The 57,671-nt window shown below is 73.5% G+C and carries 32 protein-coding genes, 1 pseudogene and 1 riboswitch (1 of these 34 running past the window's edge); of the genes and pseudogenes, 13 read left to right on the top strand and 20 right to left on the bottom strand.

The genetic code is table 11. The features are described 5' to 3' along the window. The 3 genes from HCK04_RS19955 to HCK04_RS43680 all read right to left on the bottom strand — a co-directional run. Positions 1–8,583, bottom strand: partial view of an SDR family NAD(P)-dependent oxidoreductase gene (locus HCK04_RS19955; RefSeq protein ID WP_168066089.1) — the 5' portion only. 12,708 nt of this gene lie to the left of the window's left edge; the window shows 8,583 of its 21,291 coding nt (coding positions 1–8,583); the start codon lies at positions 8,581–8,583; the stop codon falls past the left edge of the window. An 81-nt stretch (positions 8,584–8,664) separates the two neighbouring features. After that, on the bottom strand, positions 8,665–10,224 hold the full coding sequence (locus tag HCK04_RS19950) for an amino acid adenylation domain-containing protein (protein WP_142648892.1): 1,560 nt from the start codon (positions 10,222–10,224) through the stop codon (positions 8,665–8,667). A gap of 52 nt (positions 10,225–10,276) precedes the next feature. Further along, positions 10,277–10,540, bottom strand: a complete 264-nt coding sequence (locus HCK04_RS43680) for an acyl carrier protein (RefSeq protein WP_168066087.1) — start codon at positions 10,538–10,540, stop codon at positions 10,277–10,279. Between the two features lie 208 nt (positions 10,541–10,748). On the opposite strand from HCK04_RS43680, the gene HCK04_RS19940 reads away from it, so the two are divergent. Both HCK04_RS19940 and HCK04_RS19935 read left to right on the top strand, forming a co-directional pair. Next, positions 10,749–12,788 carry an alpha/beta hydrolase gene (locus tag HCK04_RS19940; RefSeq protein WP_142648890.1) on the top strand — a complete coding sequence of 680 codons (2,040 nt, stop codon included), beginning with the start codon at positions 10,749–10,751 and terminating at the stop codon, positions 12,786–12,788. A gap of 88 nt (positions 12,789–12,876) precedes the next feature. Then, positions 12,877–13,626 carry a class I SAM-dependent methyltransferase gene (locus HCK04_RS19935; RefSeq protein ID WP_142648889.1) on the top strand — a complete coding sequence of 250 codons (750 nt, stop codon included), beginning with the start codon at positions 12,877–12,879 and terminating at the stop codon, positions 13,624–13,626. Between the two features lie 254 nt (positions 13,627–13,880). Here HCK04_RS19935 and HCK04_RS19930 read toward each other — a convergent pair whose 3' ends face one another. Then, positions 13,881–14,597 (bottom strand): PIG-L deacetylase family protein, encoded by a 717-nt coding sequence (locus tag HCK04_RS19930; protein ID WP_142648888.1) that lies wholly within the window; start codon positions 14,595–14,597, stop codon positions 13,881–13,883. Between the two features lie 203 nt (positions 14,598–14,800). On the opposite strand from HCK04_RS19930, the gene HCK04_RS19925 reads away from it, so the two are divergent. Both HCK04_RS19925 and HCK04_RS19920 read left to right on the top strand, forming a co-directional pair. Continuing rightward, on the top strand, positions 14,801–15,208 hold the full coding sequence (locus tag HCK04_RS19925; RefSeq protein ID WP_168066085.1) for a DUF3224 domain-containing protein: 408 nt from the start codon (positions 14,801–14,803) through the stop codon (positions 15,206–15,208). A 157-nt stretch (positions 15,209–15,365) separates the two neighbouring features. Then, positions 15,366–15,734 carry a VOC family protein gene (locus HCK04_RS19920; RefSeq protein WP_142648886.1) on the top strand — a complete coding sequence of 123 codons (369 nt, stop codon included), beginning with the start codon at positions 15,366–15,368 and terminating at the stop codon, positions 15,732–15,734. A 64-nt stretch (positions 15,735–15,798) separates the two neighbouring features. On the opposite strand, the gene HCK04_RS19915 is transcribed toward HCK04_RS19920, so the two are convergent. The 7 genes from HCK04_RS19915 to HCK04_RS19885 form a co-directional block, all read right to left on the bottom strand. After that, positions 15,799–16,722: a DUF6039 family protein gene (locus tag HCK04_RS19915; protein WP_142648885.1), complete on the bottom strand. Its 924-nt coding sequence runs from the start codon at positions 16,720–16,722 to the stop codon at positions 15,799–15,801. 3 nt (positions 16,723–16,725) lie between these two features. Continuing rightward, entirely contained in the window at positions 16,726–19,053 is a 2,328-nt protein-coding gene (gene fabD / locus HCK04_RS19910; RefSeq protein WP_142648884.1) for an ACP S-malonyltransferase, read from the bottom strand. An 87-nt stretch (positions 19,054–19,140) separates the two neighbouring features. Continuing rightward, positions 19,141–20,040 carry a DUF6039 family protein gene (locus HCK04_RS19905; RefSeq protein ID WP_142648883.1) on the bottom strand — a complete coding sequence of 300 codons (900 nt, stop codon included), beginning with the start codon at positions 20,038–20,040 and terminating at the stop codon, positions 19,141–19,143. A gap of 240 nt (positions 20,041–20,280) precedes the next feature. Further along, entirely contained in the window at positions 20,281–21,954 is a 1,674-nt protein-coding gene (locus HCK04_RS19900; RefSeq protein WP_142648882.1) for an MDR family MFS transporter, read from the bottom strand. Positions 21,955–22,069: 115 nt separating this feature from the next. Further along, a complete protein-coding gene (locus tag HCK04_RS41280) occupies positions 22,070–28,957 on the bottom strand; it encodes a beta-ketoacyl synthase N-terminal-like domain-containing protein (protein ID WP_205830474.1) in 6,888 nt (2,295 codons plus the stop codon). A gap of 41 nt (positions 28,958–28,998) precedes the next feature. Further along, positions 28,999–30,876 (bottom strand): ACP S-malonyltransferase, encoded by a 1,878-nt coding sequence (gene fabD, locus HCK04_RS19890; RefSeq protein ID WP_142648881.1) that lies wholly within the window; start codon positions 30,874–30,876, stop codon positions 28,999–29,001. Next, positions 30,873–31,685 carry an enoyl-CoA hydratase-related protein gene (locus tag HCK04_RS19885; protein WP_142648880.1) on the bottom strand — a complete coding sequence of 271 codons (813 nt, stop codon included), beginning with the start codon at positions 31,683–31,685 and terminating at the stop codon, positions 30,873–30,875. Before HCK04_RS19885 ends, fabD (HCK04_RS19890) begins: the two co-directional genes overlap by 4 nt. 211 nt (positions 31,686–31,896) lie before the next feature. On the opposite strand from HCK04_RS19885, the gene HCK04_RS19880 reads away from it, so the two are divergent. Further along, a complete protein-coding gene (locus HCK04_RS19880; RefSeq protein ID WP_168066083.1) occupies positions 31,897–32,724 on the top strand; it encodes a 4'-phosphopantetheinyl transferase superfamily protein in 828 nt (275 codons plus the stop codon). A gap of 58 nt (positions 32,725–32,782) precedes the next feature. Here the strand turns inward: HCK04_RS19880 and HCK04_RS19875 are convergent, their stop codons facing one another. From HCK04_RS19875 to HCK04_RS19855, 5 genes are all read right to left on the bottom strand, one after another. Then, complete coding sequence (locus tag HCK04_RS19875; protein ID WP_205830473.1) at positions 32,783–33,577, bottom strand: alpha/beta fold hydrolase; 795 nt, start codon at positions 33,575–33,577, stop codon at positions 32,783–32,785. 24 nt (positions 33,578–33,601) lie between these two features. Then, positions 33,602–40,834 (bottom strand): non-ribosomal peptide synthetase, encoded by a 7,233-nt coding sequence (locus HCK04_RS19870; protein ID WP_168066081.1) that lies wholly within the window; start codon positions 40,832–40,834, stop codon positions 33,602–33,604. A gap of 265 nt (positions 40,835–41,099) precedes the next feature. Further along, positions 41,100–41,804: a 3-oxoacyl-ACP reductase FabG gene (fabG, locus tag HCK04_RS19865; protein ID WP_142648877.1), complete on the bottom strand. Its 705-nt coding sequence runs from the start codon at positions 41,802–41,804 to the stop codon at positions 41,100–41,102. A 108-nt stretch (positions 41,805–41,912) separates the two neighbouring features. Further along, complete coding sequence (locus tag HCK04_RS19860) at positions 41,913–42,347, bottom strand: group II truncated hemoglobin (protein WP_142648876.1); 435 nt, start codon at positions 42,345–42,347, stop codon at positions 41,913–41,915. Positions 42,348–42,428: 81 nt separating this feature from the next. Continuing rightward, positions 42,429–43,877 (bottom strand): amidohydrolase family protein, encoded by a 1,449-nt coding sequence (locus tag HCK04_RS19855; protein ID WP_142648875.1) that lies wholly within the window; start codon positions 43,875–43,877, stop codon positions 42,429–42,431. Positions 43,878–44,129: 252 nt separating this feature from the next. Here HCK04_RS19855 and HCK04_RS19850 point away from each other — a divergent pair, with 252 nt between their 5' ends. From HCK04_RS19850 to HCK04_RS19830, 5 genes are all read left to right on the top strand, one after another. Beyond that, positions 44,130–45,308, top strand: a complete 1,179-nt coding sequence (locus HCK04_RS19850) for a CoA transferase (RefSeq protein ID WP_142648874.1) — start codon at positions 44,130–44,132, stop codon at positions 45,306–45,308. Then, positions 45,301–46,137 (top strand): citryl-CoA lyase, encoded by an 837-nt coding sequence (locus HCK04_RS19845; protein WP_142648873.1) that lies wholly within the window; start codon positions 45,301–45,303, stop codon positions 46,135–46,137. Before HCK04_RS19850 ends, HCK04_RS19845 begins: the two co-directional genes overlap by 8 nt. A gap of 17 nt (positions 46,138–46,154) precedes the next feature. Then, complete coding sequence (locus HCK04_RS19840) at positions 46,155–47,018, top strand: extradiol ring-cleavage dioxygenase (RefSeq protein WP_142648872.1); 864 nt, start codon at positions 46,155–46,157, stop codon at positions 47,016–47,018. Then, positions 47,015–47,374: a hypothetical protein gene (locus HCK04_RS19835; RefSeq protein WP_142648871.1), complete on the top strand. Its 360-nt coding sequence runs from the start codon at positions 47,015–47,017 to the stop codon at positions 47,372–47,374. Before HCK04_RS19840 ends, HCK04_RS19835 begins: the two co-directional genes overlap by 4 nt. Before the next feature lie 117 nt (positions 47,375–47,491). After that, positions 47,492–48,457, top strand: coding sequence for a zinc-binding dehydrogenase (locus tag HCK04_RS19830; protein WP_142648870.1), 966 nt, complete (start codon positions 47,492–47,494; stop codon positions 48,455–48,457). A 248-nt stretch (positions 48,458–48,705) separates the two neighbouring features. On the opposite strand, the gene HCK04_RS19825 is transcribed toward HCK04_RS19830, so the two are convergent. Further along, positions 48,706–49,506 (bottom strand): IclR family transcriptional regulator C-terminal domain-containing protein, encoded by an 801-nt coding sequence (locus tag HCK04_RS19825; RefSeq protein ID WP_142648869.1) that lies wholly within the window; start codon positions 49,504–49,506, stop codon positions 48,706–48,708. Between the two features lie 295 nt (positions 49,507–49,801). On the opposite strand from HCK04_RS19825, the gene HCK04_RS19820 reads away from it, so the two are divergent. Further along, on the top strand, positions 49,802–51,085 hold the full coding sequence (locus HCK04_RS19820; RefSeq protein WP_142648868.1) for a PHB depolymerase family esterase: 1,284 nt from the start codon (positions 49,802–49,804) through the stop codon (positions 51,083–51,085). 60 nt (positions 51,086–51,145) lie between these two features. Here HCK04_RS19820 and HCK04_RS19815 read toward each other — a convergent pair whose 3' ends face one another. Beyond that, complete coding sequence (locus HCK04_RS19815; RefSeq protein ID WP_142648867.1) at positions 51,146–51,940, bottom strand: SRPBCC domain-containing protein; 795 nt, start codon at positions 51,938–51,940, stop codon at positions 51,146–51,148. Between the two features lie 343 nt (positions 51,941–52,283). Between HCK04_RS19815 and HCK04_RS19810 the strand changes: the two genes are divergently transcribed. Both HCK04_RS19810 and HCK04_RS19805 read left to right on the top strand, forming a co-directional pair. Next, entirely contained in the window at positions 52,284–52,943 is a 660-nt protein-coding gene (locus HCK04_RS19810) for a hypothetical protein (protein ID WP_142648866.1), read from the top strand. A 150-nt stretch (positions 52,944–53,093) separates the two neighbouring features. After that, positions 53,094–53,753: a DUF305 domain-containing protein gene (locus HCK04_RS19805; RefSeq protein ID WP_142648865.1), complete on the top strand. Its 660-nt coding sequence runs from the start codon at positions 53,094–53,096 to the stop codon at positions 53,751–53,753. A 274-nt stretch (positions 53,754–54,027) separates the two neighbouring features. Here HCK04_RS19805 and HCK04_RS19800 read toward each other — a convergent pair whose 3' ends face one another. Both HCK04_RS19800 and HCK04_RS19795 read right to left on the bottom strand, forming a co-directional pair. Further along, positions 54,028–54,690 (bottom strand): CHAP domain-containing protein, encoded by a 663-nt coding sequence (locus HCK04_RS19800; protein ID WP_260617346.1) that lies wholly within the window; start codon positions 54,688–54,690, stop codon positions 54,028–54,030. Between the two features lie 282 nt (positions 54,691–54,972). After that, positions 54,973–55,115: riboswitch (cyclic di-AMP (ydaO/yuaA leader) on the bottom strand. Positions 55,116–55,604: 489 nt separating this feature from the next. After that, positions 55,605–57,671 (bottom strand): annotated as a pseudogene (locus HCK04_RS19795) (DUF222 domain-containing protein); the annotation flags it as partial.

Here is a 57,671-nt window from a genome sequence, read left to right as displayed (position 1 = left end):
CGGTACGAGCGTGCGCGTCAAGCGGCGGTCTCCCCGGCGCACCACGATCGGCGTGCCCTCCGTTTCCGCCCGCACGGCACGCGCGGCCGCGCCGGGATCGGGCACATCGCCCAGGTCGACGCAGGTGACGGTCCACCGCGGATACTCCGCGCCGAACGCGCGGGCCAGGCCGAGCAGCCCCGCCGCCTCCGCGCGTGCCGCCGCGTCGGCCGGTCCCCCCTCCATGCCGTCGAACGGCACCGCGCCCGAGGTGACCACCGTCAGCGTCCCCCGCCCGGGACGCTCCCCCGCGATGAGGGCCTTCATCAGCCGGAACAGGCCGAGCATGACGGGATGCCCGGAGGCGTCGCCGGGACGCGTACCAGCCAGGTAGTAGACCCGGTCGTATGGCGGGTCGAGCCGCGCCGGATCGAGTTCGGCCAGCGGGAGTGCCCGGGTGTGGCCACCGTTGTGGAGCGCGAGCAGCGCGCGGGCGAGCGCGGCCGACTCCTCCGTGTGGACGACCAGCACCCGCCGCCCGCCGTCGGCGTCCGCACCGGCAGGGACGCGCTCCCGCGGCCCGGCCTCCCGCCATTGCGGCACGTACAGCATGCCGTCCAGGGCATCCGGCACCGGTCGTACGACGAGACCGGACAGCCGCACCAGGACGCGTCCGTCGCGATCGGCCACCTCGATCGTGAAGTGGTGCTCGCCGTCCCGGGTGACGTGCGCGTACGCGGGGCCGGTGAGCGGCGCGAGGACGTCGACCAGGTCGGCGGAGAACGGCACGGCGGGGCCGGTCGCGCCGTCGGCGACGAGGGCGGCCGCCGTCTGCAGCGCGCCGTCGAGCAGCGCCGGGTGCACGGTGAAGCGGTCCTCGCCCGGCCGGGACCCGACCGGCGTGCCGTCCGGGGCGTTGGTGAGCGTGCCCAGCGCCTCCTCCGGGCCCAGGAGGACCTCGGTGAGGGTGCGGAAGGCCGGGCCGTACTCGATTCCCGCCGCGGTGAAGGTCCTGTACAGCTCGTCCGCGGTCCGCCGCTCACGGCAGCGGGCCCGGATGGCGGCCAGGTCCAGGGTGTCGACCTGGCCGTGCGCCGGGGACACCCGGCCGGTGACGTACGGGGTGGCCGGGTCGCCGGCCGTCAGCGCGAACGTGCCGTCGGCGGCCAGCTCGACATGGACGGGCCCGTGGTCCGCTCCGAGCGGACGCAGCCAGCGCACCGACGACAGCGTGAACGGTGGCGTGGAGCCCCTCCGCGTGGCGGCGCCGGCCACGGCCTCCACTGCCGCGGCGGCGGGCAGGATCGGCTCGCCGTTCACCTGGTGGTCGCGCAGGAGCCAGGGTACGGCGAGCCCGAACGCGTCCTCCCGTGCCCGCCCTTCCGGCATGGCCTGCGCGGTCCGCGGGGTGGGCCGGTCGGAGCGGGGGCCGCCGATCCAGTGCCGGTCGCGGGCGAACGGGTAGGCCGGCAGCGGCACACGGCGGGGCCGCCTGCCGCGGTGACGGTGCGCCCAGTCGACGGCCTCCCCCCTTACGTAGGCCGCGGCCAGCCGCTCCGCCTCGCCCGCTGCCTTGTCCGCCGTTTCGTCTGCCGGTGCCCCTGCCGCTTCCCCGGCGGGCTCGGCGCCGACCGGCGTGGCGATCAGGAAGGAGCCCGGCGCCCGGCCCGTACGCAGCAGGGCGCGCAGCCGCTCCTCCAGCTCGGGCAGGTCGCGAGCGACGACGGCGGCCCGTACGGGAAGGTGACGGCGGCCCACGGCGAGCGTGTACGCGACGTCCTCCAGCGTGCACGACGCGGGCAGCGCGGCGACCGCGCCGGCCAGGTCGGCCAGCCGGCGGCGCAGCGCCTCGTCGGTCCGTGCGGAGACGGGCACGACGTGAGCCTCGTCCGAGGAGTGACCGTCACGTGGCACCGGCCGTGGCGGCTCGGCGACCACGATGTGACAGTTCGTGCCGCTGAAACCGAAACTGCTCACCGTCGCGACCCGGCCGCCGGACGGGCCCGGCCGCCAGTCGGTCAGCTCCCGTACGACGTAGAACGGGCTGCCGTCGAAGTCGATGTGGGGATTGGGCCCGTCGAAGTGGACGGCGGGCGGCAGCTTGCCGTGCCGCATCGCCAGGAGCACCTTGATGAGCCCGGCCACCCCGGCCGCCATCGTCGTGTGGCCGACGTTGGCCTTGACCGAGCCGATCCCGCAGAAGCCCACCCGGTCGGTGCATGTCCTGAACGCCTGGCTGAGCGCCTTCACCTCGATCGGGTCGCCGAGCGGGGTGCCGGTGCCGTGCGCCTCGACGTACCCGATGTCGTCGGGGCGGACCCCGGCTCTGCGGTGCACGGCGGTGAGCAGGTCGGTCTGCGACGTGGCGCTGGGCGCGGTGATGCCGTTGGTCCTGCCGTCGCCGTTCACGCCGGTCGCCCGGATGACGCCGTGGATGTGGTCGCCGTCGGACAGCGCGCGGTCGAGCCGCTTGAGGACGACCACGCCGATGCCCTCGCCGAGCACCGTGCCGTCCGCCGAGGCGGCGAACGGGGCGCACCGGCCGGTCGGCGACAACATGCCCACCTGGCTGCAGCGCACCTGGAGCTGCGGGGTCAGCATCAGCGCGACGCCGCCGGCGATCGCCGTCTCGCACTGCCCGGTGCGGATGCTCTCACAGGCCAGATGGATCGCGACCAGGGAGGAGGAGCACGCGGTGTCCACCGCCATCGTGGGCCCGGTCAGGTCGAGCAGGTACGAGACGCGGGCCGCGAGGATGGAGGGCGAGGTGCCGAGGAAGCCGTACCCGCTGTCGAGCACGCCCTCCTCCTGGAGCAGCCGCGCGTAGTCGCCCGCGCCCGAGCCCACGAAAACCCCGCAGCGCGGCGGCCGGCCCGAGCCGGGAGCGGCGTAGCCGGCGTCTTCCAAGGCCTTCCACGCCTCCTCCAGGAACAGCCGCTGCTGCGGGTCCATCACCTCCGCCTCCAGCGGCGATACGCCGAAGAAACCCGCGTCGAACGCGTCGACGTCGTCGAGCATGGCCGCCCAGCGGCTGCACGACTTGCCGGGGACCGTGCGGTCGGGGTCGTAGCACGCGTCGGCGTCCCACCGGTCGCGGGGGATCTCCGTCACGGCGCAGCGTCCGGCCGCCAGGCCGGCCCAGAAGGCGTCCAGGTCGGGCGCGCCGGGGAAGCGTCCCGACATGCCGATGACCGCGATGTCGTCCCCGCGCAGCCCGCCGTCCGGGACCGCCCCGCCGGACTCGGCGCGCTCCGTTGCCGCACCGGCGGTAGGCGGCGCACCGCCGTCGCACGCATCCACGGTCGTCTGGTCGCCCGGAGGCACGTCGTCGTCCGGTTCCCTGACGGCCGCGCCGTCCCTTGGCCGCGAAGGCTCCTCCGCACCGTCGGCCTCCGCCCACGCGCCGTTCTCCGGGGCCTGCGGGGAGGGCTCGGGTGTGGGACAGGTGGCGACCGGACCCGCGGCGCACAGTTCGTGGACGAAGTCCGCGAGCCGCTCGACGGTCGGGTGGTCGTAGACGGCGACCGAGTCGAGTTCGACGCCGAAGCGCTCGCCGAGCTCCTGGCGCACCAGCTCCGCCGTGATCGAGTCCACGCCCATGTCGCTGAACGGAGTCCGCGGGTCGATCTCCTGCCTGGAGACGTAGAGCTGCTCGCACAGCGCGTCCTCGATGGCCCGGACGATTTCCTCACGCGGCACGTGCGCCGTCTGCTCGGACGGCGCCTCAAACACTGTCTGCTCGGGCGCTGCCTCCTCATGCGGCGTCTCTTCGGGCGGCGTCTCTTCGGGAGGCGTCGCCTCGGGGAGCGTCGCGTGGACGGCGAGCGGGCGCGACCCGCCGGCCGCCACCGCTCGCCGGGCCGGGCCGTCCTCGGAGGCATCGGCGGCGTCCGCGGCATGGGCATCGGCCGCGACAGCGAGGGACACGAGCGCCTTCGGCGCTTCGGTTCCGCCGCGCCGCCAGTCACCGAGCCAGCAGCGCTCCTCGGCGAAGGGGTATCCCGGCAGCATGGGCACCCGCCGGGCGGGGCGGGGGTGGCACGCGGCCCAGGGCACGTCCGCGCCGCCTGCCCAGGCAGCGGCCACCTCCGCCAGCCTTCCGGCCCGGAAGAGCCGTACGGGGTCGGAGCCCGCGTGGACGCCGTCATCGCCGACCGCACCGGTCGCCGGCTCGATGGCCGATCCCGCCGCGGCTCCGGTCTCCGCCGACGTCCACGACCGGACGCCGTCTCCGGGCTCGCCGTCAGCGAAACGGGACAGCGCCGTACGGATGTCCTCAAGGTCGTCCGCCAGCACGGCCAGCCGTACGGGCATGGGAGTCCGGCCGACCTGGCTCGTGTACGCGAGGTCGGCGAGCTCGGGCAGCGGTTCCCCGTCGTCGCCGGGACGCAGGAAGGAGAGGTAGGCGCGGGCGTACTCCCCCAGCGCGTCCCGTGTGCGGGCGGACAGGACGAACAGGTGCGGCCCCCTGCGGCGGGTGCGGCGCGGCGGCCGGGGCGCCTCCTCCAGGATGACGTGGGCGTTCGAACCTCCCGCGCCGAAGGCGCTCACGCCCGCCCGGCGGGGCCCGCCGCCCTCCGGCTCGGGCCACCGCTCCAGCCGCTGCTGCACGCGGAAGGGCGAGTTCGCGACGTCGATGTGCGGGTTCGGCTCGGCGGCGTGCAGCGAGGGCGCCAGAGCCGAGTGGCGCAGCTGGAGCAGCGCCTTGGTGACGCCCGCGATGCCGGCCGCGCTCTCCAGGTGACCGATGTTCGACTTGACCGATCCGACGGAGCGGACGCCCGGCGCGAGCCCCACGCCGGCGAACGCCTGCCGCAGGCCCTCGATCTCGATGGGGTCGCCGAGCGAGGTGCCGGTGCCGTGCGCCTCGACGTACCCCACGGTGCGGGGGTCGATCCCGGCCCGCCTGACGGCCTCGCCGATCACCCTCGCCTGCGCGGCCGGGCTGGGGACCGTAAAGCCGCTGGTCCGGCCGCTGTGGTTGACCGCGCAGGCGCGGATGACCCCGTAGACGTGATCGCCGTCGGCGAGGGCCCGGTCGAGCGGCTTGAGCAGCACGGCCCCCGCGCCCTCGCCCGGCACGTAGCCGGTGCCGTCCCGGCCGAACGCGCGGCAGCGCCCGTCGTCGGACAGGAACTGGCCCTGCGCGAGCTGGAGGTATTTCTGCGGGTGGACGCTCAGGTTGACCCCGCCCGCGAGCGCCAGGTCGCACTCGCCCCGGCGGATGCTCTCGACCGCCAGGTGCAGCGCGGTGAGCGAGGACGAACAGGCCGTGTCGAGGGCGATGCTCGGGCCGTGCAGGTCGAAGGTGTAGGACACGCGGTTGGCGATGGCCGAGTGCACCGCCATAGGGCGTACGCCGTCGTCCGCGGAGTCGAGGAGCTGGTAGTGATTCCACATCACGCCGACGAACACCCCGACCGGCAGGCCGGAGAGCGCGACGGGCGGATAGCCCGCGTCCTCCAGGGCGTGCCAGCCGACCATCAGGAACAGCCGCTCCTGGGGGTCCATCCGCTCGGCGTCGCGCCGTGAGATGCCGAAGAACGCGTGGTCGAAGCGGTCGACACCGTCGACGAAACCACCCCAGCGCCCGTACGTCCGGCCCGCCGTGCCCCGCCGCGCGTCGAAGATCTCCTCGTGGTCCCAGCGCTCGACCGGCACCTCCGTGACGCAGTCGCGCCCGCCCGCGAGGTTGCGCCAGAAGGCGCGCAGGTCCCGCGCCTGCGGATAGCGGCCGGCCATGCCGATGACGGCGATCGGGGCCGGTTCGTCCCGCCCGGCGGCGCCCGCCCGGCCACCCACCGTGCCAGTGGCGGGGGCTCCCCGCCCTCGTGCGGCGCCGGTCCGCGCGCCACCCGGCATGGCCGTGCCGTGCTCTGCGGGCTCTCCGGACTCCCCACGCTCGCCGGACTCTCCGCACTCCCGGGGTGCGACGGCCGGGACGGTCCTGCCGACGACCGCGGGGTCGCCGTAGGCGGCGACGATCGTCACCTCGTCGTACGCCCCCGCCTCCTCCAGCGTGCGCAGCCCCACCTCGGTGGGCATCGGGGCCAACCCCGACGACGCGCGGGCCCGCTCCAGCGCCTCGGGCGCGACGCGCATGCCTCCTTCGGCCCAATAGGGCCAGCCGATCGCGAGCGTGCGCCCGGACCGGTCGGGCCGCTCGGCCCGCACCCGGGCGAAGTGCTCGACGAAGGCGTTGCCGTACGCGTAGTCGCACTGGCCGGGGTTCGGCAGGGTCGCCGACAGCGAGGAGAACAGCACGAACATGTCCAGGTCGTCGTCCGCCGTCGCCCGGTCGAGGTTGACCGCGCCGTCGATCTTGGTCCGCAGGACCTCCGCCGACGCCGCCGGGTCCTTGGCGAAGAAGACGGCGTCGCGGACCAGCCCGGCGCAGTGGAAGACACCGTCGACACGGCCGTACAGCGCGCGCACCTTGTCCAGGGCTGCCATGGTCTGCGAGGCGTCGGTGATGTCGGCCCGGAGATGGACGACCTCCGCGCCCGCCTCCTCCCAGGCCGCCATCCGGGTGGCCGTGCCGGCCCGCAACGGCCCCCGGCCGAGCAGCGCCAGCCGGGCGCGCCAGCGCCGGGCGAGGTGACCGGCCAGCAGGGCGCCGATTCCGCCCGTGCCGCCCGCCAGCACGTAGACCCCGCCCTCGCGGAACCGCAGGGGCTCGCCTCCCGGCCGGGCCCGCGTGTATCCGCGGACGAACCGCTCGCCGTCGCGATACAGCACCTCCCCGTGGGCGTCCGCCACCACTGCGCCGGCGTCCGCCCCGGCCGCGGCCTCGGTGACGATCGCGGCGGCGAGGGCCTCGACGTCGCCCTCGTCGGCGTCCACCTCCACCCGGCGGCAGCGCAGCGCCGGGACCTCGGCCGACAGGGTGCGGGCCAGCGCCCCGACCGCCGCGTCCCCGGGGCGCGCCGCCCCGTCTGGGGCTGCGTGGACGTACAGCACGTCGACCGGCTCGGCGATGCGGTGGTCGGCGAGCGCCGCGGCCAGTGCCCAGACTGCGTGGTAGGGCCCGTCCCGATCCGCCGTCTCCGCACCGGCGAGATGCGCGGTGCCGCCGGGATCGCCGACGACGACATAGGTCCTCGGCGCGGCGGCGGTCCTGGACAGCTCGCCGAGCAGCAGGCGTGCCTGGTCCCGATCGCCGGGACGCATCTCGCAGGTGTCGCGGTCGATCACGGCGAACGCCTCGCCCGCCGTCACGTGCACGACCCGTCGGCCCGTGCCGGCGATCCCGTCGCGCAGCGCGTCGGCCAGGACCGCGGTCCCGCCGACAAGGACGAGGTCGCCGGGCTCGGCAGGCTCGCCGGGGCCACCAGCATCACCGGGGGCACGGAAGTCATCGCGCTCGCCGGTCGGCGCGGCCGGGCGTGCCGCCCACACCGGAGCCAGGCACGTCATCGCGGTTTCGCCGGACGCGGCGGCCGGGCGTCCGGCCGTTTCCGCGACGCCGTCCTCTCCGCCGGAGCGCGCCACGGGTCCGTACGTGTCCACCAGGTGGCGGGCCAGGCTGTCGATGTCGCTGAACTCGAACAGCAGGGTGGGGTAGAGCCTGCTGCCGACGACCTCCTCCAGATCGCGGCTGATGCGCAGCATCGCGACCGAGTCGAGCCCGAGCTCGTAGAACCCGGCATCGGTCCGGACCTCCGCGGACTCCACGCCGAGCAGGCCGGCGATCAGCTCCCGCAGGCGCCCCGCCATCTCACCGGCCGGGTCGCCCGTCTCGCCGGACTGAACGGCCTGAACGGGCTCGCCGTCCACCAGCTTCGTGATCAGCTCGGGATGACGGATCCGCTTGCAGGTGAGCTTGCGGAACTCGGCGACGAGCAGGCCCTCCTCGTCGTACAGGAAGCAGTCGTTGTGGACCACGTCGCCCGAGGTCGCGAACTCCTCGGGCGACGGCACGTGGACGTGACACCGGCCGCGCAGCGGCCGGTGAGCGCGGAAGCGCTCGATGAAGACGGGAATGAACGGGTCGCCCGGCGACGGCCGCTGGCCGTAGGCCACGATGGAGGCCGCGTCGAGTACCGCCGGGTGCAGGTGGAAGCCCTTCCCGTGGCCGGGTCCCGCGCTCTCCAGGTCCAGCTCGGCCAGCAGTTCGCCGTCCCCCTGGAACAGCGGGCCCCGGCAGCGCATGGGGGCGCCGTGCTCGATCCGCTCGCCGCGGGCCTGTGCGTACAGCTCGGCGATGTCGCGGCGGGTCGTGGCCCTCGCCCTGACGGCGGCGAGATCGAGCCGCCCGGGCTCGGGCCCGCCGGCGAAGCGGAGCTCGGCCGAGAAGTTCCGCCGCCAGGACGAGTCGTCGCCGCCCGCCTGGCGGCTCTCCCCGGTCACCTGGCGCACGCCGTCCTCCTCGGGGCCGACGAGCACGCGGATCTCCCGGCCGAGGCCGTCGGCCGTGGCGACCGCCTCGGTGAACAGCACGTTGTGCAGCTCCGCGCGCCGGTGGTCGAACCCCTTGGCGATGAGGATGCGGTAGACGATGTCGAGGAAGGTCACTCCCGGCATCACCGACACACCGTGCACCCGGTGGTTCTGCATGATGAAGTCGGCGTGCCGCAGCGACAGGCGACACTCGATCTCGGGCATCGAAGCGTTCCTCTCCTCGGTGTGCTCAGAGCGCGCGTGACGTCGCGGGGATGGTAAGAACGGGTCCGGCGGCGGCTCAGCTCAAGATTGAGCGCCCAGGCGGCGCAGAGCCCGCTCGCGCAGCGCCACCCGGTCGGCCTTGCCGTTGCGGCTCAGCGGCATCTCGTCCAGCGGCCACAGGTGCCGCGGCAGCATGTACGGCGGCAGCCGGTCGGCCAGCCGCGCGGCGAGCGCGGCCGTGTCGGCGCCTCCACCGGCCACGAACGCGACCAGGACCTTCCCGGTCTCGTCGTCCAGCGCGAACACCAGCGGCTCGCAGCCGGGCGCGGCCTCGCGCAGCGCGTGCTCGACCTCCGCCAGCTCGACCCGGTAGCCGTGGATCTTCACCTGGGAGTCGTCCCGGCCCAGGTGCACCAGCCCCGCCTTGTCGTCGAGCCGGACCCGGTCGCCGGTGCGATACCACGTCCTGCCGTCGGCCTGGTGGAACCGGCCCGCGTCGTTGGCCGGGTCGAGGTAGCCGCGGAACATCTGCGGGCCGGTCATGCACAGCTCGCCGGTCCGCTGGCCGGGCTCGGCGTCCTGGCCGAGCATCAGGAAGTCCATGCCGTCGTTGGGGTAGCCGATCGGCACGGTCTCGCCCTCCCAGTCGAGCGGCTCGCCCGCGGGCCAGCGGTAGGCCGTGCAGGCGATCGTCAGCTCGGTCGGGCCGTAGATGTTGTCGAGGGCGGCGTCCGGGGCGGCCGCCCGCATCGCCCGTGCGGTCTCGACCGGCAGCGGCTCTCCGCAGAAGACCGCGTAGCGCAGCCCGGCGAGCGACCCGGGCGCGAGCGCGTCCCTGGCCCGCACCGCGTTGACCAGGCTGGGGGTGGCATGCCAGACGGTCAGGCCGTACGACCGGACGTACCGGGCCGGGTCGAGGGCCTGCAGCCGGGTCAGGGCGCACAAGCAGGCCCCGCTGCCCCAGGCCATGAAGATGTCGAACATCGCCAGGTCGAAGGTGAGGTCGTACACCTGACTGAAGCGGTCGCCGGGGCCGACGTCGTAGCGCGGCAGCGACGCCCGCAGGAACGCGCTCACGTTGCGGTGCGCGATCGGCACCCCCTTGGGCCGCCCTGTGGACCCCGAGGTGAACAGCACGTACGCGACGTCCTGCGGCGTGCGGCCCGACGGCGGCCGGAAGGAGTCCGCGTCGTCGTCGCCGGGCACCCGCACGGGCACTCCGGCCGGCGCTCCGGTGTCGGCGTCAACGGCGTCGGAGGCCAGGACGACGCGGACGCCGGCCGCCTCGGCCACGCGCGCCGCCTGCGCGGCCCCACCGGCGTCCACGACCAGGGAGTCCACGCCGGCGGCGCGGGCGATCTCCGCGTTGCGCTCGGCCGGCGCCTCCAAGCCGAGCGGCACGGCCGCGGCTCCGGCGTACAGGGCGGCCAGCAGGCCGATGTACGCCTCGACGCTCTTGTTCGCGAGCAGCCCCACGCGGCGCGGCGCCCGCCCGCCCTCGGTCAGCGCGGCGGCCCAGGCGCGGGCCCGCCGGTCCACCTCCGCGTACGAGAGGGTCACGGCGTGCACCCGCAGAGCCGGGCCGCCGGGATCGCGGGCCAGCCCGTCGAGGAACCATTCGTCCAGCAGCCGCTCCGTCATCAGTCCTCCTGAAGCTCGAACCGCACCGCAACCGGCGGCCCCGCGACCGGAGTCAGGGCCGGCCCGACGTCGCGCGCAGCCGGGTCAGCAGCGCCCACGCGCTCCCCGGCGTCCGGAAGTTGGCGGGCACCAGCTCCTCGTCGGGGAACGTCACCCCGTACGCGTCCTCCAGCGCCGCGATGAGCCCCACGGTCGCCACCGAGTTCAGGCCGAAGGCCGCCATCACAAGGTCGGGTGCGAGCGGGGCGCCCTCCGGCAGCGTGGGAAGGTACGGCCGCAGGACGCTCTCGAACGTCTCGTCCCAGTGGTCGGTCACCGTTCGGTCCGCCTTTCGCACTCGATCGACGTCGCGCCTATGACGGCGGCGCGCCATGCGAGCGTGCGGTGTGGCGGCCCGCACGCGGTCCGGGCGCCTGGGGGGCGCAGGCCCGCCGCGTACCGCCGGATGCTAGGCAGGCGCGCCGGGCCGATGCCGCTCAAAGTTGAGCAGACGGCCGCGGGCCGGTCTGGCGACGATCGAAAGCATGGCTCGTGACGTGCTGCTCGGCGGTTCGTCCGCCCTCCTCGCCGCCCGGCTCGCCGACCGTCTCCTGGCCCGCGGCGCCGGCCGGGTGACGATCGTCACTCCTCCCGGACGGCCGCCCGCCGCCACGGGCGGCGCGGCTTCCGCGGACGACCGGCCGCGCGATCCGCGGCTGCTGGTCGTGGACGCCGGGCCGACCGGCGACCTGCCCGAGGATGTGCGGGCCGACGTCGTCTGGCTCCTCACGGGGGACGCCGGGCCGGTTCCCGGCCGCGACGCCCGTGCGGACGCGGCGCTGGCCCGGAGCGTCGTCGCTCGCCTGCCCGTGCTCGGCGCGGCCGGGATCGTCCACGTGACCGCCGACGAGCTGTGCCGTCCCCTCGGCACGTCCGCCAGGCCGGTGGACGCCATCGTCGCCTGTGTGCACACCACGGTGGAGGAGGAGGTCGCCACCGCCTGCGCGGAGCACGGGATCGGCCACCGGCTGGTGCGCACGGTCTCCCCCGTCGGCGCGCTGTCGCCCGCAGGCACGGAGTCCGGCCCCGACGCGGTCGCGACGGCCGGGGTCGTGCCGCCGGGCGTCCGGCCGGGCGAGCCCGTGCCCGCCGGGCTGCACCGGTTCCTGGCCGCCCTGCGCTCTGTCGTCGACGAGGTCACCGCCCGTGCGCCGGACTACTTCGGCACCCGGCCCCTGCGGTGCCTGGTCCCCCCGGAGTCCGTCGTACGGCTGACGCCGATGGACGAGGTCACGCGCGTGCTGGTCGAGCTGGTGGACGATCCGGCGACGGCGGGCGGCCGGTTCCGCCTGGCCGCCTCCGGCGTCGTGCCCGTGGACGGCCTGCTCCAGCGGATCGGCGACGTCTACGGGGTGCGGCTGCTGCCGGTCCAGGACCCCGCCGAGCTGGATCCGATCGACCGGCTGCTACACGACCGGCTCACCGGGTTCCTGGCCGAGCCGTCGCCCTGGACCGGCTACCGGGAGACGACGACGGGACCGCGCGAGTGGGCGCCGCCCGCTCAGCGGGCGCTGCTGCGCCGGGTGCGCCGAGCCCAGGAGGCGGCCGAAGAGGCGGCCCGCGACCGTCAGGAGAGGGTGCCCGAACGGCTCGTGCGCACCACCATCGACGTCGCCGGACGGCCGCTGACCTACCACCTGGCGGTGCCCCCCGCCGTGCCGGGACCCGGAGGAACTCCGGCCGGAGGGGGACTCGGAGCCGAGCCGGTCGTCCTGCTCAACGCCCTGGGCCAGAGCCCGGCCTTCTGGCACCCCCTGATCGACCGGCTGTCGGCCCGGCGGCGCGTCCTGGTCGTGGACCCTCGCGGGCCCGAGGACGACGGCCCTGCGTCCGTGCCCGGTCTCAACGAGCACGCCGACGACCTGGAGGCCGTGCTCAAGAACGAGAGCGTCGAGCGCTGCCACCTCGTGGGCTGGTGCACCGGGCCCAAGCAGGCCGTCCGGTTCGCGGTGCGCCGCCCCGACGTGGTCGCCTCGATGGTGTTCCTCAACGGCTCGTTCCGGGCCGAGGGGGGCCACGACGGTCTCGACACCCCGTACGAGCGGAACCTCGACTACCTGTGCCGGACACTCGTGCGACGGCCGGAACAGGCGGGGCGGTTGCTGCGCCTGTTCGGGGGCGAGGACCCACCCGCCTCCCGCCCCGATGAGGTGCTCGCCCTGACCAGCGACGCGTTGCGGGAGGAGGTCCGTGCGCCGTTCCTTTCGGCCCAGGCCCTGGTGCCCTACGCCTTTCAGATGCTCGCCTTCTGGGGCGACGACGTGTCGGCCGAGGCCGGGCAGGTCCGCGTCCCGGTCCTGGCCGTCGGCGCCGAGCACGACCGGATCGTCTCCACGCCGCGGCTGCGCGCCGCGGCGGCGCGTTTCCCCTCGGGACGCTTCGTCGAGCTCCGCGGCGCGACGCACCAGTGCCTGTACGACCGCGCCGACGTGCTGGCCGGGTTGATCGAGGAGTTCGTGGCCGATCCCGCGGCGATGACCTGCGCTGACGCGACAGCCGGCCTGGCGGGTGAGGTGGACCGGTGACCGTACGCAGGGCGCCGGCGAGCCCGGCGACCGGTTCGAGACGGTTCGACGCGGTTGGAAGTGGTTCGAGACCGAGGAGGAACGCCCCATGACGCAGGCGATGTCGTTCGACCGCGTCGCCGACAGCTACGACGAGATGCGCGGCGGCCTCGAGCGGGGCCGCCAGTCGGCGGCGTGCCTGGCCCCGCACCTGGTGGCCGGCACGACCCTGGAGGTCGGCGTCGGCACCGGCGTGGTCGCGGCAGGACTGCGCGAGCTGGGACATCCCGTGATCGGGGTGGACATCTCCGCGCCGATGCTGCGCCGCGCACACGAGCGGCTCGCCGGCCGGGTGGCGCGGGCGGACGCCAGGGCGCTCCCCCTGCCCCGGGGTGCGGTGGCGAACGTCGTGTTCGTCCACGTCCTGCACCTGGTCGGGGACATGGCCGCCGCCGTGGCCGAGGCGGCCCGCGTGCTGCGACCCGGAGGGCGGCTCGCCGCCGTGCACGGCAGCCCCGTCGCCGACCCGGACGAACTGGTGGAGGCCCTCGACCGGCTGGCGCCACTGCAGCCGCCGCGGCCGGACACCCCGGAGGGGCTCGTGTCCGCCGGTGAGGCGGTGGGCCTGCGGCCGGTGGAGCAGCACTTCGCCGCCGAGTACGAGAAGGCCACCTCGCCCGCGGAAATGGCCGAGAGCATCGAGCGGCGGGTGCCGCCGTACCTGTGGCACGTGCCCGGCGACGTCTGGCGGGACGTGGTCGTCCCGGTCGTCACCGGCCTGCGTGCGCTCCCCGACCCCGAGCGGCCGCGGGTGCAGACCTGGCGCTCGATGTGCACGGTCTTGGAGAAGCACGGCTGAGGCCGCCGAGACAAGCCGCATAAGCCGGAGCTGCGCGGGAGCGGGACTCCACACGCCGTTCCGGGCGGCCCTTTCGACTTCCAGTGCCCTTTCGGCTTTCGCGGCCGCCTCCCGGGCCGCGGCCCAAGCAACAGCCGCGGTCCCTGCCCGGCCGGTGACGAACCGGCCGCGGCTCCAGCCCGGCCGTGAGGAAGCGGCCCCGGCCCGGGCGGACTCAGCCGCGGGCCGGGGCGGGAGGGCGGACGCCGCCGGGCTCAGCGAGGGATGAGCTCGAAGGCGATCGCGAGCCGGCCGCCGAACCGCTCGCCCGTCTGGCGGGCCATCGCGGTCAGCGGGCCGCGCACGTCCCTGACCGGCGGCCGCAGGCCCGCCAGGTAGGCGCGGTGCGCCTCCAGGGAGGCCACGGCCTTGTCGATGGAGTCGGTGACGTCCACGGCGTGGGTCGGATGCGGCGAGTTGGCGATGGCCACGTGCCGCACGCCCTCCCAGGGCTCCAGGCCGAGGTCGCGGAAGATCCAGCGGTTGCCCGCGTCGCCCACGGCGTCGAGCAGGGCCCGCCCGGTGTTGCGGTGGTCCGGCGGGTTCCACCGGCCGCTGAGGAACCGCTCGTGGTGGTTGAAGCCGATGACCAGCTCGGGCCGGTGCCGCCTGATCTCCTCGGCGATCCGCCGGCGCAGCGGCAGGCCGTACTCGATGACGCCGTCGGCGTGGTCGAGGAAGGTCACCTGTTCCACGCCCACGATCGACGCGCTCTCGCGCTGCTCGGCCTCCCGTACGGCGGCCGCCTCCTCGGGCGGCATCCCGTCGATCCCGGCCTCGCCGCGGGTGAGCAGCAGGTAGCTCACGGACTTCCCGGCGGCGGTCCAGCTCGCGACGGCTCCGGCGGCGCCGAACTCGATGTCGTCCGGATGGGCCACTACCGCTAGTGCCGTGCTCCAATCGTCGGGCATAGGCTGCAGTTCGTCGCTCATATCATTTAAATTAGCACGTGAAGCCATTCTCAATAAAGGCCGGAAGCCGCTTTTATAACGCGCCGAAAATGCTCAATCCTGAGCAGACGAACCCTCTTCCATCAGGCATGATCCTACGGAACAGCATTGTTTCGTTCCGCAGAACAGTGCCGTCGTTCCGCACCCGAGAAATTCAGCGAAATTCGAGACGCGGGAGGTTTCCGATGGGAAAGACCGCCACCGGGACGATGAAATGGGAGCCGTGGCAGCCGCAGCCGTACGCCGTGCAGGACAGCGGCCCAGTCCTGTCGCGGGGCACCGTCGTCAACCACTACACCGGCGACCTGGTGGCCACCGGCGCACTGGAGTGCCTGGTCCTCACCGAGGCGGACGGCACCAGCCCGTTCCAGGGCCTTGAACGGGTGACCGGCAGCCTCGACGGCCGCCAGGGCAGCTTCGTCTTCCGGCTCGACGGCGTCGTCCGGCCGGGCACAGCCGAGGCCACCCTGACCGTGGTGCCGGGTTCCGGCACCGGCGACCTCAAGGGGCTGCGCGGCGAGGCCCGCTACACGAGCGGCAACGTGGGTCCGGACGGTCACGCGGAATTCACCTTCGAGTACGAGCTCGACTGATCGGCTGCGTACCATCGGAAATCGCGGCGCCGTCTGACGGCCGGTGAAATCGCCGTCATGCGACGCCACCGCGCAGCATATGTCCGTCTGCGCCTCCGGAACGGGCCCGTCCGGCTCGTCCGGAGGCGTAGCAGGCCAGAACGAAGGGAGCTTCACCATGTCAGCCATCGGCACTCTCGCCGCGGTTTCGCTCGACTGCCAGGATCCCGCCGCGCTGGCGGACTTCTATCGCCAGGTCACGGGCTGGGAGGTGGTGTTCAGCAGCGAGAACTTCACCTACCTCGCCGGGAGCGACGGAGGCGTGCGCCTGAGCTTCCAGCGGGTGCCGGACCACCCACGGCCCAGCTGGCCCGACTCGGCCAAGCAGTTCCACCTCGACTTCAGCGTGCCCGACCTGGACAAGGCGGAGCAGCAGCTGCTCGAGCTGGGCGCGACCAAGCCCGACTTCCAGCCGGGCGGCGACAAGTGGCGGGTGCTCCTCGACCCCGCGGGACACCCGTTCTGCATCACCACGTACACGGGCTGAACCTCGTTCTCCCGGAACCGGAAGGGGCCACGGCGGCGACGCCGTGGCCCCTTCCGGTTCCGCCTCAGCCCCAGTGCTGCGGGGTGAGCAGGACGTCCCGCGTGGTGCCCTGGACAATGATCTTGTCCCAGGCGCCGCCGCCCTTGTCCATCGAGATCCAGTCCTGGATGAACGAGGCGCGCGGGGCGTCGGGGTCGGTGCGCGCGTCGAGGCCCATCAGCAGGTACATCACGTCCAGCGAGCGCATGTGGATGAGGAAGTGCGCGCGGTCCATCCGGCCGAACGCCTCCTCGTACAGGAAGACCGTGGCCAGGCCGTCCATGTTGAGGTTCATGTTCTCGGCCACGGTCCGCGCGAACACGCGCGCCTCGGCGCGGTAGCGGTAGTCGAAGTCGACCGTACGGCGCATGACGACGCCCGCTGTGGCCGAGTTGAGCGTCTTGTCCGCCGGCATCGCGGTCTGCTCCTGCGCCGGCCGTACGTCGAACCGGGGCAGGCCGCCCTCCCCGGGGACGATGGGGCTCATCGCGGAGTCTGCGGCCATCGCCTCGGTGGCGGTGCCGAAGATGCCCCACCGGTGCGGGAGCATGACGGTCTCGCGCACGCTGCCCGCCTCGAACAGCTCGTCCCAGACGTCGGCCTCGTGCGCGCCGAAGACGCCACCGCGGATGTCGCCGCCCGGGCCGCCCATCGCCAGCAGTGTGCCGTAGTCGGCGTACGACGTGAAGTGCAGCAGCCAGTGAAGCCGGTTCCTGACGCCGAAGGTCTCCTCGTAGACGAAGGCCGTGGCCGTCCCCGCGTGCTTGGCGTTGATGTGCTCGGCGATCTCGCGGGCTGCTTTCCTGGCGGCGCCACCCCGCCCACCGCGGATCTGCGCCACCCTCTCGACGATCACGCCCGCGTTCCCCGAGTGCAGGACGCGGTCCGGGGACTGCGAGGTCTGGTGCAGCGCCGGCGGCACGGTCGTCTGTGTGGTGCTGTTCGACACCGTCTACTCCTTCATGGACGTGGGATCTGCGGGGATGCGGCCGTCGAGGCATCGGGCGGCGCCGGTCATGAGCCGCTCGGCGATGACGTCGACGTGCCGGTCGCGCCAGTCCTCCAGCTCGCTGCCGCGGACGAACCGGTTGAACGCGCCCATCGCCGGGCCGCAGTGGATCTGGTAGTTGGCGCGCTCGGCCGGGTCTCCGGCGAGGGCGAGCCGGTTGGAGTGGGCGAAATACCACTTGAAGACCAGCACCATCCGGTGGCGCGGGTCACGCTCGGCCTTCTCGACCACGTGGGGCCGCCCGCCGGACAGGTAGTGGTCGCGGGTCTCCCGCCACACCTCCTCGACGGAACGGCGGAAGAAGGTGCGCTCGATGCTCGCCAGCGTGGCCGGGTCGATCTCCTCCAGCGACCGGTGGCGCTGGTAGAGCTGGTGCAGCTTGGTCGCGCGGGCGGCGAACAGCGTCCCCTTCCGCACGACCTGCACCCGCGCCCCCAGCTCGAACATGTCGCCCGAGGGCGCATACGCCGTGTCCTGCACGTCGAGCCCGGCCAGCAGGTCCTTGACGGCCTCGGAGGTGCCGGCCTCGGGCGAGCACTGGTTCACCGACCCCGTCAGCACGAAGTCGGCCCCGAGGACGAAGGCGGCGGCCACCGCCTCCGGCGCGCCGAGGCCGCCCGAGGCGCCGAGCAGGATCGGGGTGCGATAGCCGTACCGGTCCGTGAGCTCGTCACGCAGCCGGCGCATGGCGGGGACCAGCGTGAGCGCCACACCCGCGTCGGTGTGCCCGCCGGAGTCCGCCTCGACGCAGACCTCGCCGCCGACCGGCAGCTCCCGCGCCACCTCGGCCTCCGCGGGGGTGAGCCCGCCCTCCCGCACCAGCCGGTCGAGCAGCGCCTGCGGCGGCGGGCTCATGAACGCGGTGGCCACCTCCGGGCGTGACACCTTCGCCAGCACCCGCCGTACGGCGACCGGCCTGCCCTGGGCGTCCCGGTGGGCGCCGCTGAAGCGGAAGCGCACCAACGGGGCCGTGACTCCGAGGTACGCCGCGGCCTCGACGAAGCGCACGTCGTGCTTGAGATACAGGGTGACCGTGCGCTCCTCCCTTGCGGGGTCGTCGAGGTCGTTGAGGAGGTTCATGCCGAACGGAACTTCGGAGCCGAGCCGGCGCCGGATGTCGAGCAGCGCCTGCTCGGTGCGCTCCAGGGACAGCCCCCCAGCACCGAAGAAGCCCATCAGACCCGAGCGGCCCATGCGTACGACCAGGTCGGCGGAGGAGATCCCCTTGTACATCGAGCCGGCGAGGTAGGCGTAGCGCAGCCCGTACTCGCGACGGAACCGGGCGGAGCCCAGCTTCTCGGCCGCCGACGCGAGCCGCGCGTCCGCCTCGGCGGCCGAGGCCGTAGGAGCCGGGTTCGCATGAGCCGGCGTCATGGGGGCGGCCGGCGTCACGGGAGCCGGGGCCTGAGGGACCGGAGTCACGGTGGCCGGGGTGCGGCAGGCCGACCGCCACAGGCCCGTGAGCACCGTGCCCGGGCCGACCTCGGCGATCTCGCGGACGCCCCGGTGGAACAGGTAGCTCATGCTGTCCCACCAGCGGACCGGACTGGCGATCTGCCGGGCAAGCAGGTCCGCCACCCCGTCCCGCGGGTACGGCCGGGCGGTGACGTTGGCCACGACCGGCACCCGAGGAGGCGCGAACTCCACCTCGCGTAGGAACGCCGCAAACTCCTCGGCCGCCGGTCGCATGTGCCGCGAGTGGAAGGCGGCGCTGACGTTGAGCGGCACGCAGCGGGCGCCGCCCGCCCGTTCGACGGCCTCGACGGCCCGGGCCATGCCCTCCGGGGCTCCGGACAGGACCACCTGGTCGGCGGAGTTGTGGTTGGCGACGTCGACGTCCGCGACGCCTGCCTCCTCCAGCAGCGCCGCCACGGTCGCGGCGGGCAGGCCGAGCACGGCCGTCATGACCCCGCCGTCGGCCCGGCCCATCAGCTCGCCCCTGCGCCGGACCAGCCGTACGCCGGTGGCCAGGTCGAAGCAGCCGGCGGCGAACAGCGCGTCGAACTCCCCCAGGCTGTGCCCGGCGTAGAAGTCGGGTTCCGGCTCCTCCCGCAGCCGGGCCAGGTGGGTCAGCGCGTTGACGACGAACAGCGCCGGCTGGGCGTACTGCGTCTGCCGGAGCCGTCCGTCGGGGTCCTTCAGGCACAGGTCGCGGATCGAGTAGCCCAGGATCGCGTCGACCTCGGCGCACAGGCCGGGGAAGAGGTCGAAGAGCCCCTCCCCCATGCCCTTGCGCTGCGACCCCTGGCCCGGGAAGAGCCACGCGCGCATGATCAGCCTTTTCCTCCTCCGCCGGGTGCCGGCGGGCGCGGCGCGCCCGTCCGGAGCCCGGACTGGTCCGCTGTCACCGGGGAGCCGTCATCGGGGAAGCTGGTAGGGCACCAGAAGCGTGTCGTGCAGCGTGCCGTCCACGAAGGCCCTGGCCCAGGTGCCGCCGCCGCGGTGGGGCGCGATGAAGTCCTTCTCCAGGATCCGGCGGAAGTCGGGGTCGTGGTCGTCGAGGTGCATCAGCGTCAGGTAGTCCTCGAACGACCGCAGGTGGATCAGCCAGTGCAGCTGGTCCATCACGCCGAAGGTCTCCTCGTACAGGTACGACGTGACCCGGCCGGGCAGGACCTTGTTGACGTGGTTCTGCCAGGCGAAGGCGAAGTAGCGAGCCTCCTTGCGGAACTCGTGCTTGGCCTGGCCGACCCGGTGCAGGACGAGCTCGGCGTTGGCCGAGTTGAGCTGCTCCGACAGCGGCTGGGAGCTCTGCTTCCAGGCCGGGTCGACCCACAGGTCGCTCGGGACGTCCTCCTCGTTCTCGTGGTGGGCGCCGTGCTGGGGCACCAGGATCTTCTCCTGCATCGTGCCCTCGACGATCAGGCGGCCCCACGCGCCGACGCCGTCGTCGTCCTTGACCCGGTCGGACTCGAGAAGGTCGATCATGGTCTCGTCGTGGTCGACCATCTCCAGGCTGATGCCGTAGTCGTTGGGCGACTTCCAGTGGATGAGCCAGTGGAGGCGGTCCTGCGTGCCGAACGCCTCCTCGTAGCAGAAGAAGGAGGCCCCGTTGAGGTCGGAGTCGTTCATGTGACGGACGACCTCGGAGAAGAACTGGCGGCCCTCGGCCCGGTGGCTGTACTTGAGCTGGGCGTTGCGGGCGATGATGAAGCCCGAGTTGCCCGAGTGCAGCACCTTGTCGGCGGGGACGGAGGTCTGGTGCTGGGCCGGCCTGATCCGGCCCGCGTCGAGGGTGGACACCGCCGTGTCTGACATTGCGCGATCCCTTCTCGAAGATCGGCGCGCGCCTGACGGATCTGCCCGCCGAGCGCGTGCGCCGCGTTCGGAGGAGACGATGGGGAACTGCGGCAGACGCTACTTGGCCGGTCAGAGCGTGTCTGCGCAATGTTGCGCAAGGAAAGGGGGCCCGATCGTCGATCGGGCCCCCTGAGATGCGACGGGTCATCCGAAGGCGATGGCTCGGCCGGAAGGCGGCCTCGCCGGGAAGGCAGCGGCTCAGCGCGGGCTGTTCGCACGGCCGCCCTGCTCGGCGCCTGCCTGTTCCCGGCCGTCGCCGTTCGGCGTCGTCCCCCCGCGGGGCTGCTCGTGCCCCTGGGGCCGCTCCGGCCGCTCGGGCTGCTTGTCGCCCGCCGCCTGCTGGGTGCCGTCGGCCGGCTGGGGCATCTGCCGGGGCGGCACCTCGCGGAGGAAGAGCGACACGACCAGCGCGAGCGCGACCACGGGCACGGCGACGAGGAAGACGTCGTCCAGAGCCTGCGCGAACGCGGCGAGCACGTGTCCCTTCAGGGGCTCGGCCAGCCGCTGGATGGCCTGCACGTCGTCGGCCGCGACGCGCACGCCACCCGCCTCGTCGGCGAGATGGCGGGCCAGGCCGGAGCTGAAGACCGCGCCGAGCACCGCCGTGCCGACGGCCGCGCCCATCCGCTGGAAGAAGTTGGCCGCGCCGGTGGCCGCCCCCAGGTCGCGCATCTCGACGGCGTTCTGCACGGCGGTCAGGACGGGCTGCATGGTCAGGCCGGTGCCCGCGCCGAACACGAACGAGAGCACGGCCACCCACCAGTACGCCGTGTCCACGGCGAGGCGCGACAGCGGCAACATCGCCAGCACCAGCAGCACGGAACCGAGCATGGGGAAGATCTTGTAGCGGCCGGTACGGGTGATGAGGTTGCCGGAGACGGCGGTGGCGATGATGATTCCGAACATCGCCGGCAGCATCGCCAGGCCGGCCGTCGTGGGCGACATGCCGGACACGACCTGCAGATATACCGGCAGGAACACGATGCCGCTGAACATCGCGGCGCCGGCGAGGAACCCGAACACGTTCGCCACTCGGAAGACCGGGTTGCCGAACAGCCGCAGCGGGATCACGGGCTCGGCCGCACGCCGCTCGACCACGACGAACAGCACCGCGGCGACGGCGAAGACGGCCGGCAGGGCGAGCGACCCAGGGGCGGCCCAGCCGTACTCCTCACCGGCCCAGTCGAGGTAGAGCAGCAGCGCCGTGACACCGGCGACGATCAGCGCGGCGCCGAGGTAGTCGACGTGGTGTTCCCTGCGGGTCACCGGCAGCCGGAGGACGGCCGCGACGACCGCCAGCGAGACGAGGCCGACCGGTACGTTCACCCAGAAGATCCAGCGCCACCCCGGCCCGTCGGCCAGCCAGCCGCCGAGCAGCGGCCCGCCGAGGCTGGCCAGGGCGAAGACCCCGGCGAAGTACCCCTGGTAGCGGCCCCGCTCGCGGGGCGGCACGACGTCGCCGATGACGGTCAGCGCCAGCGCGAACAGCCCGCCTCCGCCCAGGCCCTGCAAGGCCCGGAACGCGATGAGCTGCCCGACGTCCTGCGCCAGGCCGCACAGCGCCGAGGCGAGCAGGAACAACCCGATCGCGGCCATGAACGTCGACCGCCTGCCGTACAGGTCGGAGATCTTGCCCCACAGCGGGGTCACCACCATCGATGTGACGAGGTAGGCGGTGACCACCCACGAGAGCATGTCCATGCCGCCCAGGTCGCTCACGATCCGGGGCAGCGCGGTGCTCACCACGGTCTGGTCGAGCGCGGACAGCAGCATGCCGGCCATCACGCCGGCCACCGCCAGCCGGACATGCGCGGCGGACAGGGCGGGGGGCGCCTGCCCGGCGGGGGGTGCGCCGCTGGCTGTGGTGCTCATCGATTCCTCCCGTCTGATAGGGAACGTGGTCCGCGGACTGCGCCCGCCGCCCCGGGCCGGCCCTCCGCTCACTCGCGAGGACCTCTCGGGACAGGCCGCCGTGCGGACCTCGGTCCTACTCGGTGAAGGAGAGCTCGAGCAGCGACGCGACGAGCCCGTCCTCATTCTGACTGGTGTCCTCACTGCCCGCAGTCCCGGTGGTTCGACCTGTCGCCGTCACCGTGGGATCGGCCTCCCGGCCGAGCCACAGCCGCTTGCGCCGGAACACCGGCGCGGGCAGCGGCTCGCGGGGCGCCGGAGCCCCCTCGCGCAACCGCGGGTCGAGCTGGGCGGCGACCAGATGGGCGTTGGTGCCGCCGAGCCCGAACGAGCTGAGTCCTGCCACCCGCATCCGCTCCCCCGGCGCCCAGGTGCGCAGCCGGGTGTTCGGGAAGAACGGCGAGGCGTCGAAGTCGAAGCGCGGGTTGGGGGTCTCGCAGAACAGCGTGGGCGGGATCTGGCCGTGCTCGACGGCGAGCACCACCTTGATGAGCCCGGCCGCACCCGCCGCGCTCAGCAGGTGGCCGACGTTCGACTTGACGCTGCCGATCGCGCACCAGCCGGTCCGGTCGCTGGTCTCGCGGTACACGTCGGTCAGCGCGCGCAGCTCGATCGGGTCGCCGATGAGGGTCCCGGTGCCGTGCGCCTCGACCATGCCGATCTCGTCGGCCCGCCGGTTCGCCGCCGCCAGCGCCTTCCTGATGACGTCGGCCTGGGCCGCCGGGTTCGGCGTGGTGATACCCATCGTGTGGCCGTCGTTGTTCACGGCCACGGCCTCGATGACCGCGTGGACGCGGTCACCGTCCGCGAGCGCGGCGGCCAGCGGCTTGAGCAGCACCGCCCCGCACCCCTCGCCCGGCACGAAGCCGTCGGCCCGCTCGTCGAAGGTGGCGCAGCGGCCCGACGGAGAGATGGCGCGGGCGGCGCTGAACTCCAGGTAGGGTTGCTCGTCGAGCAGCACCTCGACACCGCCGGCCACGGCGACCTCGGCGTCGCCGGCGAGCAGGGCTCGGCACGCGAGCTGCACGCTGACCAGCGAGGACGAGCAGGCGCTGTCGACGACCAGATTGGGCCCGCGGAAGTCGAAGTGGTGGGCGACGTGGGCCGCGATGAAGTTCTGGTCCGACTGCAGCACCGCGGGGCGCAGCCCGGCCCGCCTGCCGTAGGAGGAGATCCGTCCGCCGACGAACACGCCGACGTCCCGCCCCCACAGCTCGGCCCCGGTGTAGCCGGCGTCGGCCAGGCAGGTCGCGGTGGCCTCCAGGAACAGCCGGATGCCGGGGTCGAGGCAGGTCGCCTCCTCGTCGCCCATGCCGAAGTAGGCCGCGTCGAAGTCCTCGATCCCGTCGAGGAAGCCGCCCCATCTGCTCAGCGACCTGCCCAGCGCGGGAACCGGGCTGTACAGCCGCCGATGGTCCCACCGGGACACCGGCACCTCGGCCACCGAGCAGCGTCCCGACAGCAGGTTGGCCCAGTAGGTCTCCACGTCGGGCGCGCCGGGGAAGCGGCAGGCCATGCCGATCACCGCGATCTTGCCGGCCGTCGCGTCGTCCCTCCCCGCGTCGGCGGACGGCACGGCCCGTTCCATCACGGTCACGGGACCGGCGGCCGGCATCGAGCCGGAGCCGGGTTCCGCAAGCGCGCCCGGAACGGGTTCCTGAGGCGAGGCGAGGCCGGGTTCCCCAAGCGCGCCGGGTTCCGGGACCGCACCAGAGCCGGATTCCGAGTCCGCATCGGGACCGGGTTCCGGGGCGAACCGGGCGAGGTAGGCGGCGAGGCGTTCCAGCGTGGAGTGGTCCAGCAGGACGGACGGCTCCAGCCTGCGGCCCAGGTGCTCCTCGATCTGCTGGAGCAGCTCGCCCAGCATCACCGACTCGACGCCCAGCTCGGCGAAGTCGACGGTGGGATCGAGGTCCCCGGCCGGGAGCCCCACGTTGCGCGCGAAGAGCTCCACCAGCCACGCGGGTGGGCGGCCGCCGGTCGCGTCCGCGCTCACCGGCTGCCGCGCCACGCTCGGCACGGACGGCACGGGCGGGGCGGCGGCCGCGCCGATGAGGCCGGCGCCCGCGCCGCTGGGGACGTCGCCGGTGAGGGCGGAGCCCCCCTCCCGGACGTCCCAGGGAGCGGCGGAAGCCGTACCGGTCAGCAGCAGGGCGCCGGGATCGGGCGCGACGTCGCGCAACGGCGGACACGGCAGCACCGAGGCGCCGCCCGGCAGGGCGTCGGCGGGCAGGGCCAGCACGCGCTCCAGCACGCGCAGCCCCTCCGCGTCGCCGAGACTGCCGAGCCCCACCGGCTCGCAGACGTTGGGACCGCCGCGTCCCGACCCGCTCTCGTGCCACATGGGCCAGTTGACCGAGCGGAACGCACCCTGGCCCTGACGGGCCTTGCTGCTCACGAAGAAGTCCATGAAGGCGTTGGCGGCGGCGTAGTCCGCCACTCCGGCGGCGAGCCGGGGCACCGCCGCGCACACCGAGGAGAACGTGAGGAAGAACGCGGGCCGGTCGGCCTCGCAGACCTCGGCCAGCGCCTCCAGGCCGTCGGCCTTCGGTTCCAGCACGGCCCGCATCTCGACCGCGCCCTTGTGCGCGAAGACCGGGGTGCCCCGGCCGACCCGCCCCGCGCAGTGGACGACGCCCGCCACCGGGCCCCACGCACCGCGGACCGATCGCAGGAACGCGGCGAGCCCGTCCCGGTCGGACAGCTTCCCGGTGTGCGCCCGGACCTCGGCGCCGAGGCGCTCCAGCTCGCGCACCGTCGCGACTGCGGCGGCCGCGGGCTCGGTCAGCGACGGGTCGTCCCACCGCTCCCTCGGCGGCAGGGAGCGCGCGCCCACCAGCGCGATCCGGCGGGCGCCGCGTTCGACCAGGTGGCGAGCCATCCGGGCGCCGATGCCCCGGGTCGCCCCGCTCAGCACGTACGGCGCGTCCGCCGCGAGCCGCAACGGCACGTGCGGCGCCTCGACCGGCACGAGCCGGGGCTCGTGACGCCGTCCCGCGCGGTGGCAGACCTCGCCGTACCGGCCGGGATCGCCCCACTCCTCCAGCACCTGCCGGGCGACCTCGGCCGCCTGTGCGGCGGGCACGTCAGTGTCGAGCACCGTCGCCCGGACCTTGCCGTACTCCACGCCGAGCACGCGGACGAATCCGGCCATGCGGGCCCCGGCGAGCGTGGCGGGAGCGCCTGGCGCGCCGAGCAGCCCCCGGGTGACGTGGACGACCCGTAGACCGGCGGCGTGCCGGTAGGACACGAGTTGCTGCAACATGGCCAGTCTGGCCTGCCACCGTCCCGGCCCCGCCGGGGCGTCGAGGTCGCACAGGTCCACCCATCCGGACAGGTCGGGATGCCGGGCCAGCAGCACGCCGACGGCCTCGACCGCGCCCGCCTCGTCGTCGTAGGAGAGCACGCCGACGTCGCCGGGAACAGTGCCCGTTCCGTTGTGGCCGGAGTCGCGGTGAGCGCGGGCGGCGCCTTCGCGGACCAGCAGCACCCGTCCCAGGCCCGCGGCGCGGGCCAGCTCGCGCGCCACGTTCTCGGTCCTGTCATCGAAGACGCACAGCAGCGGCCCCTCGCCGGACGCGGGGAGGGGTGCGGCGCCGGCGGGCACCCACTCCTTCCGGTAGAGCGGGATCTCCCGGCCCGTGCGAGGCCCCTCGCCCGTCTCCCGCCCGTACGGCGTGCCCGGCGTCTGACGGACGTCGGTGGAGGCGGCGACCGGCGTCACGGCGTCGGGCTCGAACGGCCGCTCGGGCAGCCAGCAGCGCATCCGGGCGAAGGGATACGACGGCAGGGCGATGACGCGCGGTGAGAAGCGCCCGGCGTCCCGTCCGGCCTGCTCGGGCTGGGAGGTGCCGGAGTGCCGGACGCGGAGCTCGTGCAGGCGCGGCCAGTCCACCCGGCCGCCGCCCACCCAGTGGGCGGCGATCTCCCGCAGCTCGTCCTCGCCGGGGGCGTACGCCGGACCGTACGCGGCATCGGAGGCGGCATAGGAGGCGGAGTGCGGCCCCGCGAGCGGAGCGTGCCCGGCGTCGGGGGCCGGGACGCGCGGGAGCACGGGTCCCGGCTCCTGCCCCGGGCCGGGGGTGCGGCCCCGCAGCACGCCCGGCGGTTCCTCCCCGGCGGCGACGCGCGCCAGGAGACCGGCCGCCTCCCGGAGGTCCGCCGTGACCAGGGCGAGCCGTTCGCGCAGCGGCTCTCGGCCGGCCTGCAGCGTGTAGGCGACGTCGGCCAGATCGTGGCGGTCGCCCGCGCCGCGGAGCCAGGCCGCCATGCGACCCGCCAGCCGCCGCAGGGCGTCCGGGTCCTGCCCCGACAGCACCAGCGCCTGCGGGCGTCCGGCCGGCCGCCCGTTCGCGAAGCGGGGCCGCTGGGGCATGTCCGCGTACTCCTCCAGGACGACATGGGCGATCGTCCCTCCGGCGCCGAAGGAGCTGACGCCGGCCCGGCGCGGCAACGGACGGCCGTACCCGTCCTCACACTTCGGCCAGGGCGCTGTCTCACGCTGCACCCGGAACGGCACGCGGTCCCAGGCGATCTTCGGATTGAGCTCCTCGGCGTGCAGGGACGGCGCGAATGTGCGATGCCGCATCTGGAGCACGACCTTCGTCAGGCCGGCGATGCCCGCGGCGGCCTCCACATGACCGATCGACGACTTGACCGAGCCGATCGCGACGGCGCCGGGGGGAAGGCCGGCGTCGCCGAAGGCCCGCATGAGCCCGTCGATCTCGATGGGATCGCCCAGCGCCGTTCCGGCTCCGTGCGCCTCCAGATAACCGATGGTCGCCGGGTCGACTCCCGCGTCCCGCAGCGCGTCGCGCACCATCTCGCCCTGCGCCGCGGGGTTGGGCACGATCCAGCCGTTGGTCCTGCCCATGTGGACGACGGAGCTGCCGCGGATCACCGCGTGCACGCGGTCGCCGTCCTCCAGCGCGTGGCGCAGCGGCTTCAACACGACGACGCCGACGCCCTCCGACGGAACGAACCCGTCACCGCCCCGCCCGAAGCTGCGGCAGCGCAGGTCGGAGGCGGTCAGCTTCATGCGGCGCTGCTGGATGAACTTGTTCGGGTGCAGGGACAGGTTGACCGCGCCCGCGATCGCCATCTCGGCCTCGCCCCGGCGCAGCGCCTGCACGGCCAGGTGGACGGCGACCAGCGAGGACGAGCACATCGTGTCGACGGTCATGCTGGGCCCGCGCAGGTCGAAGTGGAACGAGACCCGGTTGGCGATCCCGCCGATGGCCGACCCCGAGTCCTGGGGGTTGCCGCGCAGGGTCTGCTCGACGCCGAAGAAGGGGTACTCGTTGTACATCGAGCCCGCGTACACCGCCACCCGGGAGCCGTGCCGCTCGCGCAGCCGCCGCCGGGGGTAACCGGCGTCCTCCAGTGCCTCCCAGGTCACTTCGAGGAACAGCCGCTCCTGCGGGTCCATGAGGGCGGCGTCCCTGGGTGTGATGTTGAACAGCAGCGGGTCGAACATGTCGACCTCGTCCAGGAAACCGCCCCACATGATGTCGGCGGGCCAGCCGGGGCGACGCCGCGCGGCCGGCAGCGGTCCGACGCAGTCACGCCCGGAGACCAGGTTCTCCCAGAACCGGTCGAGGTCGGGGGCGTGCGGATACCGTCCGGCGATGCCGACGATGGCGATCGCCCGGTCGTCCTCGTCGCGCTCGCCCTCCTCGCGCCGGTCGTCGCGCGCCACGAGCGCTCCCTGTCGGTCCCGCGCATCCCCGGCATCCCGCTTCCGCGCATCCCCGCCCTGCGCCTCCCGGAGCCGCCACACCCGGTCCTCTGCCGCTCGGTCCTCTGCCGCCCAGTCCGCCGTGTCCGGCTCGGCCGGCCCGGTGTCGCCTTGGGCGTTCTCGTGTCCCCTCCCAGGGGCGGACGCCGTACGGGCCGCCTCGTCCGCGAGCCAGGGGCCTTCGAGGCCGAGGAGCGCTCCCGCCACCCCGGCGAGGTCGCGGTGCTCGAAGAAGAGCGTCGGGGAGACCTCGCCCAGGTCACGCGCCAGCGCGTCGTTCAGCCGGGCCACGATGTACGACGTGAGCCCGTAGTGCTCCAGCGGCACATAGGCGTGCAGCTGGTCCACGGCGATGCCGGAGACCTCGGCATACCGCGCCTTGAGGTAGTCCTCCACCTGGGCGCGCAGGAGGGGGTCGTCCGCCGGGGCGCTGCCGGGGTCGGCCCCGCCCCGGTAATCCGCCCGGCCCCAGGAATCGGCCCCGCTGACGGGAGGGGCCACACCGCCGGAGGTAGCACCGGAGGGAGCGGAGGCGGGCCCGTCCCCGGCGACGGCCTGGGCGGTCTCCGCCCGCGACCGGTCGGAGAAGGGTCCGTCGAAGGGATATGTGGGCAGCGGGACGCGAGCGCCCGGCACCGGCCAGCAGTCCTCCCACGCAACGTCGTGCCCGGCCAGCCACGCCGACGCGGCCTCCGTCTCGGAGAGCACTCCCTCGTCGGCCCCCGGCGTGGCCTGGCCCGCCTTCGCGGTCGCCGTCCCGGCGCCTGACGCCCCCGCAGGATCGCGGCCCGCCGGAGCCGTGCACGTCCCGGGAGCACCCGCCGCCAGAGCCGCGGACCTGCCGGGGGCGCCCGGCGGCGGGGCCACCGCCGTTCTCAGGGCGGGGTGGTCGCGACCGGCCGCCATGGCGTCCAGGGCCTCGGTCAGGGTCTCCAGGTCGGCGCAGCGCACCGCCAGCCGATGGGACATCGCCACCCGGCCCGTCTGCAGGGTGAACGCCACGTCCGCCGGCGAGGGGGCCATGCCGGCGGCGCGCGCCGCGACCAGATGGTCCCGCAGCCGCCGGGCGTAGCGGCTGAGGTGTTCCTCGCTCGCGGCCGACAGCACCACGACGTGCGTGCGGGGTTCGGGCCGCGCCGCCCGGCCATGCTCCGGGTCCGCGGCCCAGGAGGCTCCCCGGCCGGTGGCCCAGGGGTCCACGAGCCGTTCGGGCTCTGTCCGGTTCATCTCGCCTCACAGATGCGTCGACGGTCGGTCTACGGATGTGGTCACGTGCCGGCCGGAACCGGCCGGGCGCCGGGAAGCACCAATGTCGTCAGGCGCCGGCCGAGCAGGTCGGCCGCGGCCTCCATGAGCCGCGCCGCCTGCACGTGCGCTGTCCCCACGTGCGCTGTGCCCACGTGCGCCGCCTCCGCCTGGCCGCCCACGGCGAGGAACGGCGAACGAGCCGATGCGCGGCCGTCCGCGCCACCGGGGGCCGCGACCACGAAGTCGGCGCCGAGCACGAACGCGGCGGCGACCGCCTCGGGCGTCGCGCACACCACCCCGACCCGGATGTGGTGTCCGCAGGCGGCCACCGCCTCGTCGCGGCGGCGCAGCGCCTCGGGCAGCCGGACCTCCAGCCCCGGGCCATCGGACGAGCAGTCGAGGCAGACGTCCTCACTCACGGGCAGACCCCGGGCCACCTCCACCTCGGCGGGCGTGAGCGCCCCCCGGGCCGACAGCTCGGCCAGGAGCGGCTCCGCCGGGGGCCGCATCAACCGTTCCACCAGGTCGGGCGCCGCCACCCGCACGACGAGCCGGTTGGGCGCGACGGGCAGACCGGCGGCGTCACGGTAGGCCCCGGCGAAGCGGAAGCGCACCAGCTCGGGTGGCGCCTGGGTCAGGTGTCCGAGGGTCACGTGCAGGAAGCGCACGCCATAACGCAGGAACAGGCCCACGCGCCCCTGGTCCACCTCGTCGCCGCCCGCCACACGGCGGCCGTCCAGGGCGACACCGTACGGCGCGGCGGGACCCAGGTCGCGACGCAGGCGCTGAACGGCCCGCTCGACGTCGCCGGCGGGCAGCCCGTCCACGCCGAGGAAGGCGAGCACGCCGCGCCGGGCCGTCCTGGTCACCTCGTCGGCCGAGCCCGCCGCGCTCGCGTTCTCCAGCGCCGCGCATGCCAGGCGCGTCCCGTAGTCCCTCCTGAACGTCGCCGCGCCGAGGCGCTCCGTCCGGACGCGGTACGGCTCCCCGCCGGGGGCACGGCCGATGGACACGCCACCGGCCGGCCCGGCGGAATCGGACGCGGACGGGATGAGGTGTTTTTCGGCCTTGCGCCACAGTTTGGTGAGCACCTGACCGGGGCCGATCTCGCGGACGTCGCGCACGCCCCGCTCGGCCAGGTAAACCATGGTGTCCCACCACCGCACCGGGCTGCGCACCTGCCGCGCGAGCAGGTCGGGCAGGGTCTCCGGCCGGTGCGGGCGGGCGGTCACGTTCGAGATGACCGGCACGCGCGGCGGGGCGAAGTCCACCGTGCCCAGATAGTCGGCGAACGCCGCGGCGGGGAACGCCATGTACCGCGAGTGCGCGGCGATGCTCACGTTGAGCAACACGCACTTGCCGGCCCCCGCCCCGCGCAGGACGGCGGCGAGCGCGCGCACCGAGTCCTCCGGGCCCGACAGCACGACCTGGTCGGGCGAGTTGTGGTTGGCGAGGTCGACGTCGGTCGCGCCCTCCTCGGCCAGCACCTCGCGCAACCGCTCGATCGGCATCCCGACGACGGCGAGCATGCCGCCGCCCCGGGCGCGGGCCATCAGCTCGCCGCGCCGCCGCACGATCCGCAGGCCGGTCTCGAAGTCGAAGCATCCGGCGGCGTGTAGCGCGGCTAGCTCGCCGAGGCTGTGCCCCGCGAGGTACGCGGGGGCGGGCCCCTCCTCCAGCGCCGCCCGATGGGCGAGCGCGGCCACGGCGAACAGCGCCGGCTGGACATAGCGCGTGTCGTGCTGGAGCCTCTCCTCGTCTCCCGCGCACAGACGGCGCAGGGAGACCCCGATGATCTCGTCGGCCCGGGCGACCATGTCCGGATAGCGGTCGAGCAGCCCGGCGCCCATGCCCTGGCGCTGCGCCCCCTGTCCCGGGAAGATCCAGGCGACGCTCATGTGCCCCTCCTTCCGTCCGCGTCCGCGAGCGGGCGTGTCCCACCCCCCGCGCCGGTCTCCCACGGCATCCGCTGATGCAGGGTGAAGGCGGCGATCCGGTCCCGTACGGCCGGAGCCGCCATCAGGCGGGCGAACTCGGCGGCCGCGACGCGGCCGGCCTCCTCGGTCACGGGCCAGAGCAGGCCGAAGTATCGTTTGGCCTCCCCGATCGCCTCGGTAGCCACCTTGGTCACCCGGAACTCCAGGCGGCCGAGCGCGGCGGCCGGGTCGTCGCACACCTCGTCGACCAGCCGGTCGCGGTGCGCCTCCGCCGCGGGCACGGGCCTCGTGGTCAGCGTCATCGCGTACGCCGGCTGGAAGCCGGTGCGCCGCACCAGGAACGGCAGGACCGCGCACGGCAGCAGCCCCCACAGCGCCTCCGGCAGGCTGAACGTGCTGCGGGGCGTGGCCAGCACGAGATCGCAGGCCGCCGCCAGCCCGACCCCGCCCCCGGCGGCCTGGCCGTCGACCTCCGCCACCACGACCCGGGGTGTCGTGCTGATCCTCCGCAGGAGGGCGTGGAAGTCCGCCACGCCGCCGTCGCCCTCGGGCGCGTCCACCGCCTCGGCGAGGTCCATGCCCGTGCAGAACACGCCCGGGCGGCCCGCGAGCACGACGATCCGGCAGTCCGGCCGGCGTTCGGCCTCGTCCAGGGCGTGCCGGATCTCGGCGATCGTGCGGGCGTCGAGACCGTTGCGCCGGTCCGGCCGGTCGAGGGTCACCCGCATCGTGTCGGGGGACGCCTCGACGCGAATGCCCCGATAATCCATGGTCATCTCCAACGGCGGTGAGGGCGACGATCCGGTTCTACCGGCGGCCGGAGGCGGCGTCTGCTCACCATTGAGCAGGCCGCGTCCCCGCTTCCGGGGGACGATTGCGGCGACGCGTCCCCCAGGGCGGGGAACGGGGAGACACGGAGACAGGACAGCGGGCTCGGAGGCGGAACCGGAGGCGGGCCGAGCGGTGACGGTGACGGGACGGGTGAGGGGACGAGCGGCGGAACGGGCGGCGGCGTCCACGGGCGGAACGAACTCGCCGGAGCCGCGGATCGCGGCGGGCGATGCGCACGTGTGGATGGCGGACCCGGACGGGCTCGATCGGAACGGGCTTCTCGGCGGCTACCGCGCGGTGCTGTCGCCGCGGGAGCGGGACCGGGCCGCGGGCTTCCGGTCGGAGGCCGACCGGCTGGCGTTCGAGGCCGCGCACGGCCTGGCCCGAGCCGCGCTGACCTGGTGCGTGCCCGCCGTCGCCGCGGGCGCGTGGCGGTTCACGACCACGCCCCACGGCAGGCCGGAGATCGCCGATCAGCCTCCCCACCGGCCGCTCCGGTTCAACATCTCCCACACCGCGGGACTGGTGGCCTGTGTGGTCACGCTGGGCGCCGCCTGCGGGGTGGACGTCGAGCGCGTGCACCGCCGGGCCGACCCGCTGCGGCTGGGCCGCCGGGTCTGCTCACCCGCCGAGTATGCCCGGCTCGTCCCGCTCGACGACCTCGACGCCCGGGCCGACCTGTTCTTCCGCTACTGGACGCTGAAGGAGGCGTACGTCAAGGCACGCGGATACGGGATGACGCTGCCGATGAACCAGTGCGACGTCGAGAGGGCGGCATCCGTTCCAGCGGGGGCGCCTTTGGCGGTGGAGGGGCGGAACGTGGCCCGGTTCGGGCCGCAACTGCGGGACGACCCGGCCCGATGGCGCTTCGCCCAGTGGCGGCCCGGCCCGCGCCACCTTCTCGCCCTCGCCGTACGGCGGGAGCCCGGTCTGCCCTGCGCGGTCGTCGTCCACCCCGCCCCACCGCCCGTTCCATGAGACGCCCGTGCTGTGAGACGCCGCCCGTGCGGTGAGACGCGGCGCTCGGCAGGCTCGTTCATGAGATCACGGACAGCAGGCGCCGCAGGTCGGTCCTGAGGGCGTCGATGAAGTCGGGCCGCACGCCCTTGAGATAGAAATGGTCGCCCGCGAAGACGCGGAGGGTGAAGGGGCCGGTGGTCACCTCCCGCCAGGCCAGCATCTCCTCGGGCGTGACCTCCGGGTCGGCGTCCCCCGTGAGCCCGGACACCGGGCAGGACAGCGGCGGCCCGGGGAGGGGCCGGTAGGTCTCGTTCAGCGTGAAGTCGGCCCGCATGCCGGGCACGAACAGCCGCAGCAGGTCGGGCTGCCGCAGCACCTGGTCGGGGATGCCGTTCAACCGGGCGACCGCCGCGACGAACTCCTCGTCCGGCAGGCCGTGCAGGTCGGCGCGGCGTTTGGGCAGGTGCGGGGCCCGGCGGCCGGACACGACCAGCCCCGCGGGCGGGGCGGCCGGGCCCACGGACAGGCGCCGGGCCACCTCGTAGGCCACCGCCGAGCCCATGCTGTGGCCCATCAGCGCGTACGGCCGGTCGAGATAGGGCAGCAGGCCGTCCACGACGGCGGGGACGAGTTCCTCCATCCGCGTGTACGGCCGCTCCCGCAGCCGCCATTCGCGGCCTGGCAGGACGACCGGGCAGACCTCGACCTGCGGCAGCAGCAGCGGCCGCCACGGCCGGAAGAAACCCGCCCCTCCGCCCGCGTGGGCGAAGCAGAACAGCCGGGCCGGCGCGTCCTCCCGCCCGGCGTCGCTGCTCAGCCATGCCGGCGGCGCCGGCTCCGGCCCCTTCGGGTACGCCTGCGCGATCGTCACGCGACCACCTCCTCCCGTCGTCCGTCATCCGGCGGAGCGCAGCACGACGTGAGCGTAGGACCCGCTGGCGCCGAGCGCGTTGACCAGGGCGCGCAGCGGCTCGCCCGGGCGGCGCGGGGGCCACGGCTCACGCCGGTCCGCCAGGCGCAGCGGCAGCGCGTCCCAGGACACCAGCCCGCCGGTCCGCCCGGCCAGGGTGGGCGCGATCTCCCGGTGCGCGAACTGCAGCAGCACCTTCGCGAGCTGCGACATCCCGGCGGCCGACTCCAGGTGGCCGATGTTGGGCTTGACCGTGCCCACCGGCACGCCGCGCCCGTCACCCGCGGCCGTCCCCACGAAGACCTCCGCGAGTGCCTCGATCTCGGCGGCGTCCGCGACGCTCGCCCCGGCGGCGGCGCACTCGACGTACCCGATCTCCTCCGGCGTACGGCCGGCGCGGCGCAGCACCTGCCGGATCGAGTCGGCGAGCGCCGGGCTGTTGGGCGCGCCGAAGCGCACGCTCCGGCCGGAGTGGCCGATCCAGGTGGCCTCGACGACACCGTGAGCCGTGTCGCGGTCCCGCGCCGCCACCGCTGCCGGGCGCAGCAGGACGGCTCCCGCCCCCTCTCCGAGCACCCACCCCGAGGAGGCGGCGTCGAACGCTCCCGCGGAGCCGCCGGGCGACACGAGCCCCAGGGCCGACAGCACCTCCGCGTGATAGGGGTGGCAGACCAGGTTGACCCCGCCCACCAGAGCGGCGTCGCACTCGTCCCTGCGCAGGCTCTCCACGGCCAGGTGCAGGGCGGTCAGCGACGACGAGCATGAGGTGTCGACGGCGACGCTCGGCCCGCGGAAGTCGAAGAAGTGCGACACCCGGTTGGGGATGTCGGAGGCCATGGCGGTGACGGCGGCCGGCTCGCCCCGCCGCCACGCGTCCGCGCCCGCCTGCCGATGGTCGTGCCACATCACGCCGGTGAACACGCCGATGCGCGGCGCCGCCCGGCGCAGCGAGGCGGGAGTGTGCCCGGCGTTCTCCAGGCACTCCCACATGACCCGCAGCATCATCCGCAACTGCGGGTCGAGTGTGCGGGCCTCGGCCGGCGAGATGTGGAAGAACAGGCTGTCGAAGTCGCCGGCGTCGGGCAGGAAGCCGCCGGTCAGGCCCGTGGCGCCGGCGGCCCGGCCGGCCGGCATGGGGCCGAACGCCTGCCGCCCCTCGACGAGGCCGTGCCAGAACTCCGCCAGACCGGCCGCGCCCGGAAAACGCCCGGCGACCCCCACCACGGCGATCTCCGCCGCGCGCCGCCCGTCCGAGGCGGGGACGAGGGGTGCGGCGAGCCGGTCGCGGCGGGCGGCGCCGAACACCGGCCGCTCCCCGGAGGCGGTGACCGCGGGCACGGGCCGGGCGGGCACGCCGCCGAGGAACGACTGCAGGAACCGGTGCCCGTCGCCCAGGCCCAGCCGTTCGCAGACCGGCTCGAAGGCCACCGCCCCGACGGGGCAGAGCCCGACACCGCACGCGGCCTGGCCCATCATCAGGAGCTGGCCCATGTATCCGGCCTCCAGGGCCAGATAGCGCGGGGCGTCGTCGCCGTACAGGGGCGCGATGCCGTCGAGCTGCCCGACCAGGTACAGCTCGAAGCAGGCCCGATCGTAGACGGGCCGGTTGTAATAGAAGTGCGCGGAGCGGCCGATCCCGTCCGCCGGCCCGACCAGTTGCAGCGCGTGCTCTCCCGGCCGGTAGTAGTACAGCCCGCCGGCCACGCCCTCCACGCGCCGCACGTGCAGATACACCTGGACGGAGTAGGTGTCCCCCGCCGAAGGGTAGAGCCGCCGGCCCCGCTCGCCCGGCGCCGACGTGCGCAGCAGGCTGAGGAAACGGCAGAAGTCGTCGTACGGCAGCGCCGCCTCGGCGAACTCACGGTGGCTGCCGCGCCAGTCGTAGTGCTCGGGCGCGAACTCGGCCGCGTCGAGCGGGACGATGCGCTCCCCCGCCAGCCGGGGCCGCTCACCCCATCGGCCGGCCTTGAACGCGGCCCGCTCCTCCGGGGAGAAGAAGTCGACGCTTCCCGCGGCAGGCGCACCGCCCGCGCCGCCGTCGTCCAGCCCGGTCGCGGGCCGCGCGGCGCCGTTCGTGGCGGGCTCGGAATGCGGGACGCCGGACCTCGCGGCACCGTCCGCGGCCGGAAGGCCCGGCGGCGGGCCCGCGGTCGTGGACCCGTTCGGCGCGGCAGGGGCCGGCTCGGCGGCGCGGGCTCGCGAGGGCGCATCCGTCTCCCGCCCACCGTCCGCGGGGGACTCCCCTCCGCCCGCGAGCCGGGCCGCGACGTGCCGGGCGATGGCGGCGACCGTGGGCTCCGACAGGAGTGTCGCCACCGGCACCCGCTGCCGATACCGCTTCTGCAGTTCGCCGGAGACCTGCACGATGGTGAACGACGTGGCGCCCTGGTCCCACAGGTCGTCGTCGGGTCGTACGGCGGGCACGCCCAGCCGTTCGGCGAACAGCGCGGCGATCTCGTCGCGCAGTTCTTCGACGCCCGGCCCGCGGGGTGCCTCCCGCGGCGGCTCCTGCAGTGCCTCGCTCGGCGTCTTCCCCGGTTCCTCCGGCTCGGTGTCGGACTCCCGCGCCGGGCCGGGCGCGTCGGTCAGCGGCCACGGCAGGGCGTCCCGGTCGAGCTTGCCGTTCGCGGTGGCCGGGAAAGTGCTCACGAACCCGACGAAGTTGGGCACCATGTATTCGGGCAGCGTCTCGGCCGCGAACGCGCGCAGGTCCCTGACCTCCGGCGGGGTCGGACCCGACGGCTGCACGTACGCCACGAGCTTGCGATCGCCCGTGTGATCGGGCCGGGCCAGCACCACGACCTCCTTGACCCCCGCGTGCTGCCGCAGCCGGTGCTCGATCTCGCCCAGCTCGACCCGGAACCCCCGGACCTTGACCTGGTTGTCGGCACGGCCGAGGAAGCAGATGTTCCCGTCGGGGAAGAAGGAGGCCCGGTCACCGGTCCGGTACATCGGCTCGCCCGGCCGGGACGCGAACGGGTCGGGCACGAACCGCTGGGCCGTCAGCTCCGGCTGGTTGTAGTAGCCCAGGCTCAGGCACTCGCCCGCGATATAGAGGTCGCCCTCCACGCCGACCGGGCACGGTTCGAGGTGCTCGTCGAGGATGTAGTAGCGGCTGTTGTCGATGGGCCTGCCGTACGGGATGCTGCGCCAGGCGGGGTCGATGTCCTCGACAGGGAAGTAGTTGGACCACACGGTCGCCTCGGTGGCTCCGCCCAGGCTGACGATGCGCGCCCGGGGGAACACCGCCCGGACCTCCCCGGGCAGGGACAAGGGGGTGTAGTCGCCGCTCAGGAACACCAGCCGCAGGTCACCGGTGCCCGGCCGGCCCGCGTACGCGGGGAGCAGCGGGGCGAGCTGGGTGAGCGTGGTCGGCGCCGAGTTCCAGAAGGTGATCGGCTCCCGCAGCAGCACGTCGGCCAGCTCGGCAGGGTCGCGCTGCTCGGTCTCGTCCGCGACGTACAGCCCGGCGCCCCGCCCGAGCAGCCCCAGGATGTCGAACACCGACAGGTCGAAGCCGAGCGAGGTCACGCACAGCCCGACGTCCGAATGGCCGAAGCCGAACTCACGGTAGGCCCAGTTGAGCAGGTTGAGCACCGGCCGGTGGGCCACGGCGACGCCCTTCGGCCGACCCGTGCTGCCGGAGGTGAAGATGACGTACGCCGTGCTGTCCGGGGTGGTGACCGGCGGCGGGTTCTCCTCGCCGCGCGGGTCGTCGCGCACCGGGTCGAGGTCGACGGGGAGCACCTCGACGCCCGCGTCGTGACACCGGGTCTGCGAGGTGGACAGCACCAGCGCCGCGCCTGCGTCGCCGAGCATCACGGCCGCCCGATCCCTCGGCAGGTATGGCTCGACCGGCAGATAGACGCCGCCCGCCTTCAGCACCCCGAAGACGGCGGCCACCATGTCGGGCCCGCGCCGCATCGAGATGCCGACCACGGTCTCCGGGCCCACACCGCGGTCGCGCAGGTGCCAGGCAATGCGGTTGGCGCGCCGGTTGAGCTCGGCGTACGTCATCGTGCCGCCACGCCAGCGCAGCGCCACGGCGTCGGGCCGCTTCCTTGCCTGCCGTTCGAACAGCAGGTGGACCGGCCCGTCGGCGGGGAACTCGCGGGCCGTGTCGTTCCACTCGTAGAGGATCTTGTGCCGTTCGGCGGCGGACATGCCGCCGGGCCGCTCCCGCTCGTCGACGAGGCCCGCCAGCCGCTCCCGGAAGTCGGCGAACGCCGCCTCGGCCGTCCGCTCGGGCAGGCCGCCGGGGTCGATGTCCCAGCAGATCTGCAGCCGGTCGCCCTCGCCGACGGCCACGCAGTCGAGCGAGACGTCCGGCGTGCACGTCCGCCATTCCCCGGCGGCGACGCCCGGCGGCAGCGGGTGTCCGTCGAGGTCGAACACACCCGTGTAGACGACCGGGTGGGCCAGACCGCCGCGCCGGGCGGCGACCCGGCGCAGCTCGGCCAGTCCGCTCGCGCCGTCGGCCGCCGCGTCGGCCGCGAGGAGACGCTGGTGGTCGCGGGCCCGCTCCAGCAGCGGTGCCTCCCCCGGGGCGTACGGGATCCAGCTCAGCGCCGTGTGCTCTCCCGGCCGGCACGGCTCGGCCCACCCGGGCCACCGTACGACCGTGAGCGCGAACGTGCCGGGCAGCCGGGCGGCCAGCGCCTCGCCGAAAGCAGCCAGGATCACGGCGTCGGCCGACACCCCGGCGCCCTCGGCGATCTCCTGCAGCCGCCGGCGTCCCGGCAGCGTCGCCTCCAGCCGCGTACGCCGCCGGCCGCGTTCCTCCCCCGCCGCGGGCGAGGGCAGCGCGGGGCCCGGCGGCAGCTCGGCCAGCCGTTCACGCCAGTACGCGACCTGCTCGGGCGAGGAGGCCGGGCGGTGGTCGCGGGGGTCGGCGGCGGGCGCGGGAACGGCCGCCGGGTCGGCGTACAGCCGCCACAGCTCGCGCAGCAGAAGATGGATGCTGCGGGCGTCGGCCACGGCCAGGTCGACCGCGACGTGGACGGTGGCCGCCCCCTCGGATCCGGTGGTCCCACGTGGGGCCGGGGACCCGCCCGCCGGGAACGTGCCCGCGTCCCCCGGGCCGGAGGCGCCGCGCGTCACCTGGATCTCGGCGTGCGGCCCCCGCCCGAGCGGGAACGGCCGCACGGACAGCGCCGCACGGACCGACTCGGCGTCGAGGCCGGACACGGGGACGTGCCACCGGCGGGGCGCCCTCGACCGCACGAGCAGCCGCCCGTCAACGGTCACGGACGCGCGCAGGGGCTCGTACGCCTCGGTCAGGCGCAGCCACGCCCGTTCCAGGCGGTCCACGTCGAGATCGGCCACCTCAAAGGCGTGGTAGACCTGGCAGCCCTCCCCTCCGGACCGCCGTGCCACATAGTAGGCCTGCTGCAGGTCGTTGAGCGGCAGGACGCGGTCGCCGCAGGGGTCCTCGGCCGCCAGCGCGTGCAGCGTGTTCGCGAACCTGGCGAACACCGCCTCGACGCCGGGATTGAGGCCGTCCGCCACGTCCCAGCGAAAGCGCAGCTCGCCGTCCTGTTCCCACATCTGGTGGTCGAGCCCGACACCGGACGTACGGGTGACGGCGTAGCGGACGTCGCGGCCGAACCCCGGCGGCTCGGGCCGCGCGCCGAGCATGCTGGTGAACACGACGGGCAGGGGTGGCGGGGCTCCGCGCCACAGGCGGCGCAGCACCTCCACGCCTCCGACCGCCGCGTGGTCGAGATCCGACCACAGCAGCCGGTGGACCTCGCGCGCCGCCTCGCCCAGGTCCATGCTGTCCAGGGCCGGCACCGGGAAGACCAGGCTGGAGGTGAACGGGCCCACCAGCCGGTCGGCCGCGGCGGGCAGCCGCACCCGGTCGGTGGTGGTCAGCACGAGTGAGAACGGCGTGTGCGCGCCCGCCCATGCCAGGGTCTCGGCGAACACGGTGAGGACGAGCGCGGTCGGCGACACGTTCCAGGCGGCGGCCCGCTCGCGCAGCGTCCGCCACTCGGCCTCCGCCAGCCCGCCCTCCAGGGGCCGCCGCGGCTCCCCCGACGGCACCGGGACGGGCACCCCGGCCTCCGCCGCCGGCGCCGTACTCGCAGCGGCCGGGACGGCACGGGGCAGGGCAGGGCCCGGGGGCAGGTCGGCGAGCCGTCGCCGCCAGTGGTCGACGTCGGCATGGTAGGCCGGAGTATCGGCGTGCGCACGCAGGCGTTCGACGCACTCGCGCACACTCGGCCCGGCCCCCGGCGGTTCGGGCAGCGGGTCCCCGGGCCGGACGTAGGCGCGCCACCAGTCGGACAGCAGCACGTCGAGACCGCGGCCGTCGGTCACCACCGCGTCCACGTCGAGATGGACGACGGCCCGGCCGTCGCACGCCCGGGTCACCTCGACGGCGAACAGCGGCCAGTCGCCCGGTTCGTGCCGCAGCCGCGTCAGACGCCCCCTGACCTCGGCCACTCGGTCGTCGAGATCGGCGTCGGCCACCTCGTGGACCGGCATCGTCCAGGGGCCCGCCTCCGGCATCACCCGCTGTCGTCCGTCCTCGATCAGCACGGCCCGCAGCATGTCGTGGTGGTCGACGACCCGTCCCCACGCCTCCTTCAACCGGTCGGGGTCGAGCCCGGCGATCTCGAACTCGCGGTAGAGGTGGCAGCCCACCGGGTCTGGCCCGAGGTCGGGATGCGACCCCGTGACGTACGCCTGCTGCATGGGCGTCAGCGGGAACGGCGCATACCGGTCCTCAGGTGCGGCCCCCTCGCGGAACGTGGCGAGGGACGGCTGCCCGCGGAGTTCGGCCCCGCGCGGTTGGTTTCCATGCGGATCGTCCTCGTGCAGATCGTCCTCGTGCAGATCGTCCTCGTGCAGGCCGTCCGCCGACAGGCTGCCCTCGGGCAGCGCCCCGGCGATCCGTCCGGCGAGGTCGCGCAGGCCCCGCGCGTCGCGCAGCCACTCCAGCGGCACGTCGGCGCCCAGCTCCTCCTTGATCTCCAGCACGAGACGGGCCGCCGTCATGGAGTCCAGCCCGTACACCGCGAGCGGGATGTCGTCCGCGGGTGCCTCGAGGGGAACCGGGCCACTGCCGGTGCCCGCCGCCCTGCCGGTGCCGGTGGGCAGCGCGGCGGCCAGCATCCGCCGCAGCGCCGCCAAGACCTCGTCCACCGGCGCGTCCACCGGCGCGTCCACCGGCGCGTCCACCGGTTCCGCGACCATATCCCGTGTCGGTCCCATCGCTCTCCCAGTCGTGTGTCGGCGTCGGAGGGTGGATCGGGCCGGGCGGGGGGCGCGCGGAAGGGGCCCGCCGGCGATCGCCGCGGCGCGGGCGTCCGCGGATGACCCGGCAGAGAGCCGGCGTGCCATCCGTCGCCGGGCCGCCGCCACCCGTTCGTACCGAAAAGCTAGGCGGGGGCCCATAGGTGCGCTGCTCAGGATTGAGCAGGCCGGCCCTGGCGGCGCGGGCCGCGCTGGTGCCGCGGGCCGGGGCGGACGGCTCAGCTCAGTGGCCCATGCCGAGGCCGCCGTCCACCGGGACGACGGCGCCCGTGATGTAGGACGCCGCCTCCCCTGCGAGGAACACGACGACCCCGGCCACCTCCTCGGGCACGGCCGTACGGCGCAGCGCGATCTGCCCGAGCACCTCGGCCCGCCGCTGCTCCGTCAGCGAGTCGGTCATGTCGGTGCGGACGTATCCCGGGGCCACCACGTTGACGGTGATCCCCCGGGAGCCGAGCTCGCGGGCGAGCGACCGCGCCAGCCCGACCATCCCGGCCTTGGCCGCCGCGTAGTTGGCCTGCCCGGCCGCGCCGGACAGGCCGCTCACGGACGAAATGAAGATCATCCGGCCGCGCCGCATGCGCAGCATCGGCCCCACGGCGCGCCGTGCCACACGGAACGCGCCGGTGAGGTTGGTGTCGAGGACGCCGGTGAAGGCGGCCTCGTCCATCCGCATCAGCAGCATGTCGGCGGTGACACCGGCGTTGGCGACGAGGACCTCCACCGGGCCGTGCCGCTGCTCCACCTCGGTGAACGCGCGGTCGACCGCGGCAGCGTCGGTCACATCGCAGCGCACGCCGAACAACCCGTCCGGCGCGCCGCCGCCTCGATGGGTGACCGCCACCCGGTCGCCCTCCTTCGCGAACGCCCGTGCGATGGCCAGGCCGATGCCGCGGTTGCCGCCCGTCACCAGCACCGAGCGGCTCATGCCACTCCCTCGCCTCCGGCTCGGAGTCCGATAGTGCCGGAGGCGCGCGATTCGGCACCTCGCCGGGCGCTGTGCCTGACGGCTCGCTCGCCACGCTCGCTCATACCGTCACCAGTCCCACCGGCCCATCGGGGGGAACGGGGCCTGATAGGCGTCCGGCGCGTCGTGCGACACCTTCGTGGAGAAACCGGCCGCCCGGGTCACCTGCCTGGTGAACGCCTGCCGGAACCGGGCGTCGCCCGGCAACCCCGCCTCGTCCGCCGCCCGCAGCATCAGCTCCACGAACCGGTCGCGCTGCTCGTCGGTGATCTTCAGGCCCTGGTGGGCCCGGAAGATCGCCTCGAACCCGCCGAGCTCGTCACTGAAACGGCTCGGGCCGCCCATCATCTCGACGAAGAACGCGGTCAGGTTCTCGGCGTGGTGAGCGGACCCGTACTCGAACAGTTTCTTGAGCAGCGGATCGCGCAGCACGGATTCATGGAAGTGCTCGGCGAACTTGCGCAGCGCCGCCTCGCCGCCGACATGTTCGTACATCGTCGTCATCGCAGCCTCCTCGGAACGCCTGGGCTGGCGTCACGGTAGGCGGCGGGCGGTCGCCGATTCTGCTCAAAAGTGGACGAGAGATCAGCGGCTGCGCGTCGAGGAGCTGTGGTAGTCGGTGTACGTGTAGGGGTTGTCGAGGATCTTCGTCTCGGGGATGTCGGGGTTCATCCCCTTCTGCCATGCCTCCTCGCCCATCGTCGAGCGCAGATACTCGACGGTCCGCTCCACCTCGCGCCGCGCCGCGGCGAGGTCGACGCCGACCAGGCGGTGCTCGTGCTTCACCACGCGGCCGTTCACGAGGACCGTGTGCACGTCGCCGCGCTGCGCCTGGAACGCGACGTGTCCGTACGGGTTGAGCAGCGGGAACGACACGGGCGACGCGTCGTTCTTGATGAGCACGATGTCGGCCTTCCGGCCCGCCTCGATGCTGCCGAGGTCGTCGCCGCGGCCGATGGCGCGGGCGCCGCCGCGTGTCGCCCAGTCGACCACCTGGTCGGCGCGCAGGCTGCAGTGGGTGACCGTCTCACCCTTGGTGTGCGCCTCCATGTGCTCGCGGGAACGGTCGGCGCCGAGTGTGGTGCGCATCGCCGAGAACAGGTCGCCGCTCCACCAGACGCTGGTGTCCATCGACAGCGACACCGGGATGTCGTGGGCGCGGATGGCCCAGGTGGGCGGGTAGCCCTGGCCCGCGCTCTGCTCGCTCTCGGTGGAGACCGAGATCGAACCGCCGGTGGCGGCGATGCGGTGGTAGGAGTCGGCCGACAGCGAGGCGGCGTGGACGTAGACCGTCTCGGGCGTCATGAAGCCGTTCTCGTACATGAGGCGGATGCCGTCGTCGCTGGTCGCGCCCCACACGCCCGCGTGGGTCGTGACCGGTACGCCGAGGTCGCGGGCCACCTCGAAGGCCGGCTTCTCGGGGAAGGCGGGGTCGCCGGTGACGTCGAAGGCGATCTGGAAGCCCAGCATGTCGTCGCCGGTGATGCGGCGGCCGATGAAGTCGCGGAACTCCGGCGCGCCGGTCCACTCGGCGGGCGGGGCCTGGATGTTGCCGTAGGCGAGCACGAACCGGCCGGGCACCGCCTGCAGCGCGTCGACGGCCGCGTCGGCGTGGTCCACGGTCCGCAGCCCGTGCGACCAGTCCACGACCGTGGTGACGCCGGCGTCGATCGCCTCGATCGCGGCCAGCAGGTTGCCGGCGTGGACGTCCTCGGGCCGCCACAGCTTGCCGTACTCCAGGTAGTACCAGACGAAATACTGCGTCAGCGTCCAGTCGGCGCCGTAACCGCGCATGGCCGTCTGCCACATGTGCCGGTGAGTGTCGATCATGCCGGGCATGACGATGCCGCCGGTGGCGTCGACGACCACGGCGCCGTCCGGCGCGGGCAGGCCGGGCCCCACCTCGGCGATCCGGTCGCCGACGACGAGTACGTCGGTGCCGGGCAGCACGCTGTGCGCGTCGTCCATCGGCAGCACCGTGCCGCCGCGCAGCAGCACCGGCCGGTCCGGTCCGAAATCGGTCGGCTCGTTCATCGTCGAACTCCTCACCTTCCACTGGCCGAGCGCGCTCAACAGTGACGAACACTTGTCCGCTATACGGTCAGCGCTGCTTCCGCTGTTACTTTCGCGAGCACCGCCCCTACTGTCAACCATCGGTTTCCGTATCGTCATACGACGGCAAACCGGTGGACGCATTTGACGACCGGACCGCCTATGCCAGAATCGGCCTCACGGACCGATGTCCGTTGAGCGGACACTGCTGTGACAGCAAGAAGGGGGAGCCGGATGACAGACGACACCGCGCCCGAGCGGGGAGGCGGGCCGCTGTCCGGCGTGCTGGTGGCCGACTTCTCGCGAGTCCTGGCCGGGCCGTACGCCACGATGCTGCTGGCCGACATGGGCGCCGAGGTCGTCAAGGTCGAGGGACCCAAGGGGGACGACACCCGCACCTGGATGCCGCCGGTGCGCGGCGACGTGTCGACGTACTACCTGGGGGTGAACCGGGGCAAGCGGTCGATCGCGCTCGACCTGCGGGACCCCGGCGACGCGAAGGTGGCCCGGGAGCTGGCCCGCCGCGCCGACGTGCTGGTGGAGAACTTCAAGCCGGGCGGGCTCGCCAAGTACGGCCTCGACTACGCCTCCGTCAGCGCGGCCAACCCGGGCGTGGTGTACGCCTCGATCAGCGGGTTCGGCTCCGGAGCGGGCCGCGACGTGCCCGGCTACGACCTCATGGTGCAGGCGATGTCGGGGCTGATGAGCCTCACCGGCGACCCCGGCGGGCCGCCGTACCGCGCGGGGATCTCCGTCTTCGACGTCATGGCGGGCAACCACGCCGCGATCGGCGTCCTCGCCGCCCTGCGCCACCGCGACAGAACCGGGCAGGGCCAGCACGTCGAGGTCAACCTGCTGTCCTCGGCGCTGACCGGCCTGGTCAACCACAGCTCCGCGTACGTCGCCGGGGGCGTCGTCCCCTACCGCATGGGCAACGCCCACCCGAGCGTGTTCCCCTACGAGCCGCTGCCCACCGCCGACAACGACCTCATCGTGGCGGCCGGCAACGACGGCCAGTTCCGCAGGCTGTGCGAGGTGCTCGGCATCCCGGAGGTCGCCGATGACCCCCGCTTCGCGCGCATGGCCGACCGCACCGCGCGCCGCGAGGAGCTGCGGCCCATCCTGGTCGAACGGCTCGCCACGCGCGGCGCCCTGGAATGGTTCGAGCTGCTGGTGGCGGCCGGGGTGCCGTGCGGGCCGATCAACACCATCGACGGCGGGTTCGCCATGGCCGAGCGCTTCGGGCTCGACCCGATCGTGGAGGTGGGCGAGGGCGACCGGGCGGTCCCGACGACCCGCCACCCGATCCGGTTCTCCGCTACCCCCGCCTCCTATCGGCTGCCGCCTCCTGAGCTGGACGAGCATGGGGACCAACTGCGTAAATGGCTGACTGAGGAGGACGACGATGTCTGACGAGCCGGAAACGATCGAGCGGCCGTCGTACCCCACGGCGCAGTATCCGACAGCGCTGGGCGCGTCCTCGCTGAAGTCGATCACCCTGCTCGGCCGCGACCTCGCCGAGGACGTCATGGGCAAGGTCGGGTTCGGCGAGCTGGCGTTCTGGCTCGCCACCCAGCGGCGCCCCACGCCGGGCGAGACCCGCGTGTTCGAGGCCGTGCTCGCCGCGCTGGCCGACCACGGGTTCACCCCGACCGCGATCGTGACACGCCTGACGTACCTGTCCGCGCCCGACTCGATCCAGGGCGCGCTCGCGGCCGGGCTGCTCGGCGGCGGGTCGCGCTTCCTCGGCGTGACCGAAGACTGCGGCCGGTTCCTGCACGACGTGCTGGATGCGCACGACGGGCCGCTGCCGTCCGACGACGCAGGCTGGGACGCGCTGGCCCTGGAGACCGTACGGGCCCAGCGGCAGGCGCGGCGGTTCATCCCCGGCCTCGGCCACCACGTGCACAAGGAGGGCGACCCCCGCACACCGCGGCTGATGGAGATCGCCGCCGAGGAGAACCTGTTCGGGCCGCATCTGTCGCTGTTCGCCGCGATCGGCCGCGTGCATCCCGAGGTGCTCGGCAGGACGCTGCCGCTCAACGGCGCGGGCGTGTGCGGCGCGGCGCTCGCCGACCTCGGCCTGCCGCTCGAACTGCTGCGCGGCTTCGCCCTGCTCGCCCGTACGGCGGGCCTGATCGGGCAGCTCGCCGAGGAGCTGCGCCGTCCGGTGGCGAACGAGATCTTCCTGTCGGTGGACCTCAACAACCGGTCCGTCGAGCCGGAGCCCTACACCCCCTGACGCCACTGGAGGTTCGCATGGCCCAACTGGTCGCGGTGATCGCGTCCACCCATCATCCGTTCTACTACCGCGCCAGCACGGCCACCGGCGAGGACCGCCCGCCGTTCGCCGACGAGTGGGTGCGCAAGGTCGAGGCGTTCCGCGAGACGCTGACGAAGGCGCGGCCCGACGTGCTGGTCATGGTCGGCTCCGACCACTTCCACCAGCTCTGGCTCGACAACATGCCGCAGTTCCTCGTCGGCAAGGCGCCCTTCTACGACGCCAACTGGTACAACGAGGAGCGCGAGTTCGGCCTGCCCCGGATGTTCTTCACCGGCCAGGAGGACCTGTCGGCGTACATCCTGCGGGAGGGCCTCGACGCGGGCTTCGATCTGGCTTTCTCCAACGAGCTGCGGATCGACCACTCGATCACGTGCCCGATCATCACGCTGCGGCCGCAGAACGACCTGCCGATCGTGCCGGTCTACACCAACATCTTCGCCCCGCCGCTGCCGCAGCCGAAGCGGTTCGTGCAGCTCGGCCGTACGATCCGCGAGCTGGTGGAGTCGTGGCCGGCCGACAAGCGGGTGGCGGTGATCGGCACCGGGCACCTGTCGCTGGAGCTCGGCGGGCCGCGCCAGTTCGGGCCGCACGGGCCCGACCCCGAGTTCGACCGCAGGGCGGTCGAGTGGATCTCCTCGGGCGACATCGAGGGCTGCCTGTCGGAGGTCACCCTCGACAGCCTCCACCTGCCCGGCAACGCGACCCACGGCTTCATGGACTTCATGCTGATGATGGGCGTGGCCGGCGAGGGCGCCAAGGCCGACTACGTCGACACCTACGACCTGTTCCACACGATGGAGGCCTACTTCACCTGGTACCCCAACGGAGGCGTGGCGTGAGCAAGTATCTGCTGAACAAGTTCCTGTTCACCGTCGACCGCGATCCGGACCTGGTCGAGCGCTACCGCGAGGACCCCCGGGGCACCGTGGAGTGGTGGGAGGCCGAGCACGCCAACCGGCTGCTGAACTGCCACAGCGGGGAGGCGTCGACCTGGCTGCGCTTCGAGGACGTCGAGCGCGAGGCCCTGGCCGGCCACGACTACCCGAAGCTGTTCGAGCTGGGCGCGCACCCGTTCCTCACGCTCACGCTGTTCATCGCGATGTTCGAGCGCGACCACGAGCCGCTGGGCTTCCAGACCGAGTACGCCCGGCGGCTGGCCCACATGACGCTGCCGTACCCCGACATCGCGACCTGATCGGACCTGCCCGCCGCCGAGGCGGGCCGGGCGGCGGGACGCCGGGCACGCCGTGCGGGGCGGGCCCGGCGGCTCTCGCCGGTGTTACGTGCCATGTGTGAAAGGGAGAGGTGGAACATGCGGGCGGCACAGATCGTGGAGCCCGGCAGGCCGCCGGTGGTGGCCGACCTGCCCGTGCCCGTGGCCAGGCCCGGCGAGACCCTGGTCGAGGTCGGCGCCGCGCCGGTCACGCCGCTCGACCTGCTCTGCGCGAGCGGCACGTCCTACTTCGGCAGGCCGCGCACGCCGTACGTGCCGGGGGTGCAGGGGGCCGGCGTCGCCGGCGGGCGGCCGGTGTGGTTCGCGACCTCGGCCGGCATGGCCCCGGGCGACGGGAGCATGGCGCAGTTCGCGGCGGTGGCCGCGAAAGACCTCGTCGAACTGCCCCCGCAGGCCGATCCGGTCGCGGTGGCCGCGCTCGGGCTCTCGGCCGTCGCCGCGCACATGGCGCTGACGTGGCGGGGCGAGCTCACCCCCGGCGAGCAGGTGGTGGTGCTCGGCGCGGGCGGCGTCGTCGGGCAGGCCGCCGTACGGATCGCGCGCATCGCCGGGGCCCGCAGGGTGATCGCCGGGGCCCGCTCCCCCGCCGCCCGCGAACGCGCCCGGCAGGCGGGCGCGGACGCCGTGGTGGCGCTCGACACCGACGACGTCGCCACGCTGGCCGCGCGCCTCGCCGAGGCCTGCGACGGGCCCGCCGACCTGGTGCTCGACCCGCTCTTCGGCCCGGCGGCGGCCGCCGCGGCCCGCACGCTGCGTCAGGGAGGCCGGTGGGTCCACCTGGGCTCCTCGGCCGGCGAGACCTGCCCGATCGACTCTTCCACGCTGCGCAGCAGGTCGCTGCGGCTGCTGGGATACACCAACAACGAGCTGACCCCCGAGCAGCGGGCCGCCTCGATCGTCTTCGTCGCCGAGCAGGCGGCGCTGGGACGGCTGTCCGTCGCCTACGAGACGATCCCGCTGGACGACGCCGGCGCCGCCTGGGAGCGCCAGGCGAGCGGCACCGCCTCAGGCCGGATCGTCCTCATCCCCGCCCCGGCGTCCTAGAGATGCCGGTGGAGGACGTACTCCACTGGCCAACGTGAGCTATGCGAAGGCGGACGCCACCGCTACTCGGAAGTCGCGTCGCTCTCCCCGGAGGAGACGGCCGCCTTCGAGGCGCGCTACCTCGCTCGGGTCGCCGAGCTGCTGAACGAGCCGGACGCCTTCGACCTGCCGGTCATGTACGTCTACGCCCGCAAGCCCGGGCCAGCGGGCCACCGCGAAGCGGCGGCCATGCCGTGAACTGCGGTTCCCTAGGAGGCGGTGACCTGGGGCACGGACTCGTAGAGTGCCCAGTCGGCGCTGATCGCGCCCGCGGTCTTCAGCAGCAGCGGCAGGTGCTCCTCGGTCAGCTTCTCCAGGGAGGTCTCGGCGGCGTGGCTGTTGACGTTCACGGCCGCGATGACGTTGCCGGAGCCGTCGCGCAGCGGCGCGGCCACCGAGCGGATCCCGAGCGCGAGCTGCTCGTCGGTCAGCGCCCAGCCCTTCGCCCGCACCTCGCGCAGCACGGCGTCGCGCTCCTGCGGACCGGGCCGCCAGCGCGGCTCGATGCCCGACCTGCTCGGCTCCGCCAGCACCCGCTCCAGCTCGTCCGGCGGCAGCGCCGCCAGCAGCACCTTGCCCAGGGACGTCTGCATCGCGGGGAACCGCGTCCCGATCTGCACCGACAGCGCGACGATCTTCGGCACGGCCACGCGGGCGACGTACACGATGTCGGACCCGTCGAGCTGGGCGATCGACGACGACTCGTTCGTCTGGGCGACGAGCCGTTCCAGGTGCGGCCGGGCCACCTCCCACAGGCCCATGGAGCGGATGTAGGAGACGCCGAGTTCGATCACCCGCGGGGTGAGGGCGAAACCGCCCTGCGCCGAGCGGGCGTACCCCAGCTCCTGCAGCGTGAGCAGGATGCGCCGCGCGGTGGGCCGGGCCAGACCGGTCGCCGCCGCCACCTCGGTCAGGGACATCACCGGACGGCCCGGCTGGAACGCCCTGATGACATCGAGGCCGCGCGCGAGCGCCTCGATGAAGTCAGGTCCGGTGTCGCCTCGTGCCATGAACGCCTCTTCCGCTCGAACTCGCCGAGTCAACCTTAGACCCTGCCCACGGCCGACTGTCCGCCTGTCGGCGCTCTGCGTGGTCAGAGATGACCAGCGTCACACCGCCGTAACACGCCCAGCCGGTGGTTGACAGGCCGTTGCATGACCGCCATGCGGACCTCTGTCCGCACGAGCGGCGCGCTAACAACGCCATGACAGGACCATGAGAAGTGTGTCCGGCCGCCATGTCGGGAGGATCACCGGCGACCTACCGTGCGCGGAAAGGATCGGTGCGCCAGGTCAAGGAGCCCCCATGGTCACGTCCTTCCCCGTACGGCCGCCGCGAGCGGCCCTCGCCCTCACGACCCTCCTGCTCGTCCTCGCCGGCCTGCTCGGCACGGCCCTGATCCCCCCGCCCGCGCGGGCCGCCTCGCTGACGCAGGTCGGCTCCTTCGGATCCAACCCCGGCAACCTGGCGATGTACGCCTACCGCCCTGACAACCTGCCCGCAGGCCGTCCGCTCGTCGTCCTGCTGCACGGCTGCACGCAGAACGCGAGCGGCTACTTCGCCGACTCGGGGTGGCGCAAGTACGCCGACCAGTGGGGCTTCGCCCTGGTGCTGCCGCAGACCTCCAGCTCCAACAACTCGTCGAGCTGCTTCAACTGGTTCCAGACCGGCGACACCACGAGAGGGCAGGGCGAGGCCGCGTCCATCCGCGCCATGGTGGCGTACGCGGTCGCCAACTACGGGACCGACCCCGCGCGGGTCTACGTGTCCGGGCTGTCGGCGGGCGGGGCGATGTCCGCCGTCATGCTGGCGACGTACCCGGACGTCTTCGCCGCCGGATCGATCGGGGCCGGCCTGGCCTACCGCTGCGCGAGCAGCCTGCTCGAGGCGTCCGGCTGCCAGTACGGCCCGACGAGCAGGACCCCGCAGCAGTGGGGTGACCTGGTGCGGAACGCCTATCCGGGCTACTCCGGGCCGTACCCGCGAGTGGCCGTCTGGCAGGGCCAGTCCGACTACACGGTCGTGCCCGCCAACGGCGCCCAGCTGCGCGACCAGTGGACGAACGTGCGGGGCGTCTCCCAGACTCCGGCCTCCACCAGGTCGCTCACCGGTGGCACGACCCTCAAGGTGTACGGCGACGACGACGTGCGCCTCTACGAGATCAGCGGCATGGGCCACGGCCTGCCGGTCGATCCGGGCGGCGCGGCCGACCAGTGCGGGGCCACCGCGGCGTACTTCCTCGACACGATCTGCTCGGCCTACCACGACGCCCGTTTCTTCGGCCTTGACGGCGGCGCGCAGCCCAGCCCCTCGCCGAGCGCCACGCCCAGCCCGTCCCCCAGCGCCGGTCCTTCGCCCAGCCCTTCGCCGAGTCCTTCGCCGAGCCCTTCGCCGAGTGCCACGCCGCCGGGCACGTGCGTACGGGCCAGCAACTACGCCCACACCACCGCCGGGCGGGCGTACCAGTCGGGCGGCTACACCTATGCCAAGGGGTCGAACGACGCGATGGGCCTGTGGAACACCTTCACCACGCACGCGCTGCGCCAGACCGGCCCGGACTACTGGGTGCTCGCCGACGGCCAGTGCTGAACCTGCCGCGCCCCGGGCCCCGCTCCCCGATAGGCCGGGGCCCGGGGCGCGGCCCACGCGTCACACGCTCACGGCCGGCAGGGGCTCACCCGTCTCCAGCAGGGTCTTGAGCGCGGACAGCACCTGGGGCCAGCCCCCGGCGACCATCTCGCGCAGGGTGCTGCCGGGTTCGAAGCCGTCGTGGACGACCGTCAGCTTGACCGTCTCCCCCATCTGCTCGATCTCGAACGTCACCCGCGACCTGCGCTCCCCCTTCAGCTTGGCGAGCACGTCCTCCCCCAGGCCGACCGCCTCGGCCCACTCGGGGGTGAGGGAGTGCCAGGTGTAGGAGAGCCTGCGGCCGGGGTCGGACTCGACGACCACCTGCTCGGGATCGGTGATCGCCACACCGCCCTGGTGCCAGGTCATCGGCGCCCCCGTCTGCCAGTCGGTGTCGAAGGACAGTCCCCAGTAGCGCCGAGTGAAGCCGGGGTCGGTGAGTGCCTGCCACAGCCGCTCGGGCGTGGTCTTGATGTAGGTGGTGTAGACGAACTCGGGGTTGCTCATCGGCTCCTGCTCCAATGCGTTCTTGAGATCGGCGAGAGCACGGGCCCGCTCGCGGTCGAACCTGCTCATCCAGCGGTCCGCGATGGCGTTGATGGGCACGGCGTTGAGGTAGTGCAGCTTCTCCCGGCCACGCCACACCGTGGTCACGAGGTTCGCCGCCTCCAGCACCGCCAGGTGCTTGCTGACCGACTGCCGCGCCATGTCCAGCCCCGCGCACAGTTCGCGCAGCGTCTGGCCGTTGCGGGCGTTCAGGCTGTCCAGCAACCTGCGGCGGCTGGCGTCGGCCAGCGCCTTGAACACTTCGTCCATCTTCCCCATCCCGGACATGCAGCCCTTTGGCTGCATGAACGATAGGCAGCCGTACGGCTGCATGTCAACCTCGCCCGATGATCAGGGACAGGAGCGCAACGCTCCACAAATGGGGGTGAATAGGGCAACAGACCGGTGGTCGATATGTATGTCGCGCCCCGGAATCAGTCCGTCATTACTCTCCTCCGTCATTTATGTCGCCGCCACTTTCGGATCGACACAAGGCGTTACCAACCGTGTATGCACACGTCATTGGTAAGACCACGGCGGTCTTTTACGGTGAGGTTCCCGCCGGCCCGTGGAGGAGTTCCGGATCGACGGCACGACAAGGAGGGGATTTCTCATGAAGACACGGAAATTCCGATTAGCGGCGGCAGCGGTCTCGGTGACCGCGGTCCTCGGGGCGGTGGTCCCGTCCGGCCCGGCGGCCGGCGCACAGTCCGCCCTGCGGATCTATCGTGGCACCGCCACCGTGGTGGTCGACGTCTACGACTACTGCGGAGGTCCCCTCTGGGGCGAGCACCGGTTCGTCGGCACCAGCCGATACAAGGCGGCCGCGAAATTCGTCACCGGTCCACGCAAGTCCGCCGCGGGCAGGGTCGAACGCAACCCCTTCTACTGGGAGTTCTATGTGGGCGACATCGGAGCGCTCGGATCCTTCCAGTTCGGCTCCGCCCACGTTGTCACCGCGTCGGCCCGCGATCTCGGCGGTAACGTACGCGACCCGAAACTCCTGCTGGGCTACTGGGTCACCAGCCGATCGGGCACCTCCTGGTCCGGCAAGCTGGTCGACAGCCACCGCGCCGAAGGGGCCACGTTCAACCATTTCTACGGCGAGAAGACCATCGTCCCCTGCCGCGATCTCGGCACGTCTCGTTTCCTCTACGCCGTCAACGCCGGGGCCACGGTCTCGGGCCGGGTGAGCTCGGGGAGCGCGGCGTTCACCATCCGCGGCTCGACCTACGGCGACAACTACCGGTTCAGGATCACGTTCAACGGCTGACGGGAACGTTCCACGGGTACGACAGGAGGACCAGGTTCGCCACACGGTTCGTGCGGCGACGGCGCACCGGGGGTGGCGCCGCCGCCGGCACCGCGGGCGGGGCGGCGCCGGTCCTCGACCAGCCGCCGGGACGTACGGAGGTGTTGGCCGATGAACGGACGTGTCCTGCCGGTCGCCCTGCTGACAGCCGGTCTGCTGGCCGGCACGGGCGGCGCGTACGGCACCGCCGCCTCGGCCGCGACGCCTTCCTCACCCGGTGTGCCCACCGCGCCCAGCGACCCGACGCCGACGCCGACGCCGACGCCGACAACGCCGCCGACAACGCCGCCGACAACGACGGCCGACCACAACGACCAGGACGTCATGTTCGCCCGGATGATGATCCCCCATCATCAGCAGGCGGTGGAGATGGGGCGACTGGCCGAAGACCGGGCGGCGGACGCCCGGGTCGCGCGGCTCGCCCGGCGGATCGAGGCCACGCAGGCTCCCGAGATCCGGACGATGAGCGGCTGGCTCACGACCTGGGGCGAACAGGTGCCCGGGGAGAGCCCGGCGCCGACGCATCACGCCATGCCCGGGATGATGTCCCCCGAGGACATGCGGCGTCTCGAAGGGCTGTCCGGACGGGACTTCGACCGGGCCTTCCTCACGATGATGATCCGGCACCACGAAGGCGCCGTCACCATGGCGCGCGACGAGCTGAGCGGCGGAAGCTACGAGCCGGCGCGTAGGCTGGCGGAGTCGATCATCTCCAGCCAGTCGGCCGAGATCAAGGAGATGAAGAGCATGCTGAGCGGCCTGCCTGGTTGACCTGCCGGGTCAGCATGCCGGGTCAGGGCACCGTGACGGCCCGGACCGGCGCCGTGCTCGCCGTGGCAGTCGCCACGGCGGAAGCGGCGAGCACGGCGCCGTCGAACACGTCGCCGACGAGCGTGGCGCCGTCGAGTATGGCGTTCGAAGCCCTGGCCGTTTCGGACCGGCCGGAGGTTCCCCTGATCGGGCCGGAGATCGCCAGGGCCGGGCCGGAGGTCCCAAGGCCCGGGCTGGAGTCCCTATGAGCGGCGGGAGATCCGGAAGGGGGAGGTCACCCGCGCTTGCGGTGCCGTCCGTCGGACGACGCCGCCGCGGTCTTGACCCGTATCCCGGTCACGGCGGTGGAGACCACCGCGAACAGCAGACCGGCCGACAGGACGGCGTCGCCCGGCGACCACACGATGTCGAGCGGCTTCCCCTGCGTGGCCGCCATGTTCCTGGTGGCGGGCGCAGCGGCGCTCTGGACGCTCGCGTTCACGGCCGCCATGGGCTGGATCGTCACCGGCGTCTTCGGCGTCACCTTGACCTTGCGCGGCAGGCCGTACCCGACGATCGTGCTCGTGTCGCGGACCTTGCGCTTCAGCCACACGCCGTCGACGTTGCCCTCGATCGTGTGGACCTTCCGGCCGACGACCTTCTCGACGATGCCGACGTGGTCGATGTCGCGGATCTTCTTGGACCCTGACCAGGCGAAGAAGACCACGGCGCCCGGCTCGGGCTTGTCGCTCCAGGCGTGGTGCTTCTCGAACCACTTGGCGTGCCGCGTGGTCAGCGCGAACTCGCCGACATGGTCCTGCACCCCGGCCCGGTCGGCCGCCCAGGAGACGAACATGTCGCACCACGGGGCGGCCTTGAAGTCGGGGTCCTTGGCGACGTTTTCGGCGTACCACTCGCCGAACTTGGTGTGTTTCCCGGCTCGTTCGCGGTAGCCCAGCTCGGGGCGTACGGCGTCGAGCAGCTGTCGAGCTATCGGATCGGTGGAAATCGGGGGCTCCTCATGGCGCGCTTCGAGACATGACGAACCGGCCCGCGGGCGTGCGGCATGACGGCATGACCGTCCGGGGACACGCCACGGCGGGGCGGAATCAGAAACGGGAGATGTGGCAGCCCGTCACGGGCGCGCCATCACCCCGGAAGCCTGGAGACGTTCCAGGGCGGGCAGGTGGTCCGGCGACACGACGCGGACCGGGTGGGCAGGTGGAGCCGACACTCCACGCTCTCCTCTCCTTGGCCGCCTACCGGGTTAGCTGACGGGTTCGGGCCAGGAGTAGCCCTACCGGATGGTCCGGATTCACCCCAAGAGACGTGGGTCCCCGGTTCCCGGGATCGATGACTTCCGGGATTCGGCGGTCGCCGGTCGTCCTCGGGTTGAGGACCGCTCACCGGCGAGACACACGGGAAGCTTAGTAGATAACAAGTAAGACACGGCCAAATGGCCTGTAAAGGGGATCATCCCGGCTGTCGCCGTTCCCTGCTTCCGCAGGTCCTCACGGTCGCGGGCCGCCCGCGGTGAGATGCGCCACACCACGCCGTACGGCGCGGCTCTGCCAGCGCGGGTCTGCCGGCGCGGGGTCTGCCGGCGCGGCTCTGCCAGCGCGGGCCTGCTCGCGCGTGTCTGCCGGCGCGGGGTCTGCTGGGCCGAGTGCCGACGCGGTCGAGGGCTTCCGGCTGTCTTGGCGCTCCCCTCGCTCGCGTAGTCGCCGGGTCTGTCCGCGCGTCAGCCTGGGCCTGCCCTGCGCATCGCCCACGCTCCCGCCTCACGCCTCACGCCTCACGCCCGCAGCCTCCGGGGCCGGTCCGTGCGTCGCCTGGGCCGGCCTGTGGGTCCTCCACCGCCTGCCTCCCGCCTTACTCGTGTAGTCGTCGGGCTTGTCCGAGGCGGTGGTAGGTGAAGGCCCAGCGGTCTTCGCCGACTTTGCGGCGGGTGTAGCGCTCGGGGTGCTGGTAGCGGTCGCGGTTGTGGAACTGGCACGCCGGGCCCAGCAGCTTCAGGTCCGTGAGCCCGCCGGTGCTCCAGTTGTCGGCGTGGTCGATCTGGCACATGGTCGCCGGGAGCGGGCAGCCGTCGACCCAGCACGTGGCATACCGGGCGAAGATGGCCCGCCGCTGGGCAGGAGTCGCCAGACGGACCTTGCGCCCCATGTCCAGCACCTGTCCCTCGGCGTTCATGACGATCCGCACCAGAGTCGAGGTCCGGGCGAGCCGATGCACGCTGGAGACGGGCAGCACCTGCCCGGTCGCCAGCAACAACCCCGGCGCTGTCCCCGGTGCCATCCCCAACGACGCCCCCAGCAGCGTGCCTGCCGACGCTCCCAACGACGCACCCAAGAACGCCCCGGGCATCGCGCCCGCCGACGCACCCGGAGATCCCGGTGACCCACCTTGCGCCGCCCCCCGCGATGCCCCCTGTGCGGCTCCTTGCGATGCCTCCTGCGCCGTCTCCGGTGTCGCTCGCCCGGCTCCCGGTGCCGTTTCCGATGCCCATCCGGGTGGTGTCTCCCGCTCCGGTCCGGGCCCGCCGGGCGTCGCTCCCGACGGTCCCGATGTCCCCGACGCCTGCGTCGCACGCGAGCACCGCGCCTCGCCGCAGCACCGGCACGCGCCCTGGCCGTCGCACCGGCACGTGCTGTGGCCATGCCGGCAGTCCCCCGCAGGCCCAGGCCCGGCGTGGGTGTGACGTGCGGAGGCGTCCTCGGGCGGAGGGTCCGGCCACGCCGCCTCCGAAGGCGCCACCTCCGTAGGCGCTGCCTGCGAGTGCGCCGCCTGCGATGGCGGCGCATCCGAAGCCGTCGCGACCGAAGCCGTCGCACCCGAAGACGCTATGTCCGAAGAGACTGTGTCCGAAGGGGCAGCGTGCGAAGGGGCTGTGTGCCAATGCCCGCCACCATGAGCAGGCCATGCTGACACACCCCGCCGGACATGGGTTGCTCCAGACCGGGCCGCACCGCGATCCCACCCATCGCCCTTGGCGGGCGCGGTCTCGTCGCTCCCGGCAGAGCTGGTACTCACGGTGTCGTCGTCCTCGGCGGAGCCGGCATTCGCGGTGTGGTCGCCCTCAGCAGAGGCGGTGCTTGCGGTGGTGTCGCGCGGCTCGCACTCGCCGGGCCGCCGCTCACCGGCCCCGCGCTCACCGGCTCCCCAGCCACAAGGCTCCTCATCGCGAAGTCCGATCGCGGCGTCGCCAGAGCCAGCGGCAGGGCCGGTGGCAGGGGCAGCCTCGGCGATGTCGAGCCCGTCCGGGCCGTCAGGGGTATCGGTGCCACCCGAAGCATCGGGGTCGGCCATCGCGCCGGAAACGGCGTCGTCGGCGTCGGCGGGCGCAGGGGCGGCAGTGGTGTCGGCGCTCCCGGCACCGGCATCCGCCTCGGTCTCGGCAGTGTCGAACTCCTCCGGGATGTCGAGGTCGTCGGCCTCGCCGGGCGTCGGATCGCCCGTGTCCTCCCGGCCTTCCCCGAAGCCCCCGGCATCCCGCGCGTTTTCGACGTGGTCGGTGGTGTCGTCGGCCTGGCTCGGCTCGTCAGTGGTTCCGGTGGTGTCGGGGGCGTAGTCGCTGGGGGCGCTGTCGCCGAGGTCTGCGAAGTGGTCGCTGACGTCGTCGTCGGCGGCAGGGTCGGCGGTGTCTTGGGTGGCCGGGTCGGTGTCTTGGGTGGCCGGGTCGCTGGTGTCGTCGGCGGGGTGTGGGTTGTCGTCGGTGGGGTCGGTGGTTTCGGGGTCGGTGGGGAGGGAATCGGCGCTGACCACGACGAGGAGCTCGGTGACGATCTTCTGCTCCAGCACGGCGATCAGCGCGTCCGCCTGACGTACCGTCAGCGGGCGGTCATCCCCCTGCGCCCTCAGCTTGGCATACGCCTGCAACAACGCCATCAACCGGGCACCGGCCTCACGCGGCAGGTAGAACTCCCCTTCCACGCCGCC

It is taken from the genome of Microbispora sp. CL1-1 (assembly GCF_012034195.1).
Lineage (GTDB): Bacteria > Actinomycetota > Actinomycetes > Streptosporangiales > Streptosporangiaceae > Microbispora.
This window is presented reverse-complemented; position numbering and strand designations above follow the sequence as displayed.

Bases quoted from the DNA above. Each gene is read 5' to 3' on its own strand.
- HCK04_RS19950 (WP_142648892.1), bottom strand. From the start codon at position 10,224: ATGACGGAGCGGCTGCTGGACGAATGGTTCCTCGACGGGCTGGCCCGC.
- HCK04_RS19940 (WP_142648890.1), top strand. From the start codon at position 10,749: ATGGCTCGTGACGTGCTGCTCGGCGGTTCGTCCGCCCTCCTCGCCGCC.
- HCK04_RS19935 (WP_142648889.1), top strand. From the start codon at position 12,877: ATGACGCAGGCGATGTCGTTCGACCGCGTCGCCGACAGCTACGACGAG.
- HCK04_RS19930 (WP_142648888.1), bottom strand. From the start codon at position 14,597: ATGAGCGACGAACTGCAGCCTATGCCCGACGATTGGAGCACGGCACTA.
- HCK04_RS19925 (WP_168066085.1), top strand. From the start codon at position 14,801: ATGGGAAAGACCGCCACCGGGACGATGAAATGGGAGCCGTGGCAGCCG.
- HCK04_RS19920 (WP_142648886.1), top strand. From the start codon at position 15,366: ATGTCAGCCATCGGCACTCTCGCCGCGGTTTCGCTCGACTGCCAGGAT.
- fabD (WP_142648884.1), bottom strand. From the start codon at position 19,053: ATGCGCGCGTGGCTCTTCCCGGGCCAGGGGTCGCAGCGCAAGGGCATG.
- HCK04_RS19905 (WP_142648883.1), bottom strand. From the start codon at position 20,040: ATGTCAGACACGGCGGTGTCCACCCTCGACGCGGGCCGGATCAGGCCG.
- HCK04_RS19900 (WP_142648882.1), bottom strand. From the start codon at position 21,954: ATGAGCACCACAGCCAGCGGCGCACCCCCCGCCGGGCAGGCGCCCCCC.
- HCK04_RS41280 (WP_205830474.1), bottom strand. From the start codon at position 28,957: ATGAACCGGACAGAGCCCGAACGGCTCGTGGACCCCTGGGCCACCGGC.
- fabD (WP_142648881.1), bottom strand. From the start codon at position 30,876: ATGAGCGTCGCCTGGATCTTCCCGGGACAGGGGGCGCAGCGCCAGGGC.
- HCK04_RS19885 (WP_142648880.1), bottom strand. From the start codon at position 31,685: ATGGATTATCGGGGCATTCGCGTCGAGGCGTCCCCCGACACGATGCGG.
- HCK04_RS19870 (WP_168066081.1), bottom strand. From the start codon at position 40,834: ATGGGACCGACACGGGATATGGTCGCGGAACCGGTGGACGCGCCGGTG.
- fabG (WP_142648877.1), bottom strand. From the start codon at position 41,804: ATGAGCCGCTCGGTGCTGGTGACGGGCGGCAACCGCGGCATCGGCCTG.
- HCK04_RS19860 (WP_142648876.1), bottom strand. From the start codon at position 42,347: ATGACGACGATGTACGAACATGTCGGCGGCGAGGCGGCGCTGCGCAAG.
- HCK04_RS19855 (WP_142648875.1), bottom strand. From the start codon at position 43,877: ATGAACGAGCCGACCGATTTCGGACCGGACCGGCCGGTGCTGCTGCGC.
- HCK04_RS19850 (WP_142648874.1), top strand. From the start codon at position 44,130: ATGACAGACGACACCGCGCCCGAGCGGGGAGGCGGGCCGCTGTCCGGC.
- HCK04_RS19845 (WP_142648873.1), top strand. From the start codon at position 45,301: ATGTCTGACGAGCCGGAAACGATCGAGCGGCCGTCGTACCCCACGGCG.
- HCK04_RS19840 (WP_142648872.1), top strand. From the start codon at position 46,155: ATGGCCCAACTGGTCGCGGTGATCGCGTCCACCCATCATCCGTTCTAC.
- HCK04_RS19830 (WP_142648870.1), top strand. From the start codon at position 47,492: ATGCGGGCGGCACAGATCGTGGAGCCCGGCAGGCCGCCGGTGGTGGCC.
- HCK04_RS19825 (WP_142648869.1), bottom strand. From the start codon at position 49,506: ATGGCACGAGGCGACACCGGACCTGACTTCATCGAGGCGCTCGCGCGC.
- HCK04_RS19820 (WP_142648868.1), top strand. From the start codon at position 49,802: ATGGTCACGTCCTTCCCCGTACGGCCGCCGCGAGCGGCCCTCGCCCTC.
- HCK04_RS19815 (WP_142648867.1), bottom strand. From the start codon at position 51,940: ATGGACGAAGTGTTCAAGGCGCTGGCCGACGCCAGCCGCCGCAGGTTG.
- HCK04_RS19810 (WP_142648866.1), top strand. From the start codon at position 52,284: ATGAAGACACGGAAATTCCGATTAGCGGCGGCAGCGGTCTCGGTGACC.
- HCK04_RS19805 (WP_142648865.1), top strand. From the start codon at position 53,094: ATGAACGGACGTGTCCTGCCGGTCGCCCTGCTGACAGCCGGTCTGCTG.